Origin of the sequence: Pseudomonas sp. WS 5027 (genome assembly GCF_012985695.1) — a bacterium.
Lineage (GTDB): Bacteria > Pseudomonadota > Gammaproteobacteria > Pseudomonadales > Pseudomonadaceae > Aquipseudomonas > Aquipseudomonas hygromyciniae.
Window position 1 is genome coordinate 111,420 of sequence record NZ_JAAQWU010000015.1, and the last position, 47,831, is coordinate 159,250.

48 protein-coding genes (1 of these 48 only partly in view) are annotated in these 47,831 nt (G+C 59.4%); 26 read left to right on the forward strand and 22 right to left on the reverse strand.

The window, feature by feature from the left end; translation table 11 throughout:
• The 3 genes from HBO09_RS19050 to algW all read right to left on the reverse strand — a co-directional run.
• Nucleotides 1–134, reverse strand: the 5' portion of a protein-coding gene (locus HBO09_RS19050; protein WP_169996225.1) for a DUF4198 domain-containing protein. It extends 586 nt beyond the left edge of the window; 134 of the gene's 720 nt are visible here — the first part of the coding sequence; it begins with the start codon at nucleotides 132–134; its stop codon lies beyond the left edge, outside the window.
• A gap of 12 nt (nucleotides 135–146) precedes the next feature.
• Nucleotides 147–2,255, reverse strand: a complete 2,109-nt coding sequence (locus HBO09_RS19055; RefSeq protein WP_169996227.1) for a TonB-dependent siderophore receptor — start codon at nucleotides 2,253–2,255, stop codon at nucleotides 147–149.
• A 75-nt stretch (nucleotides 2,256–2,330) separates the two neighbouring features.
• Nucleotides 2,331–3,485, reverse strand: coding sequence for a Do family serine endopeptidase AlgW (gene algW, locus HBO09_RS19060; RefSeq protein WP_169996229.1), 1,155 nt, complete (start codon nucleotides 3,483–3,485; stop codon nucleotides 2,331–2,333).
• A gap of 102 nt (nucleotides 3,486–3,587) precedes the next feature.
• Here algW and HBO09_RS19065 point away from each other — a divergent pair, with 102 nt between their 5' ends.
• From HBO09_RS19065 to cysN, 3 genes are all read left to right on the forward strand, one after another.
• Entirely contained in the window at nucleotides 3,588–4,346 is a 759-nt protein-coding gene (locus HBO09_RS19065; RefSeq protein WP_169954879.1) for a Nif3-like dinuclear metal center hexameric protein, read from the forward strand.
• Between the two features lie 193 nt (nucleotides 4,347–4,539).
• Entirely contained in the window at nucleotides 4,540–5,457 is a 918-nt protein-coding gene (cysD, locus tag HBO09_RS19070; RefSeq protein ID WP_029295601.1) for a sulfate adenylyltransferase subunit CysD, read from the forward strand.
• 9 nt (nucleotides 5,458–5,466) lie between these two features.
• Nucleotides 5,467–7,365: a sulfate adenylyltransferase subunit CysN gene (gene cysN, locus HBO09_RS19075; RefSeq protein WP_169996231.1), complete on the forward strand. Its 1,899-nt coding sequence runs from the start codon at nucleotides 5,467–5,469 to the stop codon at nucleotides 7,363–7,365.
• 178 nt (nucleotides 7,366–7,543) lie between these two features.
• Here cysN and HBO09_RS19080 read toward each other — a convergent pair whose 3' ends face one another.
• From HBO09_RS19080 to HBO09_RS19090, 3 genes are read right to left on the reverse strand one after another with little or no spacing between them, the layout of a single operon-like run.
• On the reverse strand, nucleotides 7,544–8,443 hold the full coding sequence (locus HBO09_RS19080) for an acyltransferase (protein WP_169996233.1): 900 nt from the start codon (nucleotides 8,441–8,443) through the stop codon (nucleotides 7,544–7,546).
• Entirely contained in the window at nucleotides 8,444–10,543 is a 2,100-nt protein-coding gene (gene pta / locus HBO09_RS19085; RefSeq protein ID WP_169996235.1) for a phosphate acetyltransferase, read from the reverse strand.
• Nucleotides 10,544–10,603: 60 nt separating this feature from the next.
• Nucleotides 10,604–10,942 (reverse strand): DUF3565 domain-containing protein, encoded by a 339-nt coding sequence (locus tag HBO09_RS19090; protein WP_169996237.1) that lies wholly within the window; start codon nucleotides 10,940–10,942, stop codon nucleotides 10,604–10,606.
• Here HBO09_RS19090 and HBO09_RS19095 point away from each other — a divergent pair.
• The 3 genes from HBO09_RS19095 (at nucleotide 10,911) to HBO09_RS19105 (ending at nucleotide 13,270) form a co-directional block, all read left to right on the forward strand.
• Nucleotides 10,911–11,396: a peptidylprolyl isomerase gene (locus HBO09_RS19095; protein ID WP_017476012.1), complete on the forward strand. Its 486-nt coding sequence runs from the start codon at nucleotides 10,911–10,913 to the stop codon at nucleotides 11,394–11,396. The genes HBO09_RS19090 and HBO09_RS19095 overlap by 32 nt on opposite strands.
• A gap of 136 nt (nucleotides 11,397–11,532) precedes the next feature.
• Complete coding sequence (locus HBO09_RS19100; protein ID WP_169996240.1) at nucleotides 11,533–12,015, forward strand: glutathione peroxidase; 483 nt, start codon at nucleotides 11,533–11,535, stop codon at nucleotides 12,013–12,015.
• Between the two features lie 151 nt (nucleotides 12,016–12,166).
• The gene (locus HBO09_RS19105) at nucleotides 12,167–13,270 is read left to right on the forward strand and encodes an NADH:flavin oxidoreductase (RefSeq protein ID WP_169996242.1); all 1,104 of its coding nucleotides are present in this window, start codon (nucleotides 12,167–12,169) and stop codon (nucleotides 13,268–13,270) included.
• A gap of 93 nt (nucleotides 13,271–13,363) precedes the next feature.
• Here HBO09_RS19105 and HBO09_RS19110 read toward each other — a convergent pair whose 3' ends face one another.
• The 3 genes from HBO09_RS19110 to cysZ form a co-directional block, all read right to left on the reverse strand.
• Nucleotides 13,364–14,542: a glycosyltransferase family 1 protein gene (locus tag HBO09_RS19110; protein ID WP_169996245.1), complete on the reverse strand. Its 1,179-nt coding sequence runs from the start codon at nucleotides 14,540–14,542 to the stop codon at nucleotides 13,364–13,366.
• A gap of 78 nt (nucleotides 14,543–14,620) precedes the next feature.
• A complete protein-coding gene (locus HBO09_RS19115; protein WP_169996247.1) occupies nucleotides 14,621–15,613 on the reverse strand; it encodes a cytochrome-c peroxidase in 993 nt (330 codons plus the stop codon).
• A gap of 83 nt (nucleotides 15,614–15,696) precedes the next feature.
• Complete coding sequence (gene cysZ, locus HBO09_RS19120) at nucleotides 15,697–16,452, reverse strand: sulfate transporter CysZ (RefSeq protein ID WP_169996250.1); 756 nt, start codon at nucleotides 16,450–16,452, stop codon at nucleotides 15,697–15,699.
• 292 nt (nucleotides 16,453–16,744) lie between these two features.
• Between cysZ and trxB the strand changes: the two genes are divergently transcribed.
• Complete coding sequence (trxB, locus tag HBO09_RS19125) at nucleotides 16,745–17,707, forward strand: thioredoxin-disulfide reductase (protein WP_029295584.1); 963 nt, start codon at nucleotides 16,745–16,747, stop codon at nucleotides 17,705–17,707.
• Nucleotides 17,708–17,892: 185 nt separating this feature from the next.
• Here trxB and HBO09_RS19130 read toward each other — a convergent pair whose 3' ends face one another.
• From HBO09_RS19130 to HBO09_RS19150, 5 genes are all read right to left on the reverse strand, one after another.
• Entirely contained in the window at nucleotides 17,893–18,231 is a 339-nt protein-coding gene (locus tag HBO09_RS19130) for a HopJ type III effector protein (RefSeq protein ID WP_169996252.1), read from the reverse strand.
• Nucleotides 18,224–18,520 (reverse strand): DUF1244 domain-containing protein, encoded by a 297-nt coding sequence (locus HBO09_RS19135; protein ID WP_032857713.1) that lies wholly within the window; start codon nucleotides 18,518–18,520, stop codon nucleotides 18,224–18,226. Before HBO09_RS19135 ends, HBO09_RS19130 begins: the two co-directional genes overlap by 8 nt.
• Nucleotides 18,521–18,544: 24 nt before the next feature.
• Nucleotides 18,545–18,916, reverse strand: a complete 372-nt coding sequence (gene folX / locus HBO09_RS19140; protein WP_029295577.1) for a dihydroneopterin triphosphate 2'-epimerase — start codon at nucleotides 18,914–18,916, stop codon at nucleotides 18,545–18,547.
• Between the two features lie 55 nt (nucleotides 18,917–18,971).
• Complete coding sequence (gene folM / locus HBO09_RS19145; protein WP_169996255.1) at nucleotides 18,972–19,682, reverse strand: dihydromonapterin reductase; 711 nt, start codon at nucleotides 19,680–19,682, stop codon at nucleotides 18,972–18,974.
• 61 nt (nucleotides 19,683–19,743) lie between these two features.
• Complete coding sequence (locus tag HBO09_RS19150) at nucleotides 19,744–20,304, reverse strand: antibiotic biosynthesis monooxygenase (protein ID WP_169996258.1); 561 nt, start codon at nucleotides 20,302–20,304, stop codon at nucleotides 19,744–19,746.
• A 214-nt stretch (nucleotides 20,305–20,518) separates the two neighbouring features.
• Here HBO09_RS19150 and HBO09_RS19155 point away from each other — a divergent pair, with 214 nt between their 5' ends.
• Nucleotides 20,519–21,478, forward strand: a complete 960-nt coding sequence (locus HBO09_RS19155; RefSeq protein ID WP_169996260.1) for a MerR family transcriptional regulator — start codon at nucleotides 20,519–20,521, stop codon at nucleotides 21,476–21,478.
• A gap of 2 nt (nucleotides 21,479–21,480) precedes the next feature.
• On the opposite strand, the gene HBO09_RS19160 is transcribed toward HBO09_RS19155, so the two are convergent.
• Both HBO09_RS19160 and HBO09_RS19165 read right to left on the reverse strand, forming a co-directional pair.
• Nucleotides 21,481–22,086 (reverse strand): hypothetical protein, encoded by a 606-nt coding sequence (locus HBO09_RS19160; protein ID WP_169996263.1) that lies wholly within the window; start codon nucleotides 22,084–22,086, stop codon nucleotides 21,481–21,483.
• Between the two features lie 58 nt (nucleotides 22,087–22,144).
• Nucleotides 22,145–22,612, reverse strand: coding sequence for a PAS domain-containing protein (locus tag HBO09_RS19165; protein WP_169996266.1), 468 nt, complete (start codon nucleotides 22,610–22,612; stop codon nucleotides 22,145–22,147).
• A 103-nt stretch (nucleotides 22,613–22,715) separates the two neighbouring features.
• Here HBO09_RS19165 and HBO09_RS19170 point away from each other — a divergent pair, with 103 nt between their 5' ends.
• A complete protein-coding gene (locus HBO09_RS19170) occupies nucleotides 22,716–23,171 on the forward strand; it encodes a flavodoxin (protein ID WP_169996268.1) in 456 nt (151 codons plus the stop codon).
• On the opposite strand, the gene HBO09_RS19175 is transcribed toward HBO09_RS19170, so the two are convergent.
• Nucleotides 23,152–24,048 (reverse strand): LysR family transcriptional regulator, encoded by an 897-nt coding sequence (locus HBO09_RS19175; protein WP_169996270.1) that lies wholly within the window; start codon nucleotides 24,046–24,048, stop codon nucleotides 23,152–23,154. The two genes, HBO09_RS19170 and HBO09_RS19175, sit on opposite strands and share 20 nt — an antisense overlap.
• 92 nt (nucleotides 24,049–24,140) lie before the next feature.
• On the opposite strand from HBO09_RS19175, the gene HBO09_RS19180 reads away from it, so the two are divergent.
• The 7 genes from HBO09_RS19180 to HBO09_RS19210 all read left to right on the forward strand — a co-directional run bounded on the left by HBO09_RS19180 (nucleotide 24,141) and on the right by HBO09_RS19210 (nucleotide 31,937).
• On the forward strand, nucleotides 24,141–24,533 hold the full coding sequence (locus tag HBO09_RS19180) for a CidA/LrgA family protein (protein ID WP_169996272.1): 393 nt from the start codon (nucleotides 24,141–24,143) through the stop codon (nucleotides 24,531–24,533).
• Nucleotides 24,523–25,209, forward strand: coding sequence for an LrgB family protein (locus tag HBO09_RS19185; protein WP_169996274.1), 687 nt, complete (start codon nucleotides 24,523–24,525; stop codon nucleotides 25,207–25,209). The genes HBO09_RS19180 and HBO09_RS19185 overlap by 11 nt, the downstream gene beginning before the upstream one ends.
• 151 nt (nucleotides 25,210–25,360) lie before the next feature.
• Nucleotides 25,361–26,143: a class II aldolase/adducin family protein gene (locus HBO09_RS19190; RefSeq protein ID WP_169996276.1), complete on the forward strand. Its 783-nt coding sequence runs from the start codon at nucleotides 25,361–25,363 to the stop codon at nucleotides 26,141–26,143.
• Nucleotides 26,143–27,087, forward strand: a complete 945-nt coding sequence (locus HBO09_RS19195; protein ID WP_169996278.1) for an alpha/beta hydrolase — start codon at nucleotides 26,143–26,145, stop codon at nucleotides 27,085–27,087. The genes HBO09_RS19190 and HBO09_RS19195 overlap by 1 nt, the downstream gene beginning before the upstream one ends.
• A 165-nt stretch (nucleotides 27,088–27,252) precedes the next feature.
• Nucleotides 27,253–28,164: an SDR family oxidoreductase gene (locus HBO09_RS19200; RefSeq protein ID WP_169996280.1), complete on the forward strand. Its 912-nt coding sequence runs from the start codon at nucleotides 27,253–27,255 to the stop codon at nucleotides 28,162–28,164.
• Between the two features lie 584 nt (nucleotides 28,165–28,748).
• Entirely contained in the window at nucleotides 28,749–30,539 is a 1,791-nt protein-coding gene (locus HBO09_RS19205; RefSeq protein WP_169996281.1) for a DUF1302 domain-containing protein, read from the forward strand.
• Between the two features lie 30 nt (nucleotides 30,540–30,569).
• The gene (locus HBO09_RS19210) at nucleotides 30,570–31,937 is read left to right on the forward strand and encodes a DUF1329 domain-containing protein (protein ID WP_169996283.1); all 1,368 of its coding nucleotides are present in this window, start codon (nucleotides 30,570–30,572) and stop codon (nucleotides 31,935–31,937) included.
• Nucleotides 31,938–31,988: 51 nt separating this feature from the next.
• Here HBO09_RS19210 and HBO09_RS19215 read toward each other — a convergent pair whose 3' ends face one another.
• Complete coding sequence (locus tag HBO09_RS19215; protein WP_169996285.1) at nucleotides 31,989–32,243, reverse strand: hypothetical protein; 255 nt, start codon at nucleotides 32,241–32,243, stop codon at nucleotides 31,989–31,991.
• A gap of 54 nt (nucleotides 32,244–32,297) precedes the next feature.
• On the opposite strand from HBO09_RS19215, the gene HBO09_RS19220 reads away from it, so the two are divergent.
• The gene (locus HBO09_RS19220; protein WP_169996287.1) at nucleotides 32,298–34,838 is read left to right on the forward strand and encodes a LuxR C-terminal-related transcriptional regulator; all 2,541 of its coding nucleotides are present in this window, start codon (nucleotides 32,298–32,300) and stop codon (nucleotides 34,836–34,838) included.
• Nucleotides 34,839–34,881: 43 nt separating this feature from the next.
• Here the strand turns inward: HBO09_RS19220 and HBO09_RS19225 are convergent, their stop codons facing one another.
• A complete protein-coding gene (locus HBO09_RS19225) occupies nucleotides 34,882–35,670 on the reverse strand; it encodes an IclR family transcriptional regulator (protein ID WP_133715557.1) in 789 nt (262 codons plus the stop codon).
• 119 nt (nucleotides 35,671–35,789) lie between these two features.
• Here HBO09_RS19225 and hmgA point away from each other — a divergent pair, with 119 nt between their 5' ends.
• From hmgA to HBO09_RS19245, 4 genes are all read left to right on the forward strand, one after another.
• Entirely contained in the window at nucleotides 35,790–37,073 is a 1,284-nt protein-coding gene (gene hmgA, locus HBO09_RS19230; RefSeq protein ID WP_169996289.1) for a homogentisate 1,2-dioxygenase, read from the forward strand.
• A 3-nt stretch (nucleotides 37,074–37,076) separates the two neighbouring features.
• Nucleotides 37,077–38,375 carry a fumarylacetoacetase gene (fahA, locus tag HBO09_RS19235; protein ID WP_169996291.1) on the forward strand — a complete coding sequence of 433 codons (1,299 nt, stop codon included), beginning with the start codon at nucleotides 37,077–37,079 and terminating at the stop codon, nucleotides 38,373–38,375.
• 12 nt (nucleotides 38,376–38,387) lie between these two features.
• Complete coding sequence (gene maiA / locus HBO09_RS19240) at nucleotides 38,388–39,023, forward strand: maleylacetoacetate isomerase (RefSeq protein ID WP_169996294.1); 636 nt, start codon at nucleotides 38,388–38,390, stop codon at nucleotides 39,021–39,023.
• Between the two features lie 113 nt (nucleotides 39,024–39,136).
• Nucleotides 39,137–40,495, forward strand: coding sequence for an aromatic acid/H+ symport family MFS transporter (locus tag HBO09_RS19245; protein WP_169996296.1), 1,359 nt, complete (start codon nucleotides 39,137–39,139; stop codon nucleotides 40,493–40,495).
• 82 nt (nucleotides 40,496–40,577) lie between these two features.
• Here HBO09_RS19245 and HBO09_RS19250 read toward each other — a convergent pair whose 3' ends face one another.
• Entirely contained in the window at nucleotides 40,578–41,381 is an 804-nt protein-coding gene (locus HBO09_RS19250; protein WP_169996298.1) for a transglutaminase family protein, read from the reverse strand.
• Between the two features lie 185 nt (nucleotides 41,382–41,566).
• Here HBO09_RS19250 and HBO09_RS19255 point away from each other — a divergent pair, with 185 nt between their 5' ends.
• Nucleotides 41,567–42,586 carry a Glu/Leu/Phe/Val dehydrogenase gene (locus HBO09_RS19255; RefSeq protein ID WP_169996300.1) on the forward strand — a complete coding sequence of 340 codons (1,020 nt, stop codon included), beginning with the start codon at nucleotides 41,567–41,569 and terminating at the stop codon, nucleotides 42,584–42,586.
• A gap of 53 nt (nucleotides 42,587–42,639) precedes the next feature.
• Here HBO09_RS19255 and HBO09_RS19260 read toward each other — a convergent pair whose 3' ends face one another.
• Nucleotides 42,640–42,900, reverse strand: coding sequence for a YebG family protein (locus HBO09_RS19260; protein WP_003188807.1), 261 nt, complete (start codon nucleotides 42,898–42,900; stop codon nucleotides 42,640–42,642).
• Between the two features lie 410 nt (nucleotides 42,901–43,310).
• Between HBO09_RS19260 and HBO09_RS19265 the strand changes: the two genes are divergently transcribed.
• The 4 genes from HBO09_RS19265 (at nucleotide 43,311) to HBO09_RS19280 (ending at nucleotide 46,919) form a co-directional block, all read left to right on the forward strand.
• Nucleotides 43,311–43,682, forward strand: coding sequence for a phosphate-starvation-inducible PsiE family protein (locus HBO09_RS19265; RefSeq protein WP_169996302.1), 372 nt, complete (start codon nucleotides 43,311–43,313; stop codon nucleotides 43,680–43,682).
• Between the two features lie 226 nt (nucleotides 43,683–43,908).
• The gene (locus HBO09_RS19270) at nucleotides 43,909–45,585 is read left to right on the forward strand and encodes a trypsin-like peptidase domain-containing protein (RefSeq protein WP_169996304.1); all 1,677 of its coding nucleotides are present in this window, start codon (nucleotides 43,909–43,911) and stop codon (nucleotides 45,583–45,585) included.
• 55 nt (nucleotides 45,586–45,640) lie between these two features.
• Complete coding sequence (locus HBO09_RS19275; protein WP_153351264.1) at nucleotides 45,641–46,090, forward strand: phosphate-starvation-inducible PsiE family protein; 450 nt, start codon at nucleotides 45,641–45,643, stop codon at nucleotides 46,088–46,090.
• Between the two features lie 256 nt (nucleotides 46,091–46,346).
• Nucleotides 46,347–46,919 (forward strand): SHOCT domain-containing protein, encoded by a 573-nt coding sequence (locus tag HBO09_RS19280; RefSeq protein ID WP_169996306.1) that lies wholly within the window; start codon nucleotides 46,347–46,349, stop codon nucleotides 46,917–46,919.
• A gap of 175 nt (nucleotides 46,920–47,094) precedes the next feature.
• Here HBO09_RS19280 and HBO09_RS19285 read toward each other — a convergent pair whose 3' ends face one another.
• Entirely contained in the window at nucleotides 47,095–47,643 is a 549-nt protein-coding gene (locus tag HBO09_RS19285) for a GIY-YIG nuclease family protein (RefSeq protein WP_262381285.1), read from the reverse strand.
• Nucleotides 47,644–47,831: the final 188 nt, after the last annotated feature.

Sequence of the window (47,831 nt, forward strand, 5' to 3'; positions counted from 1 at the left end):
AAGGCTTCGTCTTCGGCACCGTGGCCGTAGACCACCTCGATATGGCCTCGGCGTTGCTCGGTCCACAGGCCATGGGCCGAGACCTGAGTGGCGAACAGCAGGCCGAACACGGCCAATGATTTGAGCGCTTGCATGGTGACGTCCTTTTATAGATTGAGGGTCAGGCTGACGGTGAAGTTGCGCGGCTCTCCGGGGTTGACCCAGTAGTTGCTGTAGGAGCGCTCGTAGTACTTTTCGTCGAACAGGTTGTTGAGATTCAGGCCCACGGTGACGTTATCGCTGGCCTTGTAATGGGCCAGCAGGTCGACGGTGTGGTAGGCCGGCAACTCGAAGCTTTTACCGGCCTCGCCCGAACGGTCGCCGACATAGGTAAACGCCGCGCCCAGGTCAGAGCCACGCAGGGCGCCATCCTGGAACTCATACACGCCCAACAGGCTGCCACTGCGCTTGGCCACGCCGAGAATGCGGCTACCGGTGGGGATCTCTTTGTCACCCTTGGTCACTTCGGCGTCGATGTAGGCAAAGGCGCCAATCACGCGCACGGCGTCAGTCAGTTGCCCGGTCAATTGCAGGTCGAAACCCTGGCTGCGGGCCTTGCCGATAGCGCGCTTGGTGTCGGTGGCCGGGTCGGTGGCCAGGGTGTTTTCCTTTTCGATATGGAAGGCGGCGAGGGTGGTGCTCAGGCGGTCGTCGAACAGCTCGCTCTTGATGCCCACTTCATAACCGACGCCTTCCTCGGGCTTGAGGAAATTGCCGGCGGCGTCCAGCTCACTTTGTGGTTTGAACGAGGTGGAGGCGTTGGCAAACAGGCCCACTTGTGGTGTCAGTTGATACAACAGGCCGGCCCGCTGGGTCATGATGTCGTGGGTTTTCTGGCTCTTGGCACCGTTGCGAGTGAAGTCCTCTGAACGTTGCTCGACGTGCTCCAGGCGCATGCCAACCACACCGCGCAGGCGCTCGGTAAAAACGATCTGGTCTTGCAGGTTCAGTGCCTGGCTTTTCACCTGGGTGAAAAAATCACTACCGGAGCGATCGCCAGTGGGCTTGGGCTGGCCATAGATCGGCTTGTAGATGTCGATGGGGTAGATACCGGCGATGGCAGTTACACGCTCTTTCTTGCGGTAATCCTCGTACTCGGTGCCGATCAGCAGTTCATGCTGCCAACTGCCAATATCGAACAGACCGCGCAGCTCCAACTGGGTGATGCTGTCGTGCCATCCCATGGAGCGTTGGCGGTAGCGGCGGTTGACGGTATGGCCGTCGGCATTCAGCGCGCGGCTTTCCGAGGCTTCGCCCCACAGGCTGCCCTGTTTGTAATGGCTGGCCAGGCGCAGCTTCCAGGCATCGTTCAGATGATGCTCGAGGGTGGCTTGCAGGCGGTTGTTGTGGTTGTCGATATCGCCGTCGTTGGGCTCGCCGAGGAAGGTCGAGCGCGACATGCCGCTCCAACGGTTGTTGGGGGCCACGATGCCCCGGTCGAAGGTCGAGCTGTGGCGCACGAACTCACTCTCCACCAGCAGGCTGGTGTCCGGGTCCAGTTGCCAACTAAAGGAGGGCGCGACAAACACCCGTTTGCTCTGCACGTGATCGCGGAAGCTGTGGTTGTCTTCCACTGCCAGGTTGACCCGCGATAACACACGGCCTTCGCTGTCCAGCGGGGTGTTGATATCCACGGCGGTGCGGTAGCGATCCCAACTGCCGGCGCTGGTTTGTACGGTGGTGAAGGCTTCGGCTTGGGGTTTCTTGGTGACGATGTTCACGGTACCGCCGGGATCGCCACGGCCATACAGGCTGGCGGCGGGGCCCTTGAGCACTTCAATGCGTTCGATATTGGCCGTGTCCGGCGTGCTGGGGTAGCCGCGGTTGGCGCTGAAACCGTCCTGATAGAACTCCGATGTGCTGAAGCCGCGAATGCTGTACTCGTAAAGGGTCAGGCCACCGAAGTTGTTCTGCTTGGACACGCCGCCGGCAAATTCCAGGGCGCGCTCGACGTTGTTGCTCCCCAGGTCCTTGAGCACCGTGGCGGGAATCACACTGATCGATTGTGGGATATCGCGCAGGGCTGTGTCGGTCTTGGTCGCGCTGGCCGAGCGGGTCGCACGGTAGCCCTGGACCGGGCCGGTGGCGGATTCATAGGCCTCACCGGTGATGCTGGTGGTGCCCAACTCAAGGGTGTTGGTGTCTTCTGCAAACACCGGGTCCACCAGCAATCCCAGGGCGAGACCAGCCAGGGGCGCAAACTTTCGAGACGTCATGGTCTAACATTCCAATATCAATATTGAAATAATATAACATGACTGTTGAGAGTGTATCTCTTTAAGGAGCGCCCTTTATTCTTGTTCTTTAACCGGTGCTGGTGGCGGCCGCAGGCCCACTTCGGCCTGGAGTTTGATCTCTTTGCCGTTGCGCATGACCTGGATCGCGACCTTTTCCGTTGGTTTGATCCGCGCCACCTGGTTCATCGAACGACGGCCATCGCCAGCCGGTTCGCCATCGATGCTGAGGATCACATCGCCGACCTGCATTCCGGCTTTTTCCGCTGGACCGCCACGCAGGATGCCGGCAATGACAATGCCTGGGCGCCCGGTCAGGCCAAAGGATTCCGACAGTTCCTTGGTCAGCGGCTGCACTTCAATCCCCAGCCAGCCACGGATCACCTGGCCGTGCTCGATGATCGACTTCATCACTTCCATCGCCAGCTTTACCGGGATCGCGAAACCAATGCCTTGGGAGCCACCGGATTTGGAAAAAATCGCGGTGTTGATGCCCGTCAGGTTGCCGTTGGCATCCACCAGTGCGCCGCCGGAGTTACCCGGGTTGATCGCCGCGTCGGTCTGGATAAAGTCTTCATAGCTGTTGAGACCCAACTGATTACGCCCGGTGGCGCTGATGATGCCCATGGTCACGGTCTGGCCGACGCCGAACGGGTTGCCGATGGCCAGCGCCACATCACCGACGCGCAGGCCTTCGGAACGGCCGATGGTGATGGAGGGGAGGTTCTTCAGGTCGATTTTCAGCACCGCAAGGTCGGTTTCCGGATCGCTGCCCACCACCCGCGCCAGGGTTTCGCGACCGTCGCGCAGGGCCACCACAATCTGGTCGGCCCCGGTGCTCACATGGTTGTTGGTGAGGATGTAGCCTTCCGGGCTCATGATCACCCCGGAGCCGAGGCTCGATTCCATGCGGCGCTGCTTGGGCGAGTTGTCACCGAAAAAGCGCCGGAATTGTGGGTCTTCAAACAGCGGATGCGCCGGTTTATTGATGACTTTGGTGGTGTACAGGTTGACCACCGCAGGCGCCGCGACCACCACTGCATCGGCGTAGGTCACCGGGCCCTGTTGCACCGCGCTGGTTTGCGGTGCCTGTTGCAGGTTGACGTCCAGGCTTGGCAGGCCGACCCATTGCGGATAACGCTGAATAATCAGCATCGCGATCAGCACGCCGGCCAACAATGGCCATCCAAAAAAACGCAGCGCCTTGAGCATCAAGTAAGTCCTGACAGGTTGCAGGGGGCGCGGGAGCGCCCATAATGTCGCGCATTATACGAGGCCGCGAGCGCCTCTGAACGGGATATTTAGGAGTCTTTTATGGCCGTCGCCCTGAGCACCCTGGTTGAAGAAGCGGATCGCTACTTGAACAGTGCGAAAATTGCCGATTACTGCCCCAACGGCCTGCAGGTCGAAGGGCGGCCGCAGGTGTTGCGTATTGTCAGTGGCGTGACCGCCAGCCAGGCGCTGCTCGACGCAGCAGTCGAGGCCAAGGCCGATCTGGTGCTGGTGCATCACGGCTATTTCTGGAAAGGCGAAAGCCCATGCATCACCGGCATGAAGCAGCGTCGCCTCAAGACCCTGCTCAAGCACGACATCAGCCTGCTGGCCTACCACCTGCCGCTGGACTTGCACCCGGAAGTGGGCAACAACGTGCAATTGGCCCGCCAGTTGGACATTACCGTCGAAGGCCCGCTGGACCCGGACAACCTCAAGGTGGTCGGCCTCGTGGGCTCCCTTGCCGAGCCGCTGTCGGCGCGGGACTTCGCCCGTCGCGTGCAGGAAGCCATGGGGCGCGAGCCGCTGCTGATCGAAGGCAGCGCGATGATCCGCCGCGTGGGCTGGTGCACCGGCGGCGGCCAGGGCTACATCGACCAGGCCGTGTTGGCCGGGGTCGATCTGTACCTCAGCGGCGAGGCCTCGGAACAGACCTTCCACAGCGCCCGTGAAAACGACATCAGTTTTATCGCCGCCGGCCATCACGCCACCGAGCGTTACGGCGTCCAGGCCCTGGGCGACTACCTGGCCCGGCGCTTTGCTCTGGAACACCTGTTCATCGACTGCCCCAACCCGATCTAAGCCTCCATTGCGTCCACTGTAGGAACCGGCAAGCCGGCTCCTACAGGGCGATGTACGGCCAAACGAGGCGGTATATCCATATACCGTTTCGATCTAGCTGGCTCCCTGAATAGAAGAATGTGCTGTGCTAGCATGCCTCGCTCGAACACGGCCCGCAGGCCGTCCAAAAAGAATCGTTTTTCCGTGAGTAGCCATGGTCGACAAACTGACGCATCTCAAACAGCTGGAGGCGGAGAGCATCCACATCATCCGTGAGGTTGCCGCCGAGTTCGACAACCCGGTGATGCTCTACTCCATCGGCAAAGACTCCGCCGTGATGCTGCATCTGGCGCGCAAGGCATTCTTCCCGGGCAAGCTGCCGTTTCCGGTGATGCATGTGGACACCCAGTGGAAATTCCAGGAAATGTACAAATTCCGCGACCGCATGGTCGAGGAACTGGGCCTGGAACTGATCACCCACGTCAACCCGGACGGCGTGGCGCAGGGCATCAACCCGTTCACCCACGGCAGCGCCAAGCACACCGATATCATGAAGACCGAAGGCCTGAAACAAGCCTTGGACAAGTATGGTTTCGACGCAGCATTCGGCGGCGCCCGTCGCGATGAAGAGAAATCCCGCGCCAAAGAGCGCGTGTACTCATTCCGCGACAGCAAGCACCGCTGGGACCCGAAAAACCAGCGCCCGGAGCTGTGGAACGTCTACAACGGCAACGTCAACAAGGGCGAGTCGATCCGCGTGTTCCCGCTGTCCAACTGGACCGAGCTGGATATCTGGCAGTACATCTACCTCGAAGGCATCCCGATCGTGCCGCTGTACTTCGCTGCCGAACGTGAAGTGATCGAGAAGAACGGCACGCTGATCATGATCGACGACGAGCGCATCCTCGAGCACCTGTCCGACGAAGACAAAGCCCGTATCGTCAAAAAGAAAGTACGTTTCCGTACCCTTGGCTGCTACCCGTTGACGGGCGCGGTGGAGTCCGAAGCCGAGACGCTGACGGACATCATCCAGGAAATGCTCCTGACGCGAACTTCCGAGCGCCAGGGCCGTGTCATCGACCACGATGGCGCCGGCTCCATGGAAGACAAAAAACGTCAGGGTTATTTCTAAGGGGTTGTCATGTCGCACGTATCTGATTTGATCAGCGAGGACATCCTCGCTTACCTGGGCCAGCACGAACGCAAGGAAATGCTGCGCTTTCTGACCTGTGGCAACGTCGACGACGGCAAGAGCACCCTGATCGGGCGCCTGCTGCACGACTCGAAGATGATCTACGAAGATCATCTGGAAGCCATCACCCGCGATTCGAAGAAAGTCGGCACCACCGGTGACGATATCGACCTGGCGTTGCTGGTCGACGGCCTGCAGGCCGAGCGTGAGCAGGGCATCACCATCGATGTGGCCTACCGCTATTTCTCCACCGCCAAGCGCAAGTTCATCATCGCCGACACCCCTGGCCATGAGCAGTACACCCGCAACATGGCCACCGGTGCTTCCACCTGTGACCTGGCGATCATTCTGGTGGATGCGCGCTACGGCGTGCAGACCCAGACCCGTCGCCACAGCTTTATCGCCTCGCTGTTGGGCATCAAGCACATCGTCATCGCGATCAACAAGATGGACCTCAATGGTTTCGACGAGAGCATTTTCGAGTCGATCAAGGCCGACTACCTGAAGTTTGCCGATGGCATCGCGTTCAAGCCGAGCACCATGGCCTTTGTGCCGATGTCGGCGCTCAAGGGCGACAACGTGGTGAACAAGAGCGAGCGTTCGCCGTGGTACACCGGCCAGTCGCTGATGGAGATCCTCGAAACCGTCGAGATCGCCAACGACCGCAACTACACCGACCTGCGTTTCCCGGTGCAATACGTCAACCGTCCGAACCTGAACTTCCGTGGTTTCGCCGGCACCCTGGCCAGCGGCATCGTGCACAAGGGCGACGAAGTTGTGGTGCTGCCGTCGGGCAAGAGCAGTCGCGTCAAATCCATCGTCACCTTCGAAGGTGAACTGGAACACGCAGGCCCAGGCCAGGCCGTGACCTTGACCATGGAAGACGAGATCGACATCTCCCGTGGCGACCTGCTGGTGCATGCCGACAATGTGCCGCAAGTCACCGACGCCTTCGACGCCATGCTGGTGTGGATGGCCGAGGAGCCGATGCTGCCGGGCAAGAAATACGACATCAAGCGCGCCACCAGCTACGTGCCGGGTTCCATCACCAGCATCGTGCACCGTGTGGATGTGAACACCCTCGAAGAAGGCCCGGCCAGTGCCTTGCAGTTGAACGAGATTGGCCGGGTCAAGGTCAGCCTCGATGCGGCCATTGCCCTGGACGGTTACGCCAGCAACCGCACCACCGGCGCTTTTATTGTGATCGACCGGTTGACCAACGGCACCGTGGCGGCGGGCATGATTATCGCGCCGCCGGTCAGCCATGGCAGCGCAGGGCAGCACGGCAAGTTGGCCCACGTGGCCACCGAAGAACGCGCCCAGCGTTTCGGCCAGCAGCCAGCCACCGTGTTGTTCAGCGGCCTGTCGGGCGCTGGCAAGAGCACCTTGGCCTATGCGGTCGAGCGCAAGTTGTTCGATATGGGGCGTGCAGTGTTTGTGCTCGATGGGCAGAACCTGCGCCATGACCTGAACAAAGGTCTGCCGCAGGATCGTGCCGGGCGTACCGAAAACTGGCGTCGTGCGGCCCACGTGGCGCGTCAGTTCAACGAAGCTGGCTTGCTGACCCTGGCGGCTTTTGTGGCGCCGGATGCCGAAGGCCGTGAACAGGCCAAGGCGCTGATCGGCAGTGATCGTTTGCTCACGGTGTACGTGCAAGCATCGCCGCTGGTCTGTGCCGAGCGTGACCCGCAAGGCCTGTACGCCGCCGGTGGGGATAACATCCCTGGCGAGTCGTTCCCCTACGACGTGCCGTTGAATGCCGACCTGGTAATCGACACCCAGGCCCTGTCGCTGGAAGACAGCGTCAAGCAAGTGCTGGAACTGTTGCGTCAGCGCGGCGCGATCTAAACCGCGCCGCCACAAAAAAGCCCGCCACCGATCACTCGGTGGCGGGCTTTTTTATGGAATCTTGAAAACAACTCGGCCAAATGTGGGAGCGGGCTTGCTCGCGAAAGCGGTGTATCAATCAACAAATAAAGTGACTGACACTCCGTATTCGCGAGCAAGCCCGCTCCCACATTTTTGCTCAGCGACGGGCAGGGTAATCCGCGTGAAGCTGGTCTAAAAGGGCATCCTTTTCAGTCCACAGGTTATTGATCCAGCCTTGGAACGCCAGCCGATACTCCCCATCCTGCTCATAATTCTTGCCAATGAACTCGCCAGGGATTTGCACCTCTTCAAACTGCACCACCACATCCCGCACGTTGCCGCACAGCAAGTCCCAGAAACCAGGACGCCCGCCAGGGTAGTGGATAGTCACGTTCACCAGTGATTTCAACTGCTCACCCATGGCATCCAGCACAAACGCAATGCCGCCGGCCTTGGGCTTGAGCAGGTAGCGGAACGGCGATTGCTGCTGGGCATGTTTGCCTGGGGTAAAGCGTGTGCCTTCGGCAAAGTTGAAAATGCCTACAGGGTTGTCGCGAAACTTCGCACAGGTCTTGCGGGTGGTTTCCAGGTCCTTGCCTTTCTTCTCCGGGTGTTTTTCCAGGTAAGCCTTGGTGTAGCGCTTCATGAAGGGGAAGCCCAGAGCCCACCAGGCCAGGCCAATCACCGGCACCCAGATCAGCTCCTGCTTGAGGAAAAACTTCAGCGGGCGGATCCGCCGATTGAGCACGTACTGCAACACCATGATATCGACCCAGCTCTGGTGGTTGCTGGTCACCAGGTACGAGTGCTGGTAGTCCAGGCCTTCCAGGCCCTTGATGTGCCAGTGTGTGCGGCGCACCAGGTTCATCCAGGCGTTGTTATTGCTGATCCACGCCTCGTGGGTCTGGTTCATCAGCCACTCGCTGAAGCGCTTGGCAAACGGCAGCGCCTTGAACAGCGCGACGATAAACAGGAATGAACACAACAGGATGGTGTTCAACGCCAACAGCAGCGAGGCGATCACCCCACGCAGGGGGGCAGGCAGAAAGTCCAGCATTTAGGCATCCATAGGTCGGTTGGCGGCTTGAATCGCAGTCAGGGCGATGGTGTAGACGATGTCATCTACCTGGGCCCCACGGGGCAGGTCGTTCACGGGTTTGCGCAGGCCTTGCAGCATCGGGCCGAGGCTGACGCAATCGGCACTGCGCTGCACCGCCTTGTGGGTGGTGTTGCCGGTGTTGAGGTCGGGGAACACAAAGACCGTGGCCTTGCCCGCCACCAGGCTGTTGGGCGCCAGTTGCCGGGCGACGTTTTCGTTGGCCGCGGCGTCGTACTGCAACGGGCCGTCGATCAGCAGCGAGCTTTGTTGTTCGTGGGCCAGCAGGGTGGCCTCGCGGACTTTCTCCACTTCCTCGCCACTGGCCGAATCACCGCTGGAATAGCTGATCATCGCCACACGCGGGGTGATGCCGAAGGCGGCGGCCGAGTCGGCGCTTTGCAGGGCGATTTCCGCCAGCTCCGCGGCGCTGGGGTGCGGGTTCATCACGCAGTCGCCGTAGACCAGCACCTGCTCGGGAAACAGCATGAAAAACACCGACGACACCAGGGTGCAACCCGGCGCCGTTTTAATCAGTTGCAATGCAGGGCGGATGGTATTGGCGGTGGAGTGGATCACCCCGGACACCAGTCCATCCACCTCATCGAGCGCCAGCATCATGGTAGCGATCACAACGGTGTCTTCCAGTTGCTGCTCGGCCATCGGCGCGTTGAGGCTTTTGCTCTTGCGCAGCGCCACCATCGGCTCGACGTAGCGCTGGCGGATCAGGTCCGGGTCAAGAATTTCCAGGCCTTCGGGCAGTTCGATGCCATGGGCGCGGGCCACGGCCTCGACGTCGGCCGGCTTGGCCAGCAGCACGCAACGGGCAATGCCGCGGGCCTGGCAGATGGCGGCGGCTTGCACGGTCAACGGCTCGCTGCCTTCGGGCAACACGATCCGCTTGTTGGCGGCCTGGGCGCGCTGGATCAACTGGTAGCGGAATACCGCCGGCGACAGGCGCATCTCCCGTGGCGTACCACAACGCTGGTGCAGCCAGCGCGCATCCAGGTGACTGGCGACGAAATCGGTGATGATCTCCGCACGTTCGCGGTCATCAATCGGGATTTCCTTGTTCAGGCTGTTGAGCTGGTTGGCGGTGTCATAGGACCCGGTGCTCACCGACAGCACCGGCAACCCGGCCTGGAACGCACCACGGCACAGGTCCATGATCCGTGGGTCAGGCAGGGTGTCGCTGGTCAGCAGCAGGCCGGCCAGGGGCACGCCATTGATCGCGGCAAGGCTGACGGCGAGGATGATGTCGTCGCGATCCCCCGGTGTCACCACCAGCACGCCAGGCTTGAGCAGCTCCACCGTGTTGCGCATGGTGCGCGCGCAGATGATGATTTTGTTCATGCGCCGGGTTTCATAATCGCCGGCGTTGAGCACTTGCGCGCCCATCAGGTCGGCCACGTCACGGGTGCGCGGGGCGTTGAGCTCGGGCTGGAACGGGATGCAGCCGAGCAGGCGGAAATCGCCACTGCGCAGCAACGGCGAATGCTCCTTGAGGCGGGCGGCGAACGCCTCCATGCTCTCGTCGGTCTGCACCTTGTTGAGAATCACGCCGAGCACTTTCGGATCTTTCGGGCCGCCAAACAGTTGCGCCTGCAATTCCACACGGCCGGACAGTTCGGTCAGCACTTCGTTTTCCGGGGCGGAGACGAGGATGACTTCGGCATCCAGGCTTTTTGCCAGGTGCAGGTTGACCCGTGCCGCATAGCTGGCGCTGCGGGTCGGCACCATGCCCTCGACAATCAGCACGTCCTTGCCCACGGCGGCCTGTTGATAAAGGGTGATGATTTCTTCGAGCAACTCGTCGAGCTGGCCATCGCCGAGCATCCGCTCGACATGGGCCAGGCCCAGTGGCTGCGGTGGTTTCAGGCCATGGGTACGGGCCACCAGCTCGGTGGAACGCTCAGGCCCGGTATCGCCAGGATGGGGCTGGGCAATGGGCTTGAAAAAGCCGACTTTCAGCCCGGCCCGCTCAAGGGTACGCACCAGCCCAAGGCTGATGGAGGTCAGACCCACACCAAAATCGGTGGGCGCGATAAAAAAAGTCTGCATGCGAGTTCTCTGAAGGTGCATGGCTTCGGTGGTGCGCTATAGCTGCGCGCCGACCGGGAATCAGCTGCCAAGGGTATCGTTATCCGGGCGCTGCGCACACCAGCCACAGGCAAAGGGCTGGCCTATTTTTGCCAGGCGTTGCGCCGCATCCATCACCCAGCCCCGGGATTGCCAGGGCGGCTGATGGCGCAGGTGCTGCGTATGGCCACAGGACAGCGTGGCGACCCAGTGGCCGTCCCCGTCCTGATGAAATCCGACGACCGTCGGGTCACTGGATCGACCCCGTCTGTCCGGGTTGTGTTCGCTTTCGGGCAAATCCTTGTTTAGACTTGTCCGTTCTTCATTCTTATGCAAAAGGTCTCGCCCCATGCCGATCGCCGCCAACAAGGCTGTCTCCATTGACTATACCCTGACCAACGACGCTGGTGAGGTCATCGACAGCTCCGCCGGCGGCGCGCCGCTGGTCTACCTGCAAGGCGCAGGTAACATCATCCCGGGCCTGGAAAAGGCCCTGGAAGGCAAAGAGGTTGGTGATGAACTGACCGTTGCCGTAGAACCTGAAGATGCCTACGGCGAGTACTCGGCCGAACTGGTCAGCACCCTGAGCCGCAGCATGTTCGAAGGCGTCGACGAACTGGAAGTGGGCATGCAGTTCCACGCCTCCGCACCGGACGGCCAGATGCAGATCGTGACCATCCGCGACCTGGACGGCGACGACGTCACCGTCGACGGCAACCACCCGCTGGCCGGCCAGCGCCTGAACTTCCAGGTCAAGATCGTTGCCATCCGCGACGCATCCCAGGAAGAAGTGGCTCACGGCCACGTGCACGGCGAAGGTGGTCACCACCATTGATTGACGGGCTACGGCCGGTCAGTTGAAAAGAAAGGCGCCTTCGGGCGCCTTTTTTGATTGGCGGCTATTCTTGCCGACTTGGCGGCTGTAATCTCGAACTGCCGTTACACAGAATATGGGAAATCTGGAGTTTGTCATGAGTGCTTTCCACGACCTTAAACTCAAAGCCCTGGATGGTCAGGAGCTGCCTCTGGCGCCCTTCAAGGGGCAAGTCGTGCTGGTGGTCAATGTCGCCTCCAAATGTGGGCTGACCCCGCAATATGCAGCGCTGGAAAACCTTTACCAGAAATACAAAGGCCAGGGCTTCACCGTGTTGGGCCTGCCGTGCAATCAGTTTGCAGGCCAGGAGCCGGGGACCGAAGAAGAGATCCAGGAATTCTGTAGTCTCAACTATGGCGTGACCTTTCCCCTGGGCAGCAAGCTGTCGGTGAACGGTCCTGATCGCCATCAGCTGTACCGTTTGCTGGCGGGTGAGGGCGCTGAGTTTCCGGGGGACATCACCTGGAATTTCGAGAAATTCCTGCTGGGCAAGGATGGGCGGGTGCTGGCGCGGTTCTCTCCGCGCACCGCCCCTGATGATCCGAGTGTCGTCCAGGCCATCGAAAAGGCCCTCGACTGATTTGTAGTGGAGAGGGGACAAGTTCCCTCTCCACAGGTTGATGTGTCTTCCTGCTTTTGCACCTTAATCACCGCAATCAATAGTGCTATCCAGCACCACCAGCACTCCATATTATCCGCATCATAAAATTTCTCTCGTGCGGAGTGCTCCCATGCCTGTCCAAGCCTTGTTCAAACCTTTCCAGCTCGGTGCTCTGCAACTGCCGTCCCGTGTGGTCATGGCGCCGATGACCCGTTCGTTTTCCCCGGGTGGCGTACCCAATTCCAAAGTGATCGAATACTACCGCCGCCGTGCCGCGGCCGGCGTAGGTTTGATCATCACCGAAGGCACGGTGGTGGGCCATCAGGCTTCCAACGGTTATCCGAACGTGCCGCATTTCTACGGTACCGCTGCACTGGCCGGCTGGAAGAAAGTGGTCGACGCGGTGCATGCCGAAGGCGGCAAGATCGTCCCGCAACTGTGGCACGTCGGCAGCGTACGGCGTATCGGCACCGAGCCGGATGCCAGCGTGCCGGCCTATGGCCCGATGGAAAAACTCAAGGATGGCAGCGTGGTGGTCCACGGCATGACGGTCCAGGATATCAAGGAGGTGATCGCCGCCTTCGCCCAGGCCGCCAAGGATGCCCAGGACATTGGTATGGACGGTGTGGAAATCCATGGCGCCCACGGTTACCTGGTCGATCAGTTCTTCTGGGAAGGCAGCAACCAGCGTACAGACGAATACGGCGGCAGCCTGGCCAACCGTTCGCGTTTTGCCATTGAATTGATCCAGGCCGTTCGGGCCGCTACAGGTCCCGATTTCCCGATCATTTTCCGTTTCTCCCAGTGGAAGCAGCAGGATTACACCGCGCGCCTGGTGCAAACCCCTGAGGCCCTGGGGGAGTTCCTCAAGCCATTGGCTGACGCCGGTGTGGATATCTTTCACTGCTCTACCCGTCGTTTCTGGGAGCCGGAGTTCGAAGGTTCCGAGCTGAACCTGGCCGGTTGGACCCGTAAGCTTACGGGCAAGCCGACCATCACCGTGGGCAGTGTCGGCCTGGATGGCGAGTTCCTGCAGTTCATGGTCAATACCGACAAAATCGCACAGCCAGCGAGCCTGGAAAAACTGCTGGAGCGCTTGAATAACGATGAGTTCGATCTGGTGGCCGTGGGCCGTGCGCTGCTGGTCGACCCGGACTGGGCAGTGAAGGTGCGCGAAGGCCGTGAGGGGGATATCTTGCCCTTCAGTCGCGAGGCGTTGACCACCCTGGTTTAAGGGGTGAATTGACGGGCGCCATCGCGGGCAAGCCCGCTCCCACATTGGAATGCAATCAACCTGTGGGAGCGGGCTCGCCCGCGATAGGGCCCGTCAGGTCAGCTTCGATCCGCCCGTCTCCAGCAAATCCTCGCCACACGCCCCGCGCAGTTGATGTTCAAATCGCTCGATAATCGCCGGCCAACCCTGGCGACTGGCGTGCTGGCGCGCATTCAGGCGCACCCGGCGCAGACTCTCCGGTTCCTCCAGCAACCAACAGGCAGCGTCGCAAAACGCATCCTCATCCCCAGGCATTGCCACGGCACCGCTGTAGCCATGGCGGATATGCTGGGTGGCGGCCGCCTGGTCGTAGGCCACCACGCCCAGTCCCGAGGCCATCGCTTCCAGCACCACATTGCCAAAGGTCTCGGTGAGGCTGGGGAACAGAAACAGGTCCCCCGACGCATAGTGGCGCGCCAGCTCCTCACCGCGTTGTGTCCCGCAGAAAGTCGCGGTGGGGAGCGACATTGCCAGTGCCTCGCGTTGCGGCCCGTCGCCGATGACGATCAGCTTCATCCGACGCTGTGGATAAGTCGCCTGCAACGCCTCGAAGCAGCGTTTGAGCAGGCCAAGGTTTTTCTCCGGTGCCAGGCGTCCGACATGCATCACGGCAATATCTTCATTGCCCAGCCCCCACTGTTCACGCAGGACGTTGTCACGTCTGGCCGGGTGGAACAGTTGGCTGTCGACGCCGCGGGATAACAGGTCCAGGCGTTCGAAGTGGCGGCGTTCCAGTTCCAGGCGCTGGCTGACGCTGGGCACCAGGGTCAGGGTGGACCGGTTATGGAACCAGCGCAGGTAGTGGGTCAGGATGCGGCTGAGCATGCCCAGGCCGTATTGGCTGGAATACTGTTGGAAGTTGGTATGGAAACCGCTGACCACGCTGATCCCCAAGCGGCGCGCCGCCCGTAAAGCCGACAAGCCCAGCGGGCCTTCGGTGGCAATGTACAGTACGTCCGGGCGCTGGCGTTTCCAGCGCCGCAGCAGTTTGTGCATAGAGGACTGGCCCCATTGCAGGCCGGGATAGCCCGGTAGAGGCCAGCCGCGACACAGCAGCAGGCCGTCGTCGCTCTGGCGACTCAAATCGCCATTCTGGCGCGGGCGCACCAGCTCCACCTGATGTCCACGTGCGCGCAGGCCTTCACACAGGCGGCCAAGGGTGTTGGCCACGCCGTTGATTTCCGGTGGGAAGGTTTCGGTAATCAGGGTGATATTCAGGAAAGCTGTCGTCATGCAGCCAGTGTCGGCGCGGGCCATGTCGTCATTGTGTCATCGCGATGACGGATTTATGACGACAGGCCCGGTGCTGGCTTAGTTGAACGGCGTAGGATGCGGGGTCTTGGCCGAGGATGGCGGGAGGATCGGCAGCTTGAAGTCCGGCTGGTCGCCAGTCAGGGTGTCGAGGAACGCGACAATCTGGCTGACCTCATCAGTGCTCAACTTGCGCCCTAATTGCAGGCGGGCCATGACGTCCACTGCTTCGCTCAGGTTCCAGTAAGCACCGTCGTGGAAGTAGGGGTAGGTCAGGGCGACGTTGCGCAAGGTCGGCACCTTGAACATCATCCGGTCCTGATCCTTGCCGGTCAGGCCAGCCACGCCTTGGGCCGGGTTCTTGGTGGCATAGGGTTCGACCATGCCCATTTTCTGGAAGGTGCTGCCACCAACCGCCTCGCCGTTGTGGCAGGCCACGCAGCCGATGCTCTTGAACAACTGGTAGCCCTGCGCTGCCGTGGCGCTGATGGCCTTTTTATCGCCCATCAGCCAGCGGTCGAACGGGGCGTTGGGCGTGACCAGGGTTTCTTCGAAGGCCGCGATGGCGTTGGTCACATCGTCGAACTTGATGCCGTCATCGCCATACACTTTTTTGAACGAGGCCTGGTACTGCGGGATCGAGCGCAGCACGTCCACGGCCAGGTCATGGGTGAAGCCCATTTCGCCCGGGTTGGCGATCGGGCCGCCGGCCTGCTCTTGCAGGGTCGCTGCGCGTCCATCCCAGAATTGCGCGACGCTCATGCTGGAGTTGAGCACCGTCGGTGAGTTGATCGGCCCCTGGTGCCAGTTGTGCCCGATGGAGGTGGGCAGATTGTCGCTGCCGCCCATGCTCAGGTTGTGGCACGAGTTGCAGGAAATGAAACCGGACTTGGACAAGCGTGGGTCGAAGAACAATTGCTTGCCCAGTTCGACCTTATTGGCATCGGTGATCTTCGCCGGTTGCACCGGCAGGATGGGCTCATTGGCGGCGGCGGCCCCCCAGGCCTCGCCGCCCAACATCAATCCAAACATCAGCATCAACGGTTTGTACATGGTGCGCTCCCCACAGGCTTATAGTTTTAATAACCATGTGCTCTGTATGGGCAAATCGCCATGACCCAGGTCAATCGAACAGCCTAGGGTTTTTTCGCCAGCATCGCCTCGGCACCTTGCTCGCGTACCCAGAACAACGTCGCCCCGGCTACCGCCGCCGGCATCATCAGCAGGTTGACCACCGGCACCAGCAACACTAGGTAAACAATCCCGCCGAAACTCATGCTCTGCCAGCGCTTCTGGCGCAGCCAGGCAAGCATTTCGTTCCAGCCCAGTTTGTGGTTGTCCGCCGGGTAGTCGATGTACTGGATCGCCATCATCCACACCCCGAACAACAGCCACAGCGGTGCGGCAATCAGGTTGACCACCGGGATGAAGGACAGGATAAACAGGCCGATGGCTCGGGGCAGGAAGTAGCCCAGTTTGCGCATTTCCCGGGCCAGGGTGCGCGGGACCATGGCGAACAGCTCGGCCCAGCTGAAGGCCGGGAAGTCATCGGTGCCGCGTACCACCACTTCGACTTTTTCGGCGAGAAAGCCGTTAAAGGGTGCAGCGATGATATTGGCGAGCATGGTGAAGCTGAAAAACACCATAAAGGCCACCAGCAGCACGAACAGTGGCCACAGGATGTAGCTGAGGAAACTCAACCAACTGGGCAGCGTCGGCATCAAGGTGTCGACCCACAGGCTGAACTGGTGGCCAGCAAAATAGATCAATCCGACGAACAGGATCAGGTTGATCGCCAAGGGCAGCAGGACGAACAGGCGCAGGCCTGGGCTCAAGACCAGTTTCAGGCCTTCACGCAGGTATTGTGGGCCTGACAGAACGGGGGCGGGCATGGGTAACTCCGGGTAAAAGGGCAAACGCGCCGACCTTACCGGCTTTGCGAAAGCGGTGAAAGCACGGTCAGCGAGTCGACATTAACGGTAACAAACATGTCGATTAATCGGGGGTACAAGATAGAGACCACCTATGAGCTGGATTGTTATTCCGTATTTCCTTAATCTTGCCCCCCTCTATACGCTGCACCCATTATTTTCAGGGCCTGCGAGTTCAAGCCTTCCCCAAGTGCTTCGCGGTCCTTTTTTATTCCAGCCGCTCTGTAGTCCGGGCGGTCGATAGGAGTGAGTCATGTCTGATACCCGTCATTCGCGAGTGATTATTCTCGGTTCCGGCCCTGCCGGTTACAGCGCTGCGGTCTACGCGGCCCGGGCCAACCTCAAGCCGTTGCTGATCACCGGCATGCAGGCGGGTGGTCAGTTGACCACCACCACCGAAGTCGACAACTGGCCGGGCGATGTCCACGGCCTGACTGGCCCGGTGTTGATGGAACGCATGAAAGAACACGCCGAGCGCTTCGAGACCGAAATCGTCTTTGACCATATCAATGCCGTGGACTTCTCGAAAAAGCCCTACAGCCTGACTGGCGACAGCGGCGTCTACACCTGTGACGCCCTGATCATCGCCACCGGCGCCAGCGCCCGTTACCTGGGCCTGCCATCGGAAGAGGCCTTCATGGGCAAGGGCGTTTCCGCCTGCGCGACCTGCGACGGTTTCTTCTACCGCAACAAGCCGGTGGCTGTGGTCGGTGGTGGTAACACCGCCGTGGAAGAAGCACTGTACCTGGCCAATATCGCCAGCACCGTGACCCTGGTTCACCGTCGTGAAACCTTCCGCGCCGAGAAGATCCTGATCGACAAGCTGCACGCGCGGGTTGCCGAAGGCAAGATCATCCTCAAGCTCAACGCCAACCTGGATGAAGTCCTGGGCGACAACATGGGCGTGACCGGTGCGCGTTTGAAAAACAACGATGGCAGCTTCGACGAGTTGAAAGTCGACGGCGTGTTCATCGCCATCGGCCACACTCCGAACACTTCGCTGTTCGAAGGCAAGCTGACTGCCAAAGACGGTTACCTGGTGGTGCAGGGCGGTCGTGAAGGCAACGCCACCGCGACCAACATCGAAGGCATCTTTGCCGCTGGCGACGTGGCCGACCACGTCTACCGCCAGGCCATCACTTCGGCCGGCGCTGGTTGCATGGCGGCCCTGGATGCCGAGCGTTACCTCGACGGCTTGAAAGACGCTTCTTTCTAAACCGTTGCAATAAAAAAAACCGGCCGCGAGGCCGGTTTTTTTGTGTGTAACTGGACGAACACCGCAATCTCAATCTGGCAATCCAATCAGTGTGGGAGCTGGCTTGCCTGCGATGGCGGTGTGACAGCCACCACTGCCATCGCGGGCAAGCCCGGCTCCCACATTGACCGGGTTTGCAAGCTGGATCAGCGGCGGGTCAAAGGCTGCTGAACAAACTTCACTCCCGCCAACCCGTGTTCGATCAATGCGCGGATATTGCCGTGGTCTGTGCCCTCAGGCGTCGCCAGTACCGAACGATAATGCTCGCCAAACGCCAGCAACGCTTGCTGGTCGCTCAAGCCTTCGAGTAGTGCCAGGCCCAGGGTCTTGCACGAGCCTTCGTTCTGCCCGGCGGCGTTTTCTACGCTGCCATTGGTGAAGGCCTGTGGCTGGTAGTCGTAGCCGGCGGCGATAAAGGCCAGGGTATCGGCAAACAGGTGTTCGCCGCTGTCGAGGCTGGCGCGCAGGGTGTTGAGGTCAGTCATGGGTTTTTCCTTTGGCAAACGCCGCTTGTTGTTCGGCGCTGGCTTCTTGCTGGTACTGGGCTTTCCACTCGGCGTACGGCATGCCGTACACCACTTCGCGGGCGTCATCGAGGCTGACCTCGATCTGGCGTTCGTCGGCCTCGGCCTTGTACCACTTGGACAGGCAGTTGCGGCAGAACCCGGCCAGGTTCATCAGGTCGATGTTTTGTACATCCTTGCGGCTGTCCAGGTGCGCAACCAGTCGGCGGAAGGCAGCAGCTTCAAGTTCCAGGCGTTGTTGATCGGTCATAAGGTTCACGCAGATTCAGGGGGGTTAACGGCTGGCCGCCAGCGTAATCGAAACCGACTCGGCAAAGCGCAGCGCATGGGGCTTGTCGACTTCGACCTCGGCGTACAGCACCGACTCATTGCTCATCACCAGGTCCAGCACTTCCTGGGTCAGGCGTTCGAGCAGGGCAAAGCGGTTGCTTTCGACGTGGGCGATGATGGCCTTGGTGATGGTGCGGTAGTTCAAGGCGTGGTCGATATCGTTGTCGCGCACGGCGTCTTGTGCGGCATACAGGATGGTCAGGTTGATCAACACATCTTGCTTGTTGAGGATTTCATCCTCGTTGATGCCAATGAAGGTGCGCAGACACAGGTCCTTGACCCGGATGCGCGCCATACCTGGTTGAAGTTGTGGCATTGCTACTTGCTCCGTCCAATCAGTTGCAGGAACCCCAGGCGGCTGGTGTTCGGGTTTACTTGACATGCCGCCCGCCATTGACGGTCAGGGTGGTGCCGGTCACATAAGGGTTGTCCAGCAGGTAACGCACGCTCTGGTAAATCACCTCCGGCCCGGGTTCGATACCCAGTGCCGACTTGGCCAGGACCTTGGCGCGATAAGCCGCGTCGTCGCCTTCGTTGAACATCACCATGGCTGGCGCGATGCCATTGACCTTGATCCGAGGCGCGTATTGGGCGGCGAAGGACAGGGTCAGGCTGTCGAGTCCGGCCTTGGTGGCACAGTAGGCGATATGTTGGCGGCTGCCCTTGCGGGTGACGTCGTCGCTGATATGCACAATGTCGGCCGGCGTCGAGCGTCTCAGCAAGTCAGCACAATGCAGGTTGATCAGGTACGGTGCAAGCATGTGTACGCTGAACATATCGATAAAGGCGTTGGCTTCTTCCCCCGGTGTTTCTGCGGCCCAGGTCGAGGCGTTGTGGATGATCGCCCGTAGGCTACCGGTATGGGTCTTGAGTTCGCTGATGAACGCCAGGATACCGGCCTCGCACGAGAAGTCGGCAAATACGCCAACCGCGCCACGCTCGCGCAAGGCCTGCACGCCGGGACGTTCACTGCGGTAGCTGAAGATCACCGGTTGCTGTTCATCCAGCAAGCGCTGGGCGCAATGCAGGCCGACACGCTGGCCGGCACCGGTGATCAAGATCGGGGCGGGGGTGGAGGTCATGGGAAGCTCGGGTCGCGGGCAAGCTAAAACTATACCAGCGACCGGCCTGTAGCGGATCGGCTCAAACGGTTGCTTCGGCAGGTTTTACCCGTCGCGGAGCAGGATTGAGCCAGCCGGCCAGCAAATGGGTCGACAGGGGAATGAACAGATAGACCATCAAGGGCGTCAGGGCCAGGGTGCTGACCAGCACGCGGCTGAATAAGCCCAACTCGGCCAGCAACGGTTCCAGGCCGAAGTTGAACAGCAGCGACACCGGGAAAAACGCCAACCAGATCGCCACAGCCTGTTTCCAGCGCGGTGGGCGCTGGCCCACGGCACCAAACCAGCCTTCCATGCCGCTGACACGATGCTCCATAGGGTCGGCGAACAGTTCGCTGCCGCGCCCCAGCCAGGCGCTACGCGAGGCGGAGAACTCCCAGGCGTGCAGGGTCTGCTCGTCGGCGAAGCGGAAGATGATCTGGAATTCGCCACCGTCGGCAGGCGGTGCAAGCACGCCCGAACCCAGGTAGCCGGGGAAGTCCGTGGCCAGTTGCTCGCCTTCGCGCAGCCAGCTCATCATGTCCTGATAACGACCTTGGGCAGCACGGCGCGCGACCATCAAGGTGACGGGTAGGGTAGACATTGTGTATCTCCGAATGCGTGGGAGCGCGGCACCGGGTAGGTGGCGTCCCTGGCGAAACCGCAGGGTAGGGCGGCGACGCAGAAAAACAGGCAAGGATTATTCCTGATTTGACGAAATACACCAGCGGCATTGGACGGCAGGGCAGGTCCCTTGAAAAAGACAGGTATAAAAGCGTTAAATGGGATCCAACTTCGTATAAGTTCCTGGTCATTCGATGCCTGTAATCACAGCCCTGCCCCCCGGTCTTGAGCATGGCGGTCTAGCCGCCGCGGATGAGTTGTTTCCGATTCGTGAAGTCGCAAGATTGACAGGTATCAACCCGATCACCCTGCGTGCGTGGGAGCGCCGTTATGGTTTGATCCAGCCGGTGCGCACCGAAAGTGGGCATCGCCTGTACACGCAGAAGGACATCGAGACCGTTCATCGCATTCTGGATTGGATCGAGCGGGGCGTGGCGGTCAGTAAAGTCGGGAAAATCCTCGCCCGGGACGATGCGCAACTGTCTTCACTGCAGCAACAGTTGGAAGGCAGCGGTGACCATGAGTGGGTCCAGTGGCAGCAGCAGTTGCAATTGGCCATCGGCGCGTTTGATGAGCTGCAACTGGAGCGCCTGTATGGGCAGATCTTTGCGGCGTACCCCGCTGCGGTGGTGTTCCAGGACATTATGATGCCCCTTTGGCGCCAATTGTTGCGGCATCAGGGCCATTTTGGCCAAGCCAGCGAATGGCTGTTTTTCGACAGCTTCCTGCGTGCGCGGATTACCCAGCGCCTGCAACTGGCCCGCACTGGCCGCACGCCGCAGGTACTGCTGGCGGCTGTTGCCGGTGAATGCCGAGAACTGGAATTGCTGGTGGCGGGGCTCATGCTCAGTGGTGATGAACTGGCCGTGCATGTGCTGAACGTGGGCCAGCCCCTGGGTGAGTTGACGCTGATCTGCGAGAAGACCCGCCCGCAGGTGCTGGTGCTGTTCTCCAACCGTTCCCCGACCCATGAGTTGCCCAAGCGGTTGGGGCGGTTGGCCCTGACCCTGGAGTGCCCGCTGCTGCTGGCCGGTGATGCCTCGGACATGGCCGAGCAGCTTCTGGCCGATACTGCCATTGGCTGCCTGGGCAATGAGGGAAGGTTGATGCAGCGGCGCTTGCAGCAGTTCCTCAGGGGAACCCTGGATACCTGAATTCAGGCATGCACTTCGGGGTGGGCCAGGCGATGCTGTTGCAGGATGAACTGGCGCAGGCGCTCGGTTTCATCCACATCGTTCTGGCTCAAGCGGTAGGCAAACAGCCCGCGAGCGGTCTCGCGCTCCAGCGTGCCACGCACCGCAATCCTTTCGTAGCCCGATGGGCTGAACCACATCGAGAATGTCCTGGGTGGTTTACTGCGACCACGAGACTGCACCAGCAGGCCCTTGAACGATACTTCATGTACCCATAGCGCCCCGGGCTGGCCCTTGACGTTTTCCAGGGCGACCGGCTCTTCGAGGACCAGGCGCCAAGGCCGGATCATCGGCCCGTCTTCAAAAATGCTCGGTACCCCCAGGCGCAGGTGCAGGGCATGAAACTCGTCCTCCACCAATTGCAGGGGAAAGGTCATCTGCTGGTTATCGAACTGCGCCTGGATCGTTACCTGTTCATGGGCCGCAAGGCGCGTGAGCAGGTCGCGGATCTGCGCTCCGCCATTGACCGTCAGGCTCGACGACACATCCCGCACATTCAGTTGCGGGTTGTGGTGCATGTTCTGGATGAAGTCCAGTTCGTCCTGCGTCAAAAGCGCGTCGCGTTGCATTGATGTGGCTCAAGGAAATGCGTGATTAAACTGATTATCACCCTAAAGACCGTGTTTTCTAAAGTTTGTTAGATCCGCTCGTCGCTCGGAGTGCTGCCAGCTCGGCTGTAAGCTGCGCCACCTGGGCTTCAAGCTGGGCTACACGCTGCTGGGCCTTGACCTGAACCGTTACATCTTTTTGCACGCCGACGAAGTAAGTCTGCTGATCGGCTGGGTTGTAAACCGTTGATATCGACAGCTCGTTCCAAAAGTGCGTGCCGTCCTTGCGGTAGTTGCGCAGGATTTCCCGGCACGCGCCGCCACTGTCCAGGGCGTCGCGAATGGCCATCAGGGCCGGCTGGTCACGGTCACCCGCTTGCAGGAAGCGGCAATCCTGGTAAAGGATGTCGTCCAGGCTGTAACCGGTCATACGTTCGAAGGCCGGGTTCACGTAAATCAGGGGCTTGTCCTTGCCTTCCCTCTCAGCCACGGAGATTCCGTCGTTGGAGGCGTTGACCACCATCTGCATCAGCTTGGCGTTGATCATTGAGCGATCCATAGCGTGTTTGTGGATTTCTTAGTGTAAGACAACTCGCCCGGCTGCCAGCTGTTAATATCCCAGGTTTTCACTCAACTACAGGATCAGATTGATGAAAGTCGCCATCCTTTCCGGCTCGGTCTATGGCACGGCAGAAGAAGTTGCCCGCCACGCCATGGATATTCTGAACGTGGCCGGTTTCGAGGCCTGGCATAACCCGCGGGCGAGCCTGGCCGATGTGCAGGACTTCGCCCCGGACGCCTTTCTGGCCGTCACCTCCACCACCGGCATGGGCGAGTTGCCGGACAACCTGATGCCGCTGTATTCGTCGATCCGCGATCAACTGCCCGCCGCCTGGCGCGGTTTGCCGGGAGCGGTGATCGGCCTGGGCGACGCCAGCTACGGCGATACCTTCTGCGGTGGCGGCGAGCAGATGCGCGAGCTGTTTGGCGAGTTGGGCGTGCGCGAAGTGCTGCCGATGCTGCGTCTGGATGCCAGCGAAAGCGTCACCCCGGAAGCCGATGCCGAGCCATGGCTGGCAAAGCTGGTCACGGCACTGCGCGGCTGATCGGATACTCGCGTAGTAACGCCAGCCAGGCCAGGGCAGCTTTCGACAGATAGGCGCCCTGGCGCCAGATAAAGGCGATGTCCCAGCGCAGGAACTCAGGCGCCCTGAGTGTCAGGCGTACCACGCCAGGCCGTTCGAGGCCGCGCGCGACCACGCTGGGCAGCAGCACCACGCCCTGGCCGGCGGCCACCAGCGCCACGAGAAAATCCGCCTGGCCGCTGCGCCCGCTTTCCCGGGGCGTGAAGCCCACCTGCTGGCAGGCCTGGAGCAGTCGGTCATTGAGCACAAAGCTGCGCTGATACATCAAAAACGGCGTGTCGGCCAATTCTTCCAAGCCAATCTGCCCACGCTGTGCCAGCGGGTGGTCCACGGGCAGCAGCGCATCCAGGGGTTCGTCACAGAAGGCTTGCCAGGCAAACGCCGGATCGGTGGGCAACAGGCTGCCGCCGACGTCCAGCTCTCCGGCGAGGATCGCCTGTTCGATATTGCGACTGCCGCCCTCAAGCAATTGGATGCTGACATTGGGATAGCGCCGGCGATATTCGGCAAACAAGCCGGCAAACAGTGTGTCGCCACCCAGTTGCGGCAGGCCCATGCGCAACTCGCCACGGGTCAACTGATTCAAGTCGTCCAGCTCGCTCAACAACTCGGTTTGCAGGCGCAGCATCGCCTCGGCCCGTTGCAGCACCACGTGCCCGGCGGCGGTCAGGCGTACCTGTGAGCCAATGCGGTCGAGTAGCGGCGTGCCCAGGCTGTGCTCCAGTTGCGCCACTTGCTTGCTCACGGCGGACTGGCTGATATGCAAGGTTTTCCCTGCCTGGGTAAAACCGCCACGGTGGACCACTTCGATAAAACTGCGCAGTTGTTTGAATTCCATTACGGTAATTCCAGATTGGAATGGCTTGCAGTCTAACAATTCGCTTTGGGGATGCTAGGGGGCTCTTTAAAATGAGGGCCTGCGAGGAACCCATGTCTACTAAACGTTTCACCTTCAAACATTTGACCCGGTTGCTGATTGAGCTGCTGGTATTGCTGGCGATTTACCTGCTGGGCTGCCAAGTGGCCCTGTGGCTGGCCTGGCCGATTCCGGGCGGGGTCATAGGCCTGGGCCTGCTGTTGCTGGTGTTCGCCAGTGGCGTGATCAAGCCGGCAGCCCTGCAATTGGGCGCTGGCATGCTGATGGCGGAGATGCTGCTGTTCTTCATCCCGGCGCTGATGAGCCTGCTCGATTACGGTGGCCTGATGCGCCATGACGGTTGGCGGATCATGCTGGTGATCGCTCTGAGCACCTTGATGGTGATGTTGGTCACGGCATTTACCGTCGAACTCGTCTGCCGCTGGAAGCTGCGCCATGAAGCTTGAACTGATGCCACTGTTCTGGCTGGCCCTGACCCTTGTGGCCTATGGCTTCAGCCGCTGGATCTACCGGCGTACCGGGCGCTACTTGCTGTCGCCGCTGATCCTGGTACCCGCGCTGCTGCTGGCGGTGGCCGTGCCGCTGAACACTGCCTATGCCGAATACGCCACCGACACCCATTGGCTGATGCTGGTGTTGGGACCCGTGACGGTGGCGTTCGCCATCCCGATCTGGCAGCAGCGCCAGCTGTTGATACGCCACTGGTCGGCATTGTTGCTGGGGATGCTGGCGGGTAGCGCGGCGTCCATCGGCACTTCTTTCGGTCTGGCCAAGGCGCTGGCTCTGGACAGTTCGGTCACCCTGTCATTGGTGCCGCGCTCGATCACCACGCCCTTTGCCATGCCCCTGGCCCACGACCTGGGCGGCGTGCCGGAACTCACGGCGGTATTCGTGATGTTCACCGGTGTGTTCGGCGCCATGCTCGGCGGGGTGCTGCTCAAGTGGTTGCCGCTGCGCAGTGCCCTGGCGCGGGGCGCGTTGTTTGGCGTGGGCGCCCACGGTGCTGGTGTCAGTCGTGCCCATGAAGTGGGCGGCGAAGAGGGCTCGGTGGCGGGGCTGGTGATGGTGCTGACGGGGCTGCTCAACCTGTTTGCCGCACCTTTATTGGCGTCGCTTCTCTGACACCACATTGTACGAATCCGAACTATCCTCACGGTTGACTCGCTCGGTCATCAAGCTGGCTGCCAACGCAACTACGGCTTGCCCGAGGTCTGACTAGACTGGCCCTCCAGTCCAAAAATAATAAGAACACCACAGCGTCGAGGTCATTGCCGTGAGCCTAGCCACCGTTCAATCGACACAGAGTGTAAAAGACCAGGTCAGCGCTGCCGAATGGCAGGCCCGTATCGACCTTGCAGCCTGCTATCGCCTGGTGGCCATGCATGGCTGGGATGATCTGATTTTCACCCACATCTCGGCCAAGGTGCCGGGTACCGAAGACTTCCTGATCAACCCGTTCGGGCTGATGTTCCACGAAATCACCGCCTCCAGTCTGGTCAAGGTCGACCAGGCCGGCAACAAGCTGATGGACAGCCCCTACGAGATCAACCCGGCGGGCTACACCATCCACAGCGCGGTACACGAAGTTCGCCACGACGTGGTGTGCGTATTGCACACCCATACCGCCGCCGGCGTGGCCGTCTCGGCGCAGAAGCAGGGCGTGCTGCCGATCAGCCAGCAATCGTTGTTCGTGCTCTCGAGCCTGGCTTATCACGCCTACGAAGGTGTGGCGCTGAACCACGAGGAAAAGGCCCGCCTGCAAGCCGACCTGGGGCCCAACAATTTCCTGATGCTGCACAACCATGGCCTGCTGACCTGCGGTGCGACCATCGCCGATACCTTCCTGATGATGTTCACCTTCCAGCGCGCTTGCGATATCCAGGTGCTGGCGCAAAACGGCGGGGCCGAATTGATCGCCATCGAGCCGCAGATTCTGGCGGGGGCCAAGGCGATGATTGCCGGCGTGACCAAGAGCGCCCAAGGCATGGGCGGGGCATTGGCCTGGCCGGCGTTGCTGCGCAAGCTCGATCAACAAGACCCCGGATACCGACTCTAATGCCATTGGCCGAGATCCCCCTGAGCGCCTGGCGCAAGCGCGGGCAGAGTTTTGTCTTTCGTGGGCAGACCATCCGTTACTGGGTGGCCGGGCAGGGCGAGCCATTGCTGCTGATCCACGGCTTCCCCAGTGCCAGTTGGGACTGGCATTACCTCTGGCAGCCCCTGGCCCAGCGCAACCTGGTGATTGCCTGCGACATGCTCGGTTTTGGCGACTCGGCCAAGCCCCTGGACCACACCTATTGCCTGTTGGAACAGGCTGACCTGCAGCAGGCATTACTGGCCCATCTGCGAGTGCAGCAGCCGGTGCATATCATGGCCCATGACTACGGCGACAGCGTGGCTCAAGAGCTGCTCGCCCGACACTACGAGGGCAGGTTCCAACTGGCCAGTTGTGTATTTCTCAACGGCGGGCTCTTCCCCGAGACCCACCGCGCCGCGCTGGTACAAAAACTACTGCTCAGCCCCGTGGGGTGGATGATCGGCCGTGCATTCGGGCGCAGCGCCCTGGCCGACAGCTTCAAGCAGATCTTCGGCCCCGGCACCCGCCCCAGCGAAAGCGCTCTGGATGACTTCTGGAGTCTGATCGAAAACAACGACGGCCCACGGATCCTGCACAAACTCATCGCCTACATTCCCCAGCGTCGACGCCAACGCGAGCGCTGGGTAGCGGCCATGCAGCGCGGTGAAGTGCCGTTGCGGGTGATCGATGGCGAAGTCGACCCGATCTCCGGCGCGCATATGGTTGCGCGCTACCGCGAGCTGATACCCGATGCCGACACGGTGTTGCTGGCCAATATCGGCCACTACCCGCAGGTGGAGGCGCCGGTGCAGGTGCTCAAGCACTACTTGGCGTTTCGCGAGGGTATCGAGGCCAGTAAAGATCAACTATGGGAACTGGCGTATGTAGGAGCTGGCTTGCCTGCGATGCGTACACCTCGGTAAATCAGTTGCACCGAGGTGATGCAATCGCAGGCAAGCCAGCTCCCACACCAGCCGATCATCCCCGTACCTTATTGCGCACCATTCACCCCCGCCCGTATTTATTGTGACCACAAGCTCCGTGCCTGACACTCAACCCATCGTCCACTGTCTTCGCTGGAGTTCCCTATGAGTGAGTCTGTGCAGTTCCAAGATAAAGTCGTGATCGTCACCGGGGCCGGTGGCGGCTTGGGTCGTGCCCATGCGCTGTTGTTCGCCAGGCACGGGGCCAAAGTTCTGGTCAACGACCTTGGCGGCTCGACTCAGGGCGAAGGCGCCAACGCCTCGGCCGCCGACCGCGTAGTGGCCGAGATCCGCGAGGCTGGTGGCATTGCCGAGGCCAACCATGATTCGGTGACCGACGGCGAAAAGATCGTGCAACACGCCCTCGAGGTGTTTGGCCGCATCGACGTGGTGGTGAACAACGCCGGGATCCTGCGCGACAAGACCTTTCATAAAATGGAGGACGGCGACTGGGACCTGGTTTATCGCGTGCATGTCGAAGGCGCCTACAAGGTCACCCGCGCTGCCTGGCCACATATGCGCGAGCAGGGTTATGGCCGGGTGATTTTCACGGCTTCGACTTCGGGCATCTACGGCAACTTCGGCCAATCCAACTACGGCATGGCCAAGCTCGGTCTGTATGGCCTGACCCGTACCCTGGCGTTGGAAGGGCGCAAGAACAACATCCTGGTCAATGCCATCGCGCCCACGGGCGGCACGCGCATGACCGAAGGCCTGATCCCGCCACAGGTGTTCGAGCGGCTCAAGCCCGAGCTGGTCAGCCCGCTGGTGGTGTACCTGGGCAGCGAGGCGTGCCAGGAAACCTCAGGGCTGTTCGAGGTAGGGGGCGGCTGGATCGGCAAGACCCGTTGGGAGCGCAGCCTGGGCGTGGGCTTTGATCCCGAGGCAGGCTTCTCGCCAGAGGATGTGGCGGCGCACTGGCAGCAGATCTGCGACTTTGAAGGGGCGGTCCATCCCAAGGACAACATCGAAGCCTTGAAAGAGATGATGGACAACCTGCACAAATACAGCCTGTGATCGTTACCTGAAAAACATTCAATCCTGCGGGGCGCTGATGGCGCCCCGCTTTGTTTCAGGCATAAAAAAGGCCGCTGCATACGCAGCGGCCGAAGTAAGACGTTGGATCAAGGAGCTACAAATCAACGTCAGTGAACACGGGTAACAGACTGAAAATACGCTTCAATCTGTTGAAGACTGGCTTCCAGGAAACGGACAGTTTGTTCTGAAGGCCCGGTAAGAATAGTCCCTTGTGGCGGAATGAAAAATACTGATTCAGGACAAGGACTATTACCAAAACAACAACAGTACCCGCCCCTGTAGGAGCGAGCTTGCTCGCGAAGAACTTCAGGGCGCCGCGTTAAACCAGACAAAACGCGTCATCGTTAACGTTCTTCGCGAGCAAGCTCGCTCCTACAGGGGGCGGGGGGTTATCCATTCGCTTGATAACCCTTCATCCACTACGTCGATAGGCCTGCCAATACCCGCGCTAGAGCCTGCACTCATCCTTTCGAGCGACAACACGAATACCTCCTTGGTGCGCTTATCGCTCCTGATGGCGGGCAGTAGGGTGGGGCCTTCTGTCACACCACCGGGGAAGACGCATGACAAAAACAACAATGCGCGCCATCTTCAGGCCACAGGCGCTGGCCGCTGCGGTTGCTTTGGGTTGCTGCGCTCAGGCGCAGGCTGTTTCATTCAACATCGGCGAGATCGAAGGGCAATTCGATTCGTCGCTGTCGGTAGGTGCCAGCTGGGGCATGCGCGATGCCGACCGCAAGCTGGTGGGCACGGTCAACGGCGGCAGTGGCCAGGCCTCCACCGGGGATGACGGGCGCTTGAACTTCAAGAAAGGCGAGACCTTCTCGAAAATCTTCAAGGGCCTGCACGACCTGGAGCTCAAGTACGGCGATACCGGTGTGTTTGTACGGGGCAAATACTGGTACGACTTCGAACTCAAGGACGAAGACCGCGAGTTCAAGCCCATCAGCGACCACAACCGCAAGGAAGGCTCCAAATCCAGCGGGGCGCAGATACTCGATGCCTTCGTCTATCACAACTACTCCCTGGGCGATTTGCCGGGCACCGTGCGCGCCGGTAAACAGGTGGTCAGTTGGGGCGAAAGTACTTTCATCGGCAACTCCATCAACAGCATCAACCCCATCGACGTCTCGGCCTTCCGCCGTCCCGGCGCCGAGATTAAAGAGGGCCTGATTCCGGTGAACATGCTGTTCGCCTCCCAGGGCCTGACCAACCAACTGACCGTGGAAGGTTTCTACCAACTGGAATGGGACCAGACGGTGCTGGATAACTGCGGCACCTTCTTTGGTGGCGACGTGGCGGCCGATGGCTGCACCAACAACTACACCGTCGGCAGCCCGGCGATCCGCCCGCTGCAACCGGTCGCCGCCGCGTTCGGCCAGGGTTTTGGCGTGACCAATGAAGGGGTGATCGTGCGCCGCGCCGCCGACCGTGATGCCCGCGACTCCGGGCAGTTCGGCATGGCCTTGCGCTGGCTGGGCGATGACACCGAGTACGGCCTGTATTTCATGAACTACCACAGCCGCACGCCGACCGTGGGCACGCTCACGGCCAACACCAACCTTGCGACCATCGGCAATATCATCAATACCGCCAACGGCATTGCCCCCGGCAGTGGCGCTGGCCTGGCGCAGAGTGTGATGCTCGGGCGCGGCCAGTACTACCTGGATTACCCGGAAGACATCCGCCTGTACGGCGCCAGCTTTTCCACCACCTTGCCCACCGGCACGGCCTGGACCGGGGAAATCAGCTACCGTCCCAACGCGCCCGTGCAACTCAATACCACCGACCTGACCCTGGCCCTGGTCAACCCGATTGCCGGTAACACCGTGTCACCCATCCGCAGCTCATTCGGCGCCGACAACACCGGCTACCGGCGCAAGGAAATCACCCAGTTCCAAACCACCATGACCCAGTTTTTCGACCAGGTGCTGGGCGCCGAACGCCTGACCGTAGTCGGCGAGGCGGCCATCGTGCGGGTGGGCGGGCTGGAGAACAAAACCAAGCTGCGCTACGGCCGCGACTCGGTCTATGGCCAATACGGCTTTGGCGGTGATACCGACGGCTTCGTCACGGCGACTTCCTGGGGTTATCGCGCCAGGGCCATTCTCGATTACAACAACGTGATCGCCGGGATCAACCTCAAGCCCAACCTGTCCTGGTCCCATGACGTGAAGGGCTATGGCCCCAACGGTCTGTTCAACGAAGGCGCCAAGGCCCTCAGCGTCGGGGTCGATGCGGACTACCGCAACACCTACACCGCGAGCCTGAGTTACACCGACTTTTTTGGCGGTGACTACAACACCCTGACCGACCGTGACTTCCTCGCCCTCAGCTTTGGCGTGAACTTCTGATTCGGCTAAAAAAGAACAAGGACAATAACCATGCGTAAGATGATTTTGCAGTGCGGCGTACTGGCTCTCAGCCTGTTGGCCGCCAACGTGATGGCTGCCGTGTCAGCGGAAGAAGCCGCCAAGCTTGGAACCACCTTGACTCCGATCGGCGCGCAAATGGCCGGTAACGCCGATGGCTCGATCCCGGCCTGGACCGGCGGCATCCCGAAAAACGCTGGCGCCGTGGACAGCAAGGGCTTTTTGGCCGACCCGTTCGCCAATGAAAAACCGCTGTTCGTGATCACTGCGGCCACGGTCGACAAGTACAAGGACAAACTGTCGGACGGCCAGGTAGCGATGTTCAAACGCTACCCCGAGACTTACAAAATCCCGGTCTACACCACCCACCGCACGGTCAACCTGCCCGACGATATCTACGAGTCGATCAAGCGCAGCGCACTCAACGTCAAGTCGATCAACGACGGCAACGGCCTGGAGAATTTCACCGGCAACCGCTACTACGCCTTCCCGATTCCGAAGAATGGCGTCGAAGTGTTGTGGAACCACATCACCCGTTACCACGGCGGCAACCTGCGGCGCATCATCACCCAGGCCACACCGCAGACCAACGGCAGCTACACGCCGATTCGTTTCGAAGAAGAAGTGGCGGTGCCGCAACTGATCCCGGACATGGACCCGGCCAAGGGCGCCAACGTGCTGACGTTCTTCAAACAGTCGGTCACCGCCCCCGCGCGCCTGGCGGGCAACGTGCTGCTGGTACACGAAACCCTCGACCAAGTGAAGGAACCGCGCCTGGCGTGGATCTACAACGCCGGCCAACGTCGCGTGCGCCGCGCACCGCAAGTGGCCTACGACGGTCCGGGCACTGCGTCCGACGGCCTGCGCACCTCGGATAACTTCGACATGTTCTCCGGTGCACCAGATCGCTACGACTGGAAGCTGGTGGGCAAGAAGGAAATGTACATTCCCTACAACGCCTACAAGCTCGACTCGCCTTCGCTCAAGTACGACGACATCATCAAGGCCGGGCATATCAACCAGGACCTGACCCGCTACGAGCTGCACCGGGTGTGGGAGGTGGTGGGCACCGTCAAGCCGAGCGAGCGGCACATCTACGCCAAGCGCCATATGTACATCGACGAAGACAGCTGGCAGGTGGCGCTGGTGGATCACTATGACGGTCGTGGCCAACTGTGGCGCGTTGCCGAAGGTCATGCGCAGTTCTACTACAACCACCAGACCCCGGCCTACACCGTCGAGACCCTGTACGACATCATCGCCGGCCGCTACATCGCCCTGGGCATGAAGAACGAGGAGAAGAGCAGCTTTGTGTTCGGCTTCAATGCCAAGGCGGCGGACTACACCCCCTCGGCCCTGCGTGCCTCGGGCGTACGCTGATCCAAGGTTGTAAATCCCATCATTGTGGGAGCTGCCTGCGATGGCGGAGTGTCAGGTAAATGAGTGCACCGACATCTGCACAACGCTCAAACACCGACGAACTCCCCGTGGCGAGCGGGCTTGCCACAGCCACAGCCACAGCAACTCTATCTGCTTGGATTTATGCATTGCGGCAAAATTGTGTAGATACCGATGGCCATTGCAGGCAAGCCAGTTCCCACCGTTGATCGTGCCGGGCTTGTTTTCAAACCCGGCTTTTTTATGTCCGGCAATCAGCCCGCTGAATACTTCTTCAACAACGCCCACCGACGGGACTACGGTAGGCCGCACGCCGCATAAAAATAAAAAAGGGACGCTGTAATGACCGCCATGACCCGTCGCCTGGATCGTCCTGGATTCATGCCACGTTTGTCTTCCCACCATTTGCTGCGCCCACGCCTGGCCGAGCCGTTGTTGGGGGCCGAGGCGCGGGTCAGATTGCTGTGTGCGCCGGCCGGCAGTGGCAAGAGTGCCTTGTTGGCCGAATGCGCCCAGCAGGCACCGGCGAGTTGCCAGGTGTATTGGTTGCCGCTCAATGGCACGGCGTTGGATCCCCAGGCTTTGTGCCAGCGCCTGGCACAAAGCCTGGGCCTGGCGTTTGTCGATGAAGCCAGCTTGTTGCTGGATTTGAGCCGCTGGCAAGCGCCGGCCTGGCTGTTTCTCGATGACTATTGCCGGGTAGCGGCGCCCGCATTGGATGCCTTGCTCGATCGGCTGCTGGCGTCCAGTAGCCCGGCCTTGATCTGGTGGCTGGGCGCGCGGCGTCGGCCGGCGTGCAATTGGCCGCGGTTGTTGCTCGATGATGAATTGTGGGAGTGCGGCGGCAGCGAGTTAGCGTTCGATCAGCGCGAGGTCCAGCAACTGCTCGATCATCACGCCGCTGCCGGGCAGTGCGCCGACAAAGTCCTGCAATTTTCTACGGGCTGGTGCGCAGGCGTGCGTATCGCCCTGCTCGAAGGCGACAGCCATCCCGACAGCGGCGCCTGGCATGGGCGTTCGCAAACCTTGCTCGATTATCTGCAACACGAGCTGTTCAGCACGTTGCCTGAAGAATTGGAGGAAGCCTGGCGGGTTCTGGCGCATCTGCCGCGTTTCAACCCGGGATTGTGCGAGCACCTGTTCGGGTTTGGCGATGGCGCCGACTACCTGCGCGACCTTCAGGCCCTGGGTGCGTTTATCGAGCCCTGGGAAGACTCGCCAGACTGGCTGCAGGTCTTCCCGCCCCTGGCCCAGTTGCTGCGCGACGAACCCTGGCCGGCCCGGCGCTCCTGGCATCGGCGCGCCTGCCAATGGTTTACCGCTGCCCAGGATTGGCAGGCGGCGTTTGAGCAGGCGCTGTTGGCTGAGGAATACGAAGTGGCGGTCAGCCTGTTGGAGCACTTCAGCTTTGAAGACTTGTTCCGCCAGCAAAACGCCGTGCTGTTGTTGCGCCTGCATGAGCAACATGGCGACGAACTGATGCTCGGCTCGGCGCAATTGGTGGGGCTGGTCACCGCCGCGTTGTTGTTTGCCGGGCGTTTCGACCAGGCCGCGCAATGTATCGACCAACTGGCGCGCTTCACCCCGCAACCCACAGCCGCCCTGCAACGGCATCTGCTGGCGCGCTGGCAGGCGCAGTGGGGTTGGTTGTTGCATCTTGGGGGGGACGCGGTACCTGCGCGCGAGCATTTTCTGGAGGCGTTGAATGACTTGCCGGACAGTGCCTGGACGTCGCGGTTAATGTGTTTGTCGGGGCTGACCCAGCAAGCGTTGTTGCGCGGTGAACTGGACGTGGCCCAGGCCCTCAATCGTGAGGCGTTGTGCCTGGCGCGGGCCAATGGGTCGTTGCTGCTGGAGGCGGTGCTGGAACTTGACCATGCGCAACTGCTGGAGCAGCGGGGCGCACCGTACCGGGCCCAGAGCCTGTTGGAAGGCGTGCAGGCGATGCTGGTGCAGCAGCGCCTCAAGGCCGGGCCATTGATGGGCCGGATAGCCTTGCGTCGTGGCCACCTGGCATTGCGTCAGGGGCATGACGCGTTGGCCACCGAGTGCCTCGAAGCGGGCATGGGCATGTGCCTGCACAGCCAGGACAAGCGTGTGCTCTATGGTTTCCTCGGGATGGCAATGCTGGCGGCCAATCGTGGTGATTACGCCCAGGCGTTTATCCAGCTACGTGACGCCGAACGCCTGATGCAACGCCGGCACGTGCCCGACACGGTGTACCGGGCGGTGTTGCTATTGCTCAGCGGGCATTTCTGGTTGCAACAGGGGCGGGCCGAGCTGACCCAGGAAGCGGTCAGCCGGGTGCTACGCCACTACCACGGCCCCCAGGCAAAACAGGCACCGCCGGCGACCCTGGAACTGATCCCCCGGCTGGAATACCTGCTGGTGCTGGCCCAAGTCAAACTGCGCCAGGCCGAGCAGCCTATCCAGCGGCTTACAGCCTTGCTCGACACCGCCCGCGAGCGCGGCATGCAATGCCTGGAGGTGGAGTTGCACCTGGTATTGGGCGAGGTCGCCTGGCAACTGGGCGAGCGAGCGCAGGCGGTGCGCTCGCTGCAAACCGGGCTGGCCCTGGCGGCGCGCTGCCAGGTGCAGCAGGCGGTGCGTGAACTGCGCCTGCGCCAGCCGGGGTTGCTCAGTGAGTTGGGGCTTGAACCGCAGGAGGCGGTGGCGGCACCGGGGGAAAACCCGCTGAGCCAACGGGAATTGGAGGTGCTACAGCTGATTGCGCTGGGCAACTCCAACCTGGAAATTGCCGATCTGTTGTTTATCTCGCTGCACACCGTAAAGACCCATGCCCGGCGGATCCACAGCAAGCTGGGGGTGGAGCGCCGCACCCAGGCGGTGGCCAAGGCCAAGACCCTGGGACTGATGGCCTGATTTTCAAGCAACGCAGCTCCCACATTTACCCGCGTGCGTGCAGTCAGGGCTGATACCCCATCCGCCAACTCACCGCCTGGCTCGCCGCGAGCAATTGCCTGGCCGCGGGCCCATCTTCATCGGCATGGAACAACGAGGTCGGCCCCACCACGGTCATCACTGCCACCACCTGCCCCATGGCGTTGAACACCGGCGCCGACAGCGCATCGACCCCCGGCATCAGCAAGCCATGCACAAAGTGCAGGCCACGCTGGCGAATCTGCTCACAGGCCTGCCTATACGCCTGATCGTCCGCCAGCGCATGGGCGGTGCCGGCCTGGACCTCCTGCGCGCGCAGATCCACGGTTTCCCGCTCCGGCAAAAAGGCACTGAACACCAGCCCGGTTGAGGAACTGAGCAGCGGCAACACCGACCCCAGTTGCGTCACCACCGTGACCGCGCGCACGGCCGGTTCGATATGCACCACGGTCGCGCCGTGGTTGCCCCACACCGCGAGAAAGCAGGTTTCATTCAACTCATCGCGCAGTTGCGCCAGGGGCAGGGTGGCGACTTTCAGCACATCCATGCTGCCCAGTGCCGCGAGCCCCACGCGCAGGGCCTCGCGACCCAGGCCGTAATGGTTGGTGGCGGTGTTCTGCTCGGCAAAACCCGAGGCAATCAGCGCCTGCAAGTAGCGGTGGACCTTACTGGCGGGCATCTGCACATGTTCGGCCAGGCGCGACAGGGAGGTGGCCGGCGACAGTTCGGCCAGGGCCTTGAGGATGTCGGTGCCGACTTCGGCCGAGCGGACTTTCTGTTTACCGGTGTCGCGGGGGGCGGGCGGCTTTTCCATGGAGAACGTGTGTCCCAAAGACGAATGGCGGTCTTTATAGCTTGACGGTCGATACGGAGCAAATTACGTTATGCGTAACTGGATTACGATAAAAACAACTTCCTTACTGAGGACGATCCATGACCCTCGATTATCAATCGGGCTTTGGCAATGAATTTGCCAGCGAAGCCTTGCCAGGTGCACTGCCGGTCGGCCAGAACTCCCCGCAAAAAGCGCCCTACGGGCTGTACACCGAGCTGTTCTCCGGTACCGCCTTCACTATGGTGCGCAGCGAAGCCCGGCGCACCTGGATGTATCGCATCCAGCCGTCGGCCAATCACCCGGCATTCGTCAAACTGGAACGGCAACTGGCCGGTGGCCCGCTGGGTGAGGTCACGCCTAACCGCCTGCGCTGGAACCCGTTGGATGTTCCCGCAGAACCCACCGATTTTATCGATGGGCTGGTGGCCATGGTGGCTAACTCCGGCGCCGAAAAGCCCTCAGGCATCAGCATCTATCATTACCGCGCCAACCGCTCCATGGAGCGCGTGTTCTTTAACGCCGATGGCGAACTGTTGATCGTTCCCGAGCAAGGCCGCCTGCGCATCGCCACCGAGTTGGGCGTGTTGGAGGTCGAGCCGCTGGAAATCGTCGTGTTGCCTCGGGGCCTGAAATTTCGCATCGAGCTGCTGGATGCCCAGGCTCGCGGTTACGTCGCCGAAAACCACGGCGCGCCGCTGCGCCTGCCGGACCTGGGGCCGATCGGCAGCAATGGCCTGGCCAACCCGCGGGACTTCCTGACCCCGGTCGCCCACTACGAAGAGCTGTCCCAACCCACGCCCCTGGTGCAGAAGTTCCTCGGCGAGCTGTGGGGCTGCACCCTGGACCACTCACCGCTGAACGTGGTGGCCTGGCACGGCAACAACGTGCCGTACAAATACGACCTGCGCCGCTTCAACACCATCGGCACGGTGAGTTTTGATCACCCGGACCCGTCGATCTTTACCGTGTTGACCTCGCCCACCAGCGTCCATGGCCTGGCCAACCTCGACTTCGTGATCTTCCCACCGCGCTGGATGGTGGCCGAGAACACCTTCCGGCCACCGTGGTTCCACCGCAACCTGATGAACGAATACATGGGCCTGATCCAGGGCGCCTACGATGCCAAGGCCGAAGGCTTCCTGCCGGGCGGCGCGTCGCTGCACAGTTGCATGAGCGCCCATGGCCCGGATGGCGAGACCTGCACCAAGGCCATCGCCGTAGACCTGGCGCCGCACAAGATCGATAACACCATGGCCTTCATGTTCGAGACCAGCCAGGTGCTGCGCCCGACCCGGTTCGCCCTGGACTGCCCGCAACTGCAAAACACTTACGACGCTTGCTGGGCCACGTTGCCGGCAACCTTCAACCCGAATCGGAGATAAACCATGACTCAGTCCACTCTCACCCGTAGTTGGGTGGCCTCGGCCAACGGTCACACGGATTTCCCCCTGCAGAACCTGCCCCTGGGCATCTTCAGCCTCAACGGTTCGGCGCCGCGCAGTGGCGTGGCGATTGGCGAGCATATTTTTGATCTGCAGGCTGCCCGTGACTTGTTCGACGGTGAAGCGCGCCGCGCCATCGACGCCATGGCAGGCGGTCAATTGAACGCCTTCTTCGAACTGGGCCGCGGCCCACGGGTTGCCCTGCGCGAACGCCTGCTGGAACTGCTGGCCGAGGGCAGCGACCAGCAAGCCAAGTTGCAAGCCCTGGGCACCCAGGTGTTGCCGCTGGCCGCCGATTGCCAGATGCACCTGCCGGCAAAAATCAACGACTACACCGACTTCTACGTCGGCATCGAGCATGCGCAGAACGTCGGCAAACTGTTCCGCCCCGACAACCCCTTGTTGCCCAACTACAAGTACGTGCCGATCGGTTATCACGGTCGTGCATCGACGATCCGCACCTCGGGCACCGAGGTTCGCCGGCCCAAGGGCCAGACTTTGCCCGCCGGCCAGAGCGAACCGACCTTCGGCCCGTGCGCACGCCTGGACTATGAACTGGAGCTGGGTATCTGGATCGGCCAGGGCAATGCCATGGGCGACTCGATTGCCATTGGCGACGCCGCCGAGCATATCGCCGGCTTCTGCCTGCTCAACGACTGGTCAGCGCGGGATATCCAGGCCTGGGAATACCAGCCGCTGGGGCCGTTCCTGTCCAAAAGCTTTATCACCAGCATCTCGCCGTGGGTGGTCACCGCCGAAGCCCTGGAACCGTTCCGCAAGGCCCAGCCCGCACGCCCGGCCGGTGACCCGCAGCCGCTGCCGTACCTGCTGGACACCCGTGACCAGGCCGCTGGCGGTTTTGATATCGAACTGGAAGTGCTGCTCACCACGGCTGCGATGCGCGAGCAGAACCTGCCAGCCCATCGCCTGACCCTGAGTAACACCCAGCACATGTATTGGACCGTGGCGCAAATGGTCGCGCACCACAGTGTCAACGGCTGCCAGTTGCAGGCCGGCGACCTGTTTGGTTCCGGCACCTTGTCGGGCCCTGAGGCCGGCCAGTTCGGCAGCCTGCTGGAAATCACCGAAGGCGGGAAAAAGCCGATCGAACTGGCCTCGGGCGAGGTGCGCAAGTTCCTTGAAGACGGGGACGAAATCATCCTGCGTGCCCGCTGCCAGCGTGATGGATTTGCCTCCATCGGTTTCGGCGAATGCCGCGGCACCGTGGTCGCCGCGCGCTAAGAGGGCAGGGGCATGGAACTCTATACCTACTACCGTTCCACGGCGTCCTATCGGGTGCGCATCGCGCTGGCACTCAAGGGCCTGGCGTTCACCGCGCTGCCGGTCAACCTGCTGGTACCCAAGGGCGGCGCCAATCGCCAGCCCGAGTACCTGGCGATCAACCCACAAGGCCGGGTCCCGGCCTTGCGCACCGATGAGGGCGAGCTGCTGATCCAGTCGCTGGCGATCATCGAGTACCTGGATGAACGTTATCCACAGCCCGCGCTGCTGGCCGAGGACCTGGCGACCCGCGCCCACGAGCGCGCGGTGGCCGCGATCATCGGCTGTGATATTCACCCGCTGCACAACTCCAGCACCCAGAACCTGTTGCGCCAGTGGGGGCATGACGAGGAGCAACTGCTGGAATGGATCGGGCATTGGATCAGCCAGGGCCTGGGCGCCGTCGAGCAATTGATCGGCGACCAGGGTTACTGCTTTGGCGAGCAGCCTGGCTTGGCGGATACCTTCCTGATCCCTCAGTTGTACGCGGCGGAGCGCTTCAAGGTGGCGCTGGACAGCTACCCACGGATCCTGCGTGTCGCGGCCTTGGCAGCCAAACATCCCGCCTTCATCCAGGCCCACCCCTCCAACCAGCCTGACACCCCCTAGATCAATGTGGGAGCTGGCTTGCCTGCGATGGCGGTGTTGACTGACACACCGCCATCGCAGGCAAGCCAGCTCCCACAAGTGATACCCCATAAAAATAAAATAGGTACCTTGCGATGCACAATCAGATTGCCAGCTTTCGCGCGGCACTCGACGCCCGTCCGGTGTCGCGCTATCAGTGGTTGATTCTTCTGTTGTTGGCGTTGTTGCTGGTGACCGATGGCTACGATGCCCAGGTGCTGGGTTATGTAGTGCCGGCACTTGCCCAGGACTGGGGCCTGGAAAAAGCCGCCTTCGGCCCAGTATTCAGTGCCAACCTGCTGGGGTTGACCCTTGGCTCCCTGGCGGTGACGCCCTTGGCGGATCGCTTCGGCGTGCGCCGCATTTTGCTCGCTTGCGTGCTGATCTACGCCAGTCTCACGGTGTTGATGGTGTTCGCCATTTCCCTCGAAACGCTGATGGTCGCGCGTTTTATCTGCGGTATTGGCATGGGCGGCGCGATGCCCAGTGCCATGGCCTTGATGTCGGAGTATTCGCCACCGCGCATGCGCACCTTGATGGTGACGTTGGCGGCGTGTGGTTTTTCTTTCGGCGGGGCGGCGGGTGGCTTTGTCGCGGCGGGCTTTATCGACAGCTTCGGCTGGCAGGCGGTGTTCCTCGCGGGTGGCGTGACGCCATTGCTGCTGTTCCCGTTTCTGGCATGGCTGCTGCCTGAGTCCTTACCACGTTTGTTGCGCGATGCGCCGCCCTATGCGCGCCTGCAAAAAGTCACGGCGCGCATGCTGCCCGGCTGGCAGGCACCGGCGGCCAGCGAAGAACAGAGTCGCCAGGAGCAGGGCAGCAAGCTGACGGTGGTGGAGTTGTTTCGCAACGGCTATGCGCGGCCGACGTTGCTGATTTGGTCGACCTTTTTCGTCAGCCTGATCCTGCTGTATTTCATGATCAGTTGGTTGCCGTCACTGTTGCTGGAAAGTGGCATGGCCATGAATAAAGCCAACCTGGTGACCTCTATGTTCCTGTTCGCCGGCACCTTGGGCGCGATTGGCATGGCCTGGTTTGCCGACCGCCTGAAAAGCAAAGTGCGCTTGCTCTCGGCTGTGCTGGCGGCCGCAGCGGTGTGCACGATTCTGCTAGGGCTCAATCACGACAACCCGCATTACCTGGTGGCGTTTGTATTTGCGGCGGGCTTTTGCATCATCGGCGGCCAGTTGACCCTCAATGCGTTCGCCAGCAACTTCTATCCAGCCCATGTGCGGGCCACGGGCACGGGGTGGGCGTTGGGTGTCGGGCGCTTTGGTTCGATCCTGGGGCCGCTGTTTGGCAGCATGCTGCTGGCGATGCATGTCCCGGTGCAGCAGATTTTCTTCTTCTGCGCGATTCCGGCGGTGATTGCTGCGTTGTTGATCATTCAGGTGCGTTCGCCCGGGGCCACGACGCCAAAAGATTCACTGCGTGGCGATATCCTCAAAACCTGAAGAGCACCATGCTTACCTGGGGGAGCTGTCGAGCCCCGGCGAGGCTGGGATGGGGGCGACGCGGTTTAACGGTCGGCCCCCTTCAATGCACCACCGCGCCAGGTGGCAGGTGGCCCAGGCGTTCAGTCAGGCGCAGCCGCTGCACCGGGTCTTCACTGAGCAACAGCGCATGCTCAAGATCGAAGCGCTCGGCATTCGGGCAATCCAGGTGCTTGTACAGACTGGCCCGCGCCAGATAGTCAGCGGCATTGGCGTCGCCCAGTTCCAGCACCCGTTCGGCATCGATCAGCGCAGCCAGGTGATTGTCATTGGCCACGTGCAGTTGCCGCAGGTTTCGCGACAGCCGTTGCAGGATCAGCCGCGGCTCGGCGCTGCGCAAGTGTTCGGCTTGCAGCTTGAGATTGGGGCCGTACTGACGTTGCAGCAATTCGCGGCAGTCGTTGGGGTACAGCCGCCGCCCGCCACAAGGATCGAGTAAATGATCGGCACCGCTCACCCGTAGCAGGAAGTGCCCCGGAAAGTTGACCCCAACCATGGGAATCTCCAGGCGCCGCGCCAACTCCAGGGCAATCAGGCCCAGGGCCAGGGGTTGCCCGCGTCGGCGCTGCAACACCTTGTCCAACAGTGCGGCGGCGGGGCGCAAGGGGGTAAAGTCATCCTGGGCGAACCCCAGGTCATTCATTATCCGCAGCAACGGCTGGCCCAACTCATCGGCCGGCAGCAGCGGCATGCCAAGGCTGACCTGCTGATGCAGCACCGCGAAGTCAGCCAGGATCACCCGTGGCTCCACAGCAGGGTCATGCTCGGCGGCGATCCATAAGGCGGCTTCGAAGAGCGCCGGAGGCGAGCGGTGCAGACAGTCGAAAAAGGCTTGGCGGGGATTCATTGCATTCTCCGTCGGATGTCCCGTTTTAGCCTTGCCGAGAACTTTCGTCCAGTTTCTTAGGACCAGGCCTACTTGGTTATGTCGCAAATCCCGTAATTACGGGCTGCTTATTCCTGCTCGCTCCGGCAACCTTTTCCCGGCGGCCTATACTTGGCGACTACAAGTAGTCATTCGGGAGCTTGACGATGTTTGCTCTCATGCACAGCACCCGCCTTGAATCCCTACACCTGAGCGTTGACCCGGTGACCGGGTTGAAGGCGGTCATTGCCATTCACAGCAGTCGCCTGGGGCCGGCCCTTGGTGGCTGTCGCTACCTGGCCTATCCCGACGACGAAAGCGCTGTGGCCGACGCCGCACGCCTGGCCCAGGGCATGAGCTACAAAGCCGCGCTGGCCGGCTTGCCAGTGGGCGGCGGCAACGCGGTGATCATCCGTCCCGCCCATGTGGAAAGCCGCGCCGCGCTGTTCGAAGCCTTCGGCCGATGTATCGAGCAACTTGATGGCCGCTACATCACCGCCATCGACAGCGGCACCTCCGTGGCCGATATGGACTGCATCGCCCAGCACACACGTTTTGTCACCAGCACCACTGCCGCCGGCGACCCGTCGCCCCATGCGGCCATGGGCGTATTCGCCGGCATCCGCACCGCCGCCATGGCCCGCCTGGGCAGCGACAACCTGGAAGGCCTGCGTGTGGCAATCCAGGGCCTGGGCAACGTCGGCTACGCCCTGGCCGAACAACTGCACGCCGCTGGCGCTGAGTTACTGGTCAGCGATATCGACCCTGGCAAAGTGCAACTGGCCATGGAGCAACTGGGCGCCCACCCGATTGCCAACGACGCCTTACTCAGCACCCCATGCGACATCCTCGCGCCCTGCGGCCTGGGCGCGGTGCTCAATCGCCAGAGCGTCGCCCAACTGCGCTGTGCTGCCGTGGCCGGCTCGGCCAGCGCGCAACTGACCCACCTGCCAGTGGCTGACCAATTGGAAGCGCGCGGCATCCTCTACGCGCCGGACTATGTGATCAACTCCGGTGGCCTGATCTACGTCGCCCTCAAGCATAGTGGCGCGGACCTGGCGACCATCACCGCACACCTGTCCAACATAGGCACCCGCCTGACCGAAATCTTCGGCCACGCCCAAGCCGAAAAACGCTCACCCGCCCGAGTGGCCGATGAACTGGCCGAGCGCCTGTTGTACGCCTAGCACTTATTAAAAAGGCCCTGAATCATCGATTCAGGGCCTGTTCAATTCGGGCTTTATTCCGCCGCCGGGTTCAGCAGTTCGGACAACGCGTCCGGCTGGCTCTTGAACGCCTTGGCAAACACATCGCGATTCTTCGCCATGTAGATCCCGGCTTCCTCCACCTGCTGCTCACTCAGGGACGGCACGGCTTTTTGCAACACTTCTGCGAGCAACTCAGCGAGTTCAAGCATCTTGTCATGACGGTCAGCTTCGGCTTTATCCATGAACAAACGCTCCAGATCTCGGCTGCTGCGGTATACCACTTCGACGGCCATTCACCACCTCACATGCCTTCACGATAGTTGTCTATTGCGACTACTGTATTTATATACAGCTAAAAGGATAAGCCAATCCAGGGGGTTTGGGTAGCAGCTTTTTAATGTAGTCGGGAAATGGCAGGTTGCCACTAGAGAAAACGCTTACTTCACGCTGCGGTTACGACGCGCAGCGGCGCTTACCAATGACGATTCACCCATCGGTATTAGCTTTGAGTTTTTCTGTTGTTAGCGTCATTCAATTGATTGAAGTGCCTCATATCAACCCGCCATCATCTCACTCTGCAATCCCTGGCCTTTTTTCTGCATGCCTAACTATCGTCACGCCGAACGGGCATTATCCGATCCGCCGTGAGGCACGAGGCAGGTGTTGGCCGGGTTGGCTATTTTTTAAACAGTGGTGGTGAGTAATGACAGAAATGAAGTGGGCCGACAAAGTGCGCAAAAGCCTGCACGCGAACGCAGATTCCCTAGGCAACCTGGCAGTGGAGGCGTTTCACTATCTGGCGCTTTTTGGTATCGGTGCAATCACCGCCTATGCGGCAATAATGACCTTTATCGACATGTTGCAAAAAGGCGGCATCAGCGTGGATGACATCCTGCTGCTGTTTATCTACCTGGAGCTGGGCGCCATGGTGGGGATCTATTTCAAGACGAAGGTATACGTTACTAACATTTTTATTTCGGACGACAAACGACCGAAAGCCCTGCTCATTCTAGGTTTTTGCTTGCATAGGCGAAGCTCAAAGGCTAACCCGTGCCATACGATATCGGCTCGGTAAATTTTTGTTACAGGCTCAACACGGGCTATGCACGCATGATGGCTTTCAGCTATTGCGTAAGGGGGTTGTTACCGGTAGCCTCGCCGTGCATCCCTTGCCTACGATTAAACTGGGTTGTTCAAATGCGACCCGATTCAGCAATGCTAGAAGCAACAGCCAGTGGTTCCATTGGCTTTACGATGATACCTATGAGTCTATAGGGTGAAACGCAGGCGAGGGATGCATTTTGAAACTAGACTCGACTTTGAGTGTCGATGGACTTGCTAGCTTGTTAGGTACGAGCTATATAAAAATAAAGCATTTTTATTATAAACCAAATACTTCTGCCTATTACTCCACGTTTGAAATAGATAAAAAGAGCGGTGGAAAGCGCAAAATAATGTCGCCTGAAGAAAGGCTGAAAACTTTGCAGCGCCGTTTAAAATTGCTTCTTGAAGGTGTGTATGTTTCCAAAAAACAGGTTAATGCTTTTGTAAAAGATAGGTCCATAGTTACTAACGCCAAAAGCCATACACGTAAAAAGTTTGTGCTCAATATTGATTTGGAAGATTTTTTTACTACTATTACATTTGCTCGCGTCAGAGGTTTGCTAATTGCCAAGCCTTACGCTTTACAACCAAGTGTGGCGACTGTAATTGCGCATTTAGCTACCGTGCATGGATTCCTGCCGCAAGGCTCACCTTGCTCTCCTATTTTATCTAATATGGTCTGTAGCTCTATGGACCGACAGCTATTAAGTTTGGCCAAGGCGCATAGGGCAGAATATAGCAGATATGCGGATGATATTAGCTTTTCGTTTTACGACAATCTGCAATTTATTTCGGAAGATATTGTAGAGACAGTCAAGAGCGATGGTTTACATAATCATTATCAATGCCAAACTGGTCAAGCATTGGAGTCGATTATTCTAAGATCGGGATTCAAAATAAATGAGTCTAAAGTTAGGTTGCAAGGTCGATACGAACGCCAGGTAGTTACTGGGCTGGTTGTAAATAAAAAAGTTAATGTTGATAGGCAATATATCCGCAAGACGAGTGCAATGATTCACTCCATTTCAACTGATGGGCTTACTCTTGCTCGAGAAAAATTTAAGAGTAAAGTAAAAGATTCTTCCGTAATGTTAGACGCGCATCTCCAAGGTCGCTTGCTGTTTATTAAGCAAGTTGTCACCGTGGATAGCGTTGTATATAAACGGCTGGCAAAGAAATTTAATCTTTTGGAGATAGATTACAAGGTTCCTCTGGGTAAATCTAAAAGTGTCCGTGGTCTTGAGTCTAGGCGATATAGTAAGTGGTACGATGAAAGGTGCTGGGTAATAGAATCAGAGTTATCCACTGCTGAAGAGTTTGACTGTTCTCAAGGAACTGGATTCGCAATAAAAGGAGGTTACATAATAACCTGTGCGCATGTAGTCAAGCTGAAAGGGGGCATCGCTAACGATATAAGTTTGTGTCGCGTGTCGAAACGCGGAGAAGTATATAAGGCTTCCGTCATTGTCTGTGACGACAATAGGGATTTGGCTGTTTTAAAAATTGTAGAGCCTGCTTTGGCGATTTTGCCGTACTTTGATATGTCTGAAACCATTGCTGATATTGGCGATGGGGTGGATATTTTAGGATTTCCCAATGATAAACTTGGTGCTACCCATGTAGGGCGCCAAAAAGTATCCGTTCGTAATAAATTTGCTATATCTGCTGTGACGTTTTGCCAAATAGATAAGGAACTTTATTCTGGTAATAGCGGAGGGCCAGCTTTAAATGATGATGGTGACTTGATTGGGGTTGTTACTAGTGGGAATGATGGTGGGGGCTTCAATGACCATAGCCGTTTTGTCTGCATTTCAGAGTTGAAAAAGGTACTCCAGGATTTGGTCGTAGCGGCTAATGAACAAGCTCTTGCATGATTATTATATGATAAAGCAAATTCTGAATGCTTTATTTACAAGAGGCAATGATTTTATGACAGATATTAAATGGGCGGAACGGCTGCGCAAGAACCTTCACAGTGGGGCTGATTCAATTGGGAATTTGGTCGTCGAAGCTTTTCATTACTTAGCTCTGTTTGGCATTGCAGCAATTACGGTGTGGGCTGCAATTAGCGCTTTTATTGGAATGCTTGGGCAGGAAAAAATAAGTATTGATGATATATTGCTGCTTTTCATCTACCTAGAACTGTTAGCGATGAGCGGAATTTATTTTAGAACAAATCACATGCCTTTGCGGTTTTTGCTGTATATCGGAGTTACAGCATTGATTAGGCTTTTGATTAGCGACGTCTCTCATCACAACGCGCCAGACCTTGGGATTATCTACGTTTGTGGCGGTGTATTGCTTTTGGCATTTTCCATTCTGGTAGTTAGGTTCTCATCTTCTAAATTTCCATCTGTTAGAGATAAGGTGGATAGTTGAATTTTAAAATGTATGCGAGCTTTAAAAAGGACTTTGCGGAGTGAGTTATTGAATTTAGTTACTTATGTTTATGGGTTTTTAGATGCTTGATTGTGGCAGGCAGTGAAGGTAGAGGTTGAAAATTTAATAGTTATATAAGAGGCCTCAAGGTGGGCGCATATGGAGTGCAATATTGAAAGTAGTTAAATTTTCTTTCTTGTCAGGATGCTAATCTGCACAGCATAATTAAGATTGGTTCACTAATGGGGTTTTTCCAATGAGTAATACACCGCTATCAAGCGCTGAACATGGCAAAATTTTGCTATTTATCCTTCTCATGATTCCTACGCTATTTTTCGTGGGGATACTGCCTATTTTGTTCTTGATAATAGGCTTTATCATGCTTCGTAGAAATAAAGACTTTTCATATGTCGATATGGCTGTTCGTGGTGCAGCAATTTACATGTGGATTGGTTTTTTAATTTGCGCTGGTGTCGTTGCGTGGAACGCCATGACTTGGGATAAGTCCAATTCATATCAAAGCCGTTATGCGGCTGAGCTGATGCAGAGTTTTTCCATCGTTGCGGCGATTTTTTTTGGTTATAAATTTTCACTTACAAAGCTTCTTTTTGAACCACTTGCTGCACATAAAGGGTGGGTTGAGCTAAATGGTGTATTTTCTAGTAAAGCTAAGAATAAAGAAGCTGAAATAGATATCATCAAAGGTGAACGCCTGAAATCTTTCTCTGTTGCGGATGAGTTGATAAAGTGGGCGAAGTTGAAAGAGGATGGGCATATCTCTGAACAGGAATTCAATGACGCTCGCAAGAAGCTTCTGCATAGGGAATGAATAATTCAGCTAGAGCCCGCCTGCCTGGTGGGCTTCTAGGTGTGTTAGCTAAAACACTCTTCAAGGTTGTTGTTTTGAATATTTTATTTACGAGTAGTTCGGTTTTTTGGAAAAGTCTTTAGTGTGGGGCGGATTTTCTTAATTTTTTCCAAAATAAGTTAGAGTTTTAAGTGGTTCAGTTTCCGTTCAATCCACTATCCCTAGTTAATAGTCTGCGCTTCCAATGGATTTCTTTGAGCATCATTTCTTCCGTGCCTGTGTGCTTGTCGGCAATTTCTAAAATGCTGAATCTAAAGTTTTCTGCGAAGTTTTCACCACGCGTTTTGTGAAGTTCGCGAATGCGTTTGTTTTCACCGTGTCCATTTTTCGAGTACGTGGCCCATCTATCCCACAATCCTCCTGTGCCAGTGGCAGAGCCCACATAAAGCTGGTGTTCACCATCTGTTCTGTCTGAGATGAGATACACACCTGCCACGCTCGACAGCGCCGTTTGCCAAGATTCGAGACTCTGATTAACAATAATTTTCAGTTCGCGATGGCTAACGTCCACCTCTTTGAATCCGGGGAATTTGCCGACTGTCATTGGTTTTTCAAGAATCGAGGAAACTACCATGCTTTTCAGGCACGTCTCGAGATAGAGATAATTAGCCCGTGGCTTGGTGTAGTCGAGAATCAAGCGTCCATCAAGCTCTGCGAATTCTGGAACTCGGCGGTAGTCGTACACGTATTCACGATTCTCCTTCACACCCTTCATTTCACAGGCTTTTAGCGAGTCGTAAACGCCAGCTAGTGTGCTGTTCGCGAAATAAATTTTCTAATTTTTCACCTACACTTCAGGTGTCATTCCTCCCTTGGAGAGTTTCAGGTGAGCGCACTGGACATTACGCTTAGCCCCGAAGAAAAGGCCGAACT

What these genes read in the sequence shown, in the direction of transcription:
- HBO09_RS19055 (WP_169996227.1), bottom strand. Translation starts at nt 2,255, where the DNA reads ATGACGTCTCGAAAGTTTGCGCCCCTGGCTGGTCTCGCCCTGGGATTG.
- algW (WP_169996229.1), bottom strand. Translation starts at nt 3,485, where the DNA reads ATGCTCAAGGCGCTGCGTTTTTTTGGATGGCCATTGTTGGCCGGCGTG.
- HBO09_RS19065 (WP_169954879.1), top strand. Translation starts at nt 3,588, where the DNA reads ATGGCCGTCGCCCTGAGCACCCTGGTTGAAGAAGCGGATCGCTACTTG.
- cysD (WP_029295601.1), top strand. Translation starts at nt 4,540, where the DNA reads ATGGTCGACAAACTGACGCATCTCAAACAGCTGGAGGCGGAGAGCATC.
- cysN (WP_169996231.1), top strand. Translation starts at nt 5,467, where the DNA reads ATGTCGCACGTATCTGATTTGATCAGCGAGGACATCCTCGCTTACCTG.
- HBO09_RS19080 (WP_169996233.1), bottom strand. Translation starts at nt 8,443, where the DNA reads ATGCTGGACTTTCTGCCTGCCCCCCTGCGTGGGGTGATCGCCTCGCTG.
- pta (WP_169996235.1), bottom strand. Translation starts at nt 10,543, where the DNA reads ATGCAGACTTTTTTTATCGCGCCCACCGATTTTGGTGTGGGTCTGACC.
- HBO09_RS19095 (WP_017476012.1), top strand. Translation starts at nt 10,911, where the DNA reads ATGCCGATCGCCGCCAACAAGGCTGTCTCCATTGACTATACCCTGACC.
- HBO09_RS19090 (WP_169996237.1), bottom strand. Translation starts at nt 10,942, where the DNA reads ATGGAGACAGCCTTGTTGGCGGCGATCGGCATGGGGCGAGACCTTTTG.
- HBO09_RS19100 (WP_169996240.1), top strand. Translation starts at nt 11,533, where the DNA reads ATGAGTGCTTTCCACGACCTTAAACTCAAAGCCCTGGATGGTCAGGAG.
- HBO09_RS19105 (WP_169996242.1), top strand. Translation starts at nt 12,167, where the DNA reads ATGCCTGTCCAAGCCTTGTTCAAACCTTTCCAGCTCGGTGCTCTGCAA.
- HBO09_RS19110 (WP_169996245.1), bottom strand. Translation starts at nt 14,542, where the DNA reads ATGACGACAGCTTTCCTGAATATCACCCTGATTACCGAAACCTTCCCA.
- HBO09_RS19115 (WP_169996247.1), bottom strand. Translation starts at nt 15,613, where the DNA reads ATGTACAAACCGTTGATGCTGATGTTTGGATTGATGTTGGGCGGCGAG.
- cysZ (WP_169996250.1), bottom strand. Translation starts at nt 16,452, where the DNA reads ATGCCCGCCCCCGTTCTGTCAGGCCCACAATACCTGCGTGAAGGCCTG.
- trxB (WP_029295584.1), top strand. Translation starts at nt 16,745, where the DNA reads ATGTCTGATACCCGTCATTCGCGAGTGATTATTCTCGGTTCCGGCCCT.
- HBO09_RS19130 (WP_169996252.1), bottom strand. Translation starts at nt 18,231, where the DNA reads ATGACTGACCTCAACACCCTGCGCGCCAGCCTCGACAGCGGCGAACAC.
- HBO09_RS19135 (WP_032857713.1), bottom strand. Translation starts at nt 18,520, where the DNA reads ATGACCGATCAACAACGCCTGGAACTTGAAGCTGCTGCCTTCCGCCGA.
- folX (WP_029295577.1), bottom strand. Translation starts at nt 18,916, where the DNA reads ATGCCACAACTTCAACCAGGTATGGCGCGCATCCGGGTCAAGGACCTG.
- folM (WP_169996255.1), bottom strand. Translation starts at nt 19,682, where the DNA reads ATGACCTCCACCCCCGCCCCGATCTTGATCACCGGTGCCGGCCAGCGT.
- HBO09_RS19150 (WP_169996258.1), bottom strand. Translation starts at nt 20,304, where the DNA reads ATGTCTACCCTACCCGTCACCTTGATGGTCGCGCGCCGTGCTGCCCAA.
- HBO09_RS19155 (WP_169996260.1), top strand. Translation starts at nt 20,519, where the DNA reads ATGCCTGTAATCACAGCCCTGCCCCCCGGTCTTGAGCATGGCGGTCTA.
- HBO09_RS19160 (WP_169996263.1), bottom strand. Translation starts at nt 22,086, where the DNA reads ATGCAACGCGACGCGCTTTTGACGCAGGACGAACTGGACTTCATCCAG.
- HBO09_RS19165 (WP_169996266.1), bottom strand. Translation starts at nt 22,612, where the DNA reads ATGATCAACGCCAAGCTGATGCAGATGGTGGTCAACGCCTCCAACGAC.
- HBO09_RS19170 (WP_169996268.1), top strand. Translation starts at nt 22,716, where the DNA reads ATGAAAGTCGCCATCCTTTCCGGCTCGGTCTATGGCACGGCAGAAGAA.
- HBO09_RS19175 (WP_169996270.1), bottom strand. Translation starts at nt 24,048, where the DNA reads ATGGAATTCAAACAACTGCGCAGTTTTATCGAAGTGGTCCACCGTGGC.
- HBO09_RS19180 (WP_169996272.1), top strand. Translation starts at nt 24,141, where the DNA reads ATGTCTACTAAACGTTTCACCTTCAAACATTTGACCCGGTTGCTGATT.
- HBO09_RS19185 (WP_169996274.1), top strand. Translation starts at nt 24,523, where the DNA reads ATGAAGCTTGAACTGATGCCACTGTTCTGGCTGGCCCTGACCCTTGTG.
- HBO09_RS19195 (WP_169996278.1), top strand. Translation starts at nt 26,143, where the DNA reads ATGCCATTGGCCGAGATCCCCCTGAGCGCCTGGCGCAAGCGCGGGCAG.
- HBO09_RS19200 (WP_169996280.1), top strand. Translation starts at nt 27,253, where the DNA reads ATGAGTGAGTCTGTGCAGTTCCAAGATAAAGTCGTGATCGTCACCGGG.
- HBO09_RS19205 (WP_169996281.1), top strand. Translation starts at nt 28,749, where the DNA reads ATGACAAAAACAACAATGCGCGCCATCTTCAGGCCACAGGCGCTGGCC.
- HBO09_RS19210 (WP_169996283.1), top strand. Translation starts at nt 30,570, where the DNA reads ATGCGTAAGATGATTTTGCAGTGCGGCGTACTGGCTCTCAGCCTGTTG.
- HBO09_RS19220 (WP_169996287.1), top strand. Translation starts at nt 32,298, where the DNA reads ATGACCGCCATGACCCGTCGCCTGGATCGTCCTGGATTCATGCCACGT.
- HBO09_RS19225 (WP_133715557.1), bottom strand. Translation starts at nt 35,670, where the DNA reads ATGGAAAAGCCGCCCGCCCCCCGCGACACCGGTAAACAGAAAGTCCGC.
- hmgA (WP_169996289.1), top strand. Translation starts at nt 35,790, where the DNA reads ATGACCCTCGATTATCAATCGGGCTTTGGCAATGAATTTGCCAGCGAA.
- fahA (WP_169996291.1), top strand. Translation starts at nt 37,077, where the DNA reads ATGACTCAGTCCACTCTCACCCGTAGTTGGGTGGCCTCGGCCAACGGT.
- maiA (WP_169996294.1), top strand. Translation starts at nt 38,388, where the DNA reads ATGGAACTCTATACCTACTACCGTTCCACGGCGTCCTATCGGGTGCGC.
- HBO09_RS19245 (WP_169996296.1), top strand. Translation starts at nt 39,137, where the DNA reads ATGCACAATCAGATTGCCAGCTTTCGCGCGGCACTCGACGCCCGTCCG.
- HBO09_RS19250 (WP_169996298.1), bottom strand. Translation starts at nt 41,381, where the DNA reads ATGAATCCCCGCCAAGCCTTTTTCGACTGTCTGCACCGCTCGCCTCCG.
- HBO09_RS19255 (WP_169996300.1), top strand. Translation starts at nt 41,567, where the DNA reads ATGTTTGCTCTCATGCACAGCACCCGCCTTGAATCCCTACACCTGAGC.
- HBO09_RS19260 (WP_003188807.1), bottom strand. Translation starts at nt 42,900, where the DNA reads ATGGCCGTCGAAGTGGTATACCGCAGCAGCCGAGATCTGGAGCGTTTG.
- HBO09_RS19265 (WP_169996302.1), top strand. Translation starts at nt 43,311, where the DNA reads ATGACAGAAATGAAGTGGGCCGACAAAGTGCGCAAAAGCCTGCACGCG.
- HBO09_RS19275 (WP_153351264.1), top strand. Translation starts at nt 45,641, where the DNA reads ATGACAGATATTAAATGGGCGGAACGGCTGCGCAAGAACCTTCACAGT.
- HBO09_RS19280 (WP_169996306.1), top strand. Translation starts at nt 46,347, where the DNA reads ATGAGTAATACACCGCTATCAAGCGCTGAACATGGCAAAATTTTGCTA.